42 protein-coding genes are annotated in these 49,499 nt (G+C 59.0%); 12 read left to right on the top strand and 30 right to left on the bottom strand.

The window, feature by feature from the left end; all coding sequences use genetic code 11:
* Window positions 1-64 precede the first annotated feature (64 nt).
* The 12 genes from F8C90_RS10945 to F8C90_RS10940 form a co-directional block, all read right to left on the bottom strand.
* Window positions 65-223: a hypothetical protein gene (locus F8C90_RS10945; protein ID WP_170264582.1), complete on the bottom strand. Its 159-nt coding sequence runs from the start codon at window positions 221-223 to the stop codon at window positions 65-67.
* Between the two features lie 144 nt (window positions 224-367).
* Window positions 368-1,258 carry a DUF2971 domain-containing protein gene (locus tag F8C90_RS07200; protein ID WP_158049843.1) on the bottom strand — a complete coding sequence of 297 codons (891 nt, stop codon included), beginning with the start codon at window positions 1,256-1,258 and terminating at the stop codon, window positions 368-370.
* Between the two features lie 30 nt (window positions 1,259-1,288).
* The gene (wecB, locus tag F8C90_RS07195) at window positions 1,289-2,479 is read right to left on the bottom strand and encodes a non-hydrolyzing UDP-N-acetylglucosamine 2-epimerase (RefSeq protein ID WP_158049842.1); all 1,191 of its coding nucleotides are present in this window, start codon (window positions 2,477-2,479) and stop codon (window positions 1,289-1,291) included.
* On the bottom strand, window positions 2,476-3,483 hold the full coding sequence (locus tag F8C90_RS07190) for a glycosyltransferase family 2 protein (protein WP_158049841.1): 1,008 nt from the start codon (window positions 3,481-3,483) through the stop codon (window positions 2,476-2,478). The genes wecB and F8C90_RS07190 overlap by 4 nt, the downstream gene beginning before the upstream one ends.
* A complete protein-coding gene (locus F8C90_RS07185) occupies window positions 3,473-4,705 on the bottom strand; it encodes a glycosyltransferase family 4 protein (RefSeq protein ID WP_211361058.1) in 1,233 nt (410 codons plus the stop codon). The genes F8C90_RS07190 and F8C90_RS07185 overlap by 11 nt, the downstream gene beginning before the upstream one ends.
* Before the next feature lie 4 nt (window positions 4,706-4,709).
* A complete protein-coding gene (locus F8C90_RS07180; RefSeq protein WP_170264588.1) occupies window positions 4,710-6,035 on the bottom strand; it encodes an oligosaccharide flippase family protein in 1,326 nt (441 codons plus the stop codon).
* Window positions 6,019-7,269: an O-antigen ligase family protein gene (locus F8C90_RS07175; RefSeq protein ID WP_211361057.1), complete on the bottom strand. Its 1,251-nt coding sequence runs from the start codon at window positions 7,267-7,269 to the stop codon at window positions 6,019-6,021. The genes F8C90_RS07180 and F8C90_RS07175 overlap by 17 nt, the downstream gene beginning before the upstream one ends.
* A 22-nt stretch (window positions 7,270-7,291) precedes the next feature.
* Window positions 7,292-8,515 (bottom strand): polysaccharide biosynthesis C-terminal domain-containing protein, encoded by a 1,224-nt coding sequence (locus tag F8C90_RS07170; RefSeq protein WP_158049837.1) that lies wholly within the window; start codon window positions 8,513-8,515, stop codon window positions 7,292-7,294.
* The gene (locus tag F8C90_RS07165) at window positions 8,515-9,573 is read right to left on the bottom strand and encodes a polysaccharide biosynthesis protein (protein WP_158049836.1); all 1,059 of its coding nucleotides are present in this window, start codon (window positions 9,571-9,573) and stop codon (window positions 8,515-8,517) included. Before F8C90_RS07165 ends, F8C90_RS07170 begins: the two co-directional genes overlap by 1 nt.
* 4 nt (window positions 9,574-9,577) lie before the next feature.
* Window positions 9,578-10,798 carry a glycosyltransferase family 4 protein gene (locus F8C90_RS07160; protein WP_170264587.1) on the bottom strand — a complete coding sequence of 407 codons (1,221 nt, stop codon included), beginning with the start codon at window positions 10,796-10,798 and terminating at the stop codon, window positions 9,578-9,580.
* A 1-nt stretch (window position 10,799) separates the two neighbouring features.
* The gene (locus F8C90_RS07155; RefSeq protein ID WP_211361055.1) at window positions 10,800-11,606 is read right to left on the bottom strand and encodes a sugar transferase; all 807 of its coding nucleotides are present in this window, start codon (window positions 11,604-11,606) and stop codon (window positions 10,800-10,802) included.
* Complete coding sequence (locus tag F8C90_RS10940; RefSeq protein WP_170264586.1) at window positions 11,606-11,761, bottom strand: hypothetical protein; 156 nt, start codon at window positions 11,759-11,761, stop codon at window positions 11,606-11,608. The genes F8C90_RS07155 and F8C90_RS10940 overlap by 1 nt, the downstream gene beginning before the upstream one ends.
* 476 nt (window positions 11,762-12,237) lie before the next feature.
* On the opposite strand from F8C90_RS10940, the gene F8C90_RS07150 reads away from it, so the two are divergent.
* The 9 genes from F8C90_RS07150 to F8C90_RS07110 all read left to right on the top strand — a co-directional run bounded on the left by F8C90_RS07150 (window position 12,238) and on the right by F8C90_RS07110 (window position 23,316).
* On the top strand, window positions 12,238-12,843 hold the full coding sequence (locus tag F8C90_RS07150) for a hypothetical protein (RefSeq protein WP_158049834.1): 606 nt from the start codon (window positions 12,238-12,240) through the stop codon (window positions 12,841-12,843).
* Between the two features lie 118 nt (window positions 12,844-12,961).
* Window positions 12,962-13,630, top strand: a complete 669-nt coding sequence (locus F8C90_RS07145) for a YveK family protein (protein WP_158049833.1) — start codon at window positions 12,962-12,964, stop codon at window positions 13,628-13,630.
* Between the two features lies 1 nt (window position 13,631).
* Window positions 13,632-14,657 carry a CpsD/CapB family tyrosine-protein kinase gene (locus F8C90_RS07140; protein WP_158049832.1) on the top strand — a complete coding sequence of 342 codons (1,026 nt, stop codon included), beginning with the start codon at window positions 13,632-13,634 and terminating at the stop codon, window positions 14,655-14,657.
* A gap of 210 nt (window positions 14,658-14,867) precedes the next feature.
* Window positions 14,868-15,743 (top strand): class B sortase, encoded by an 876-nt coding sequence (locus F8C90_RS07135; protein WP_158049831.1) that lies wholly within the window; start codon window positions 14,868-14,870, stop codon window positions 15,741-15,743.
* Between the two features lie 18 nt (window positions 15,744-15,761).
* On the top strand, window positions 15,762-16,964 hold the full coding sequence (locus F8C90_RS07130) for an LCP family protein (RefSeq protein WP_158049830.1): 1,203 nt from the start codon (window positions 15,762-15,764) through the stop codon (window positions 16,962-16,964).
* Between the two features lie 99 nt (window positions 16,965-17,063).
* The gene (locus F8C90_RS07125; protein WP_158049829.1) at window positions 17,064-17,696 is read left to right on the top strand and encodes a tyrosine-protein phosphatase; all 633 of its coding nucleotides are present in this window, start codon (window positions 17,064-17,066) and stop codon (window positions 17,694-17,696) included.
* A 677-nt stretch (window positions 17,697-18,373) separates the two neighbouring features.
* The gene (locus F8C90_RS07120) at window positions 18,374-19,663 is read left to right on the top strand and encodes an ATP-binding protein (protein WP_158049828.1); all 1,290 of its coding nucleotides are present in this window, start codon (window positions 18,374-18,376) and stop codon (window positions 19,661-19,663) included.
* A 679-nt stretch (window positions 19,664-20,342) separates the two neighbouring features.
* Window positions 20,343-21,527: a Fic family protein gene (locus tag F8C90_RS07115; RefSeq protein WP_158049827.1), complete on the top strand. Its 1,185-nt coding sequence runs from the start codon at window positions 20,343-20,345 to the stop codon at window positions 21,525-21,527.
* Between the two features lie 583 nt (window positions 21,528-22,110).
* The gene (locus F8C90_RS07110; RefSeq protein WP_158049826.1) at window positions 22,111-23,316 is read left to right on the top strand and encodes an RtcB family protein; all 1,206 of its coding nucleotides are present in this window, start codon (window positions 22,111-22,113) and stop codon (window positions 23,314-23,316) included.
* 304 nt (window positions 23,317-23,620) lie between these two features.
* Here the strand turns inward: F8C90_RS07110 and F8C90_RS07105 are convergent, their stop codons facing one another.
* The gene (locus F8C90_RS07105) at window positions 23,621-24,238 is read right to left on the bottom strand and encodes a hypothetical protein (protein WP_158049825.1); all 618 of its coding nucleotides are present in this window, start codon (window positions 24,236-24,238) and stop codon (window positions 23,621-23,623) included.
* 25 nt (window positions 24,239-24,263) lie between these two features.
* Window positions 24,264-25,430, bottom strand: coding sequence for a Fic family protein (locus F8C90_RS07100; RefSeq protein ID WP_158049824.1), 1,167 nt, complete (start codon window positions 25,428-25,430; stop codon window positions 24,264-24,266).
* A 252-nt stretch (window positions 25,431-25,682) separates the two neighbouring features.
* Here F8C90_RS07100 and F8C90_RS07095 point away from each other — a divergent pair, with 252 nt between their 5' ends.
* Both F8C90_RS07095 and asnB read left to right on the top strand, forming a co-directional pair.
* On the top strand, window positions 25,683-26,051 hold the full coding sequence (locus tag F8C90_RS07095) for a hypothetical protein (RefSeq protein WP_158049823.1): 369 nt from the start codon (window positions 25,683-25,685) through the stop codon (window positions 26,049-26,051).
* Window positions 26,052-26,185: 134 nt separating this feature from the next.
* Entirely contained in the window at window positions 26,186-28,189 is a 2,004-nt protein-coding gene (gene asnB / locus F8C90_RS07090) for an asparagine synthase (glutamine-hydrolyzing) (protein WP_158049822.1), read from the top strand.
* 161 nt (window positions 28,190-28,350) lie between these two features.
* Here asnB and F8C90_RS07085 read toward each other — a convergent pair whose 3' ends face one another.
* From F8C90_RS07085 to F8C90_RS07030, 13 genes are all read right to left on the bottom strand, one after another.
* Entirely contained in the window at window positions 28,351-28,911 is a 561-nt protein-coding gene (locus tag F8C90_RS07085; RefSeq protein ID WP_158049821.1) for a hypothetical protein, read from the bottom strand.
* 2 nt (window positions 28,912-28,913) lie between these two features.
* Entirely contained in the window at window positions 28,914-29,723 is an 810-nt protein-coding gene (truA, locus tag F8C90_RS07080) for a tRNA pseudouridine(38-40) synthase TruA (protein ID WP_158049820.1), read from the bottom strand.
* A gap of 262 nt (window positions 29,724-29,985) precedes the next feature.
* On the bottom strand, window positions 29,986-33,444 hold the full coding sequence (dnaE, locus tag F8C90_RS07075; protein WP_158049819.1) for a DNA polymerase III subunit alpha: 3,459 nt from the start codon (window positions 33,442-33,444) through the stop codon (window positions 29,986-29,988).
* A 264-nt stretch (window positions 33,445-33,708) separates the two neighbouring features.
* Window positions 33,709-34,971 carry an amidohydrolase gene (locus F8C90_RS07070; protein WP_158049818.1) on the bottom strand — a complete coding sequence of 421 codons (1,263 nt, stop codon included), beginning with the start codon at window positions 34,969-34,971 and terminating at the stop codon, window positions 33,709-33,711.
* Window positions 34,972-35,210: 239 nt separating this feature from the next.
* Window positions 35,211-36,122, bottom strand: coding sequence for an aromatic amino acid DMT transporter YddG (gene yddG, locus F8C90_RS07065; RefSeq protein ID WP_170264585.1), 912 nt, complete (start codon window positions 36,120-36,122; stop codon window positions 35,211-35,213).
* 281 nt (window positions 36,123-36,403) lie between these two features.
* Window positions 36,404-36,580 (bottom strand): hypothetical protein, encoded by a 177-nt coding sequence (locus F8C90_RS11245; protein ID WP_246155842.1) that lies wholly within the window; start codon window positions 36,578-36,580, stop codon window positions 36,404-36,406.
* Between the two features lie 37 nt (window positions 36,581-36,617).
* A complete protein-coding gene (locus tag F8C90_RS11240) occupies window positions 36,618-36,836 on the bottom strand; it encodes a YbaN family protein (RefSeq protein ID WP_246155841.1) in 219 nt (72 codons plus the stop codon).
* 106 nt (window positions 36,837-36,942) lie between these two features.
* A complete protein-coding gene (locus tag F8C90_RS07055; protein WP_158049844.1) occupies window positions 36,943-37,719 on the bottom strand; it encodes a TatD family hydrolase in 777 nt (258 codons plus the stop codon).
* Window positions 37,719-38,555: a tRNA threonylcarbamoyladenosine dehydratase gene (locus F8C90_RS07050; protein WP_158049816.1), complete on the bottom strand. Its 837-nt coding sequence runs from the start codon at window positions 38,553-38,555 to the stop codon at window positions 37,719-37,721. The genes F8C90_RS07055 and F8C90_RS07050 overlap by 1 nt, the downstream gene beginning before the upstream one ends.
* 293 nt (window positions 38,556-38,848) lie before the next feature.
* Window positions 38,849-41,716: a heavy metal translocating P-type ATPase gene (locus F8C90_RS07045; RefSeq protein ID WP_158049815.1), complete on the bottom strand. Its 2,868-nt coding sequence runs from the start codon at window positions 41,714-41,716 to the stop codon at window positions 38,849-38,851.
* Window positions 41,717-41,719: 3 nt separating this feature from the next.
* Window positions 41,720-42,112 carry a metal-sensing transcriptional repressor gene (locus F8C90_RS07040; protein WP_158049814.1) on the bottom strand — a complete coding sequence of 131 codons (393 nt, stop codon included), beginning with the start codon at window positions 42,110-42,112 and terminating at the stop codon, window positions 41,720-41,722.
* A 136-nt stretch (window positions 42,113-42,248) separates the two neighbouring features.
* Window positions 42,249-44,807 (bottom strand): hypothetical protein, encoded by a 2,559-nt coding sequence (locus F8C90_RS07035; RefSeq protein WP_158049813.1) that lies wholly within the window; start codon window positions 44,805-44,807, stop codon window positions 42,249-42,251.
* 229 nt (window positions 44,808-45,036) lie between these two features.
* The gene (locus F8C90_RS07030; RefSeq protein WP_170264584.1) at window positions 45,037-45,705 is read right to left on the bottom strand and encodes a LexA family protein; all 669 of its coding nucleotides are present in this window, start codon (window positions 45,703-45,705) and stop codon (window positions 45,037-45,039) included.
* A 112-nt stretch (window positions 45,706-45,817) separates the two neighbouring features.
* On the opposite strand from F8C90_RS07030, the gene F8C90_RS07025 reads away from it, so the two are divergent.
* Window positions 45,818-46,027: a hypothetical protein gene (locus F8C90_RS07025; RefSeq protein ID WP_158049811.1), complete on the top strand. Its 210-nt coding sequence runs from the start codon at window positions 45,818-45,820 to the stop codon at window positions 46,025-46,027.
* Window positions 46,028-46,525: 498 nt separating this feature from the next.
* Here the strand turns inward: F8C90_RS07025 and F8C90_RS07020 are convergent, their stop codons facing one another.
* The 3 genes from F8C90_RS07020 to F8C90_RS07010 form a co-directional block, all read right to left on the bottom strand.
* On the bottom strand, window positions 46,526-47,338 hold the full coding sequence (locus tag F8C90_RS07020; RefSeq protein WP_158049810.1) for a rhomboid family intramembrane serine protease: 813 nt from the start codon (window positions 47,336-47,338) through the stop codon (window positions 46,526-46,528).
* 30 nt (window positions 47,339-47,368) lie between these two features.
* Window positions 47,369-48,628: an MFS transporter gene (locus F8C90_RS07015; protein WP_170264583.1), complete on the bottom strand. Its 1,260-nt coding sequence runs from the start codon at window positions 48,626-48,628 to the stop codon at window positions 47,369-47,371.
* Window positions 48,629-48,766: 138 nt separating this feature from the next.
* Window positions 48,767-49,499 (bottom strand): hypothetical protein (locus F8C90_RS07010; RefSeq protein ID WP_211361054.1); only part of this gene is annotated, 733 nt, incomplete at its 5' end.

Raw genomic sequence — 49,499 nt, 5'->3', positions numbered from 1 at the left:
GATTATGCCAAGAGGGGCGCTCGCGCGCCCCTCGTTGGTCTAACGGTTGCCGCATCGGCGCGTATCAGCCAACCGCGGAACGGTGTAGCAGCGGCACGTGGAACGGCGTAGCAAAATCGGCGTAATAAGCAACGACGGACAGGCCCAGCACATGCCGCCAGCCGCCCTCGTCGCAGCCTATCGCCGTGACCACGGCCGTCGAGCAGACGCGGCGTCGAGCCACAGGTACGGCGTGCGGCCACCCTCATCGCATGCTCGTACTAAATCGCAATCCGTGCATCCTTTGTGTCAAATGCGGCAGCATACGCATTGAGCAAGTGCAAGGCAGAAGCTCGGTCAATCCAGAGCTTCCGTTTTTGCAGTCGCATCAGGCACCGGCTTTCACGCAGCCAGAGCAGAGGTTCCAGTCAACGGTTCCGCGAAGCTCGCTGTCGCGGTAATTGCCTCCGCCATCGGAAACGGGCGAGTCGAACACCCTGCCGGCCACAAAGGCGTCATCGAAATCGATCGGGATCTTGACGCACTTGACGTGCGACGCCTTGCCCACCAAGTCGAGTTTACTGATCGTGGCGACGAGCCGCACCTCGTTCTCGTAGGACCAAGACTGGTGCTTCGCTATCTGCTCTATGCCGTTGAAGGCCCGGCAGTTCATAACATGACGGCCCCCTTCTATCGACGGCCTGCCAACGGTGACGTTGCCGTCAGCATGATTCTGGAAATAAAGGACGTCAACGAGGCGCAGACTCAGCCTGTCAGCAGGCAGCTCCACGATGCACTCGAACTTCCCGTCGGTACCGAACCAGCCGCATTCGTACGATTCGCGGCCCATCGCCCCCTGCAACGTTCGGCGATCGAAGTTGATCATCGCGCCATTGCCATCCATGCCCCCATAGAGCATCCACATCGCGACACTTTCAGTGGACGAAGCCGAGAAGCACGCCCCAAAACGCTTGGTTGACATGAAGGAAGGATTGAAGTGCTCGCGGTCGTATTTGTCGTTCCAGCTCGTGCCGTCAGTCAGATATAGCGCGCCGCCCCCCAAGATGCCAGCTATGCGGGCGCGGGTCGCATAGTGCTTGTACTCTCGGTGCATCCCGCCCCTGTCGGCCAGAAACGAAAGCACATCCCTGTACCCCTCAAGGTGCTCCTGCGGCTGCGAGTGATATAAGACGTCATCTCTGAGAACTTGCTTCTCGTAGGCAGTTAGAACACCCGCAAGAGTCGGCTTCGCCTCTTTGATGCTATCCCGTTCTCCCATTGTGCTCCTCCGCTGTTATGCGTTTCGTGGCTATTCTTGCTTGCGCCACACCATCTTGTCAACCACACCGGTATAGGACTGGATGATCTTAACCACCTTGGTGGACACGGTCTCATCAGCATAATCGGGCACAGGAGCCTCGGGGTAGCTGCCCTCAGCGTCCAGAGCCACAGCGGTATGCACTGCCTGTAGCAGGCCCTTCTCGGAAATGCCCGCCAGCGTGAAGCACGCCTTGTCGAGCGCCTCGGGACGCTCGGTCGAGGTGCGGATGCACACCGCCGGAAAAGGCTTGCCGATGCTCGCGAAGAAGCTCGACTCCTCGGGCAGAGTGCCGGAATCGCTGACCACCGCGAAGGCGTTCATCTGCAGGCAATTGTAGTCATGGAAACCCATGGGCTCGTGCATGCGGACCCTCGGGTCCAGTTTGAAGCCCGTGGCTTCCAAGCGCTTGCGAGAGCGCGGGTGGCAGCTGTAGAGGATGGGCATGTCGTACTTCTCGGCCAGCGCGTTGATAGCCGTGAACAGACTCGTGAAATTCGCCTCGGTGTCGATGTTCTCCTCGCGGTGGGCGCTGAGCAGCATATAACGCTTAGACTCCAACCCCAGCTCGCTAAGGACGTTGGACGCCTCGATCTTCTCGAGATTCGCGCGCAACACCTCCGCCATGGGGCTGCCCGTCACGTAAGTGCGCTCGGGGGCGCAGCCGGTGTCCTTCAGGTAGCGGCGCGCATGCTCGGAGTAGGCCAGGTTCACGTCGCTGATAACATCCACGATGCGGCGGTTGGTCTCCTCGGGCAGGCACTCGTCCTTGCAGCGGTTGCCCGCCTCCATATGGAAGATGGGGATGTGCAGGCGCTTGGCAGCAATAGCCGACAAGCAGCTGTTGGTGTCGCCCAGGATGAGCAGAGCATCAGGTTTCACCTGCACCATGAGCTTGTAGCTCGCGGCGATGATGTTTCCCACCGTCTCGCCCAGGTCGCTGCCCACGGCATCCAGATACACGTCGGGGTCGTCAAGCGACAAGTCACGGAAGAAGATGCCGTTCAACGTATAGTCGTAGTTCTGTCCGGTGTGCGCCAGCAGACAGTCAAAATGGCGACGGCACTTCTTGATGACCTCCGAGAGGCGGATGACCTCGGGGCGCGTGCCCACGATGATCAGCAGCTTTAAACGGCCGTCGTCCTTAAATCGAACTATCTTTTTTTCATCCTGGTTAATCATTTCGAAGTCCTCCTGATAGCTTGCCTGAGCGAAAGGTCCGGCGGAAAGCCGAACAAACGCCTCGCGGCAAGCTTCACCAGCACGCCGCAGTAATCTTTCATCGGATAGAGCAGCTTGCGCTCGATGAGCTTCTCGTAGTTACCATCCACTTCCACGGTATCGGGATGTCTTAGCGGGAAAGAGAGCTCATAGCCCGCCATCGAGCAGAACCGGTTCGTCATGTCGAGGGCAAGATCTGTACCGCCATGCTCCGAGCACTCATCCACCCCGATGTTCTCAATTAGGTTCACGCAGGGCGCAATGCCGTAGTAGCCTCCAGTCCTAAGAGTCCACGCCATATGGTAGTCCCACGAATAAAAACGGCCCGTTCTTTCCCTATGCGCCTTCTCGTACTCAACATTGAAGAGCTGCTGAGGGTACAGCCTGTGAACCGAGTAGGTAGAGCGTGCGCGCGTTTTGTCGCCTACCCCGACCTTTTCCAATTCGAAGTCATACGAGCCGAGGAACTTATCCGCCCAAGACGCCCATCCGCAAGGCATGAGTTGCCTCGTAAACACGTATGAGGCTCCGTCTGCGGCATCGTACCGGGAAAGATAGTTGGTTCCGCAAATCCAAAGCACCTCGTTTGAATCCTTATAGCGTTTGAGCATCTCCTCGCAGAAAGGGAAGAACGAGGCAGATGGCAGATTATCGTCTTCCAGAAATATCGCCATCGGCTCCTGCTCGAAAACCTTCTTGGCGCCAAGGGCGATATTGCCATACACACCTCGGTTCTCCTTGGCGTAATCCCGCACGACCTCACAGTCCCAGGTGATAAAAGCCTCAACGCCCTCTCTTACCTCTGCTGCTGCGCTTCGTTCAGCATCGTCGCGCCCCTGGTCGGCGATGAGGTACAGCTTTTTAGGTCGTATTTCTGCCAGTCGCGCAAAAATCTTCTCAAGAGTATCGAGCCTCTTAAAGATAAATACGACAACCGGGATGTCAAATCGTTCCCTATCGCTCATTACGTTCGGCCTCCTTCCTCAGAAGTTCGAGTGTTTTTTCACACTGTCGCTCGGGGCACTTTTCCCTGAGCACAAATGCTCGCGCCCGCTCAGCAAGATTAGATGCCTTCTCGGGGCTCATCTTCAGAACTCGCTCGATAGCAACGTCAAGACCATCCTGAGCAGCGTCAACGAAAAGCCCTTCGTAATCATCGGGCATACCATCAAGTTTGTACGCAACCGTGGGAACACCGGACGCGAGGTATTCCATCATCTTCGAAGGGAAGCTGAACTTCGTGTACTCCCCTTCATTCTTCCGCGGATTCACGAGGACCGTCGCCCCAGAACGCAATATAGCCACTTCTTCAGTGGTTAACACGCCGAGATAGCGCACCCTGGAATCTTCCGACTGCATCTTCTGTATTTCTTCCACAGCCTCCCCATCACCGCAAATCACTAGGCCAACATCTCCATCGTCAATATGCTTGAACGCGGAGAGCAAATCACCGATACCATACCTATACTGAAGCGTGCCCGTGTATAGGATATATCGAGCAGGAAGACTGGCGTTGGGTATTCTCGCAAGCTCGGCACCTGACACGTCCGCAATACCCTCGACAACCGCACAGTGCGACAAATCAGCACCGAGGCAAGGAGCCATAGCCGCCGTAAGGGGTACGTAGCAATCCATCCCCCTCATTCCGCATGAGACAACGTGGTTCTTAATCCTATGGAGCAGACCCGCGCCATTTTCGCCCAGCTCCATATATTGAGGAAGATCTGGAACGATAAGGCAGCATACACTATCTGGAAAGCGCCTCTTTGCGAACTTGAGCGCAGTGACAATGGGATAAGTCGCAGCGTAGCCAACAAAATACAAACGCTCGTCTTCCTCGCAATTGATGCGCCTCAGCTCAGCCTTCAGCCTCGAAGCGCGGGAAAACTCCTTGAGAACGGGGAGATTGACGAACCCCGCTCCAACATCGCTCGATTCGCCTTTGGCGTGCCGAAAAGTGTAACGAGGAATAAGTACCCCTCCATATCTCTTAGGAAAAGAGCCAATATACTCAGAATTCAACAGATGGACATTATCCTCGCCAAGACATAAGTCATAACCGTGTACAAACTTCCACTGAAGGTTGTTTGCCGCATTTTGAAGACCAGACTTCGTAAGCCTCCTTATCTCATCTTCTCGCTCGCGCGGAAACAAGCCGCCAACGAAGTATAGGGTTTCTTTTGTCATGTCTTTATGCAACAGAATCCTCCTCGCCATTCGCGGTGAGCCAGCGATTGGCAATATGCTGGGAAACCAAGACCGGGATGAGCACGAACCCATTTGCAAGCACAACCGAAGCCCAGCCCGGGATGATGATTGACAGCCCTACCGAGAGTGGATATTTTGCGATTGCGCCCAGGCAGTAACCTACAACCTGCGGCCCAAGACGATTGGTGGCATTGCCAAGACAGGTCTCGGAATTGGTCAACACCGTCACCGCCACAAGGAATACGAGGGAAGCCGACTCCACTAACGAAAGTGCAGGCGCCTGGCTGCCCAGCCATATTGCCAACACGGGGTTGATAAACAGTCCTATAACAATTGTTCCGACGGAAGCGATGACAGCTAGTGCGAGGTATTTCCTGTGAACAATACAAATTCTACGGCTATCCCGCATCGCAAACGAACTGGCCATATCGGACCAAATCGGCTGCGCCATGACACCGAAGAACACCAGAATAAGATTGAAAACCCTAAAGGCAACGGAGTACGGAACCACGCTTCCCGATCCGCAAAGCAAACCGATAAACATCTCATTAGTCGAGGAAATGAAGAGCAGGGCTATCTGAATCACAAAAAATTTGAGTCCGAGAGAGCCCAGGGCGCGAAAATAGCTCGATCTCACATTTTTGAACCTAGGAACATAGGACTTCAACTTAGTGACAAAAAGCACAAATGCAGCAAAGATAAGGGGAACGGACAACGCGACTACTTCAGTTATGCACATATACATGAACTTCTCGCCCGACCCTGTCAAAACAGGCGGGAAGGCGACAGCAAGCAGGATGAGGCAGTTAGATACGAGCAAGAGCAAGGCAGGTGCCGCATTCCTTTGAACCGCGTAAAGCAGGGAGTTCACAAGCTTCAGAATAAGCTGGAGAAGGGTCCCCACAATAACAATAGTCATGCCGGCGGCAAGGTCGTCAGCTCCGAGTTCCCCTTTGCCAACAGCAAGAACCGCGTTCCAGTCAACTAAGACGGACGCCGCTGCCCCTAAGGGAATAAGCACAATGACAACAACCCCCAGCACGAAGATGGACGAGGAGATCACCACGCACGCCTTCTTATCATCGTGCTCGCTAAGGGCATAGGTGAGATCATTGCGCAGCCCATTGCCAATCCCAAAGTCGAAGAACGAAATCCAATTCAACACGGAAAGAACCGTGAACCAGGCGCCAAGCACGGCGTCGTTCGAAAAGAAACTCATCATCAACGGGGTTGAGACAAGGGAAACGACGAGTGCTAGCACCTTAATTCCGGCATTGGCTGCTATGCTAAGCTTAAGCTTGCTTCTCATTGGCACCCTCATGCTTAGATCCGGAAATCAGATCGGTGAGTCCTTCTCCAAAGGATAGAAAAGCGAAAATGAGCATATAGGTCAAAGCCGATGCAGTGTGAGGTTCTTTGTTGATGACGATCACGAACATGACCAGCAGCACAAATGCCGCCGTTGCCGGCAGGCGTCGAGTGGCAAACACGCTCCAGGTAGTAACAAGCCACATAGCAAAGCCTAAAATTCCAAAAGCAGCAAGCTGAAAAAAACTTGTAGTCGTCAAAGAGTCAACGGTAGAATTTGAGGCGACATAAGCGGAATAAACATCCAAAGCCCCTCCGTAACCATAGCCAAGGACCGGACTTTGAACAAACAAATCCCAGCAAATAGAAGGCGACTGAAGCCTTGTGAGCCTAGTCACAGCATCGGCATCCGTAAGCTTGCTAAACAATGACGGATTTATCTTTGCGAGCTCAGCGATAATCGACGAGAAATTAACCAGCACTACGATAAATACGATGAGCAAGCTTAACGATATGGCAATCCTTACTTTTCCGCCACGTTTAAGAAGTCCGACAGAAAGCGCCAGCGGAAGTAGAAGAATGCCAGCGGTTGAGCCAGTCGTAAGCAAGGTGGCAATTAGCAAGGAAAGACGTAGTTTTGAAACCTTGCTCTGAAGCATGAACTCGACGGCTATTGCAAGAAGCAAATATGAAGCGAAAACACCCGATTCCCAAAAGAAACCCATACTGTTGTTTCCCTCTATATATGTTTCCTCGAACTGGGAAGCGATGATTATCGTTTTGTAATGAACGCCGTTGACGTTCTCGAGAATAGGCAAGGGCAAATCGATGCCCGCGATATTAAGCACAACCCATAAAGCCAGCGAAAATACCGAAGTGACGCACATCACAGAAACAAAGACCTTGCAAAGGCTCTCAGGATCTTCTTTCCGAGCACAAAGATACGCAAGAAATACTACCGCGAGAAGCGAGGTTGTGTTCGTGATATTAGAATAGCTTGGATTTGCCAAAGCTGAAAAAACGGGGGGAACTGAAAACGCCAGAACCCCAACCATCAAAGCAGACTTGTCACCTTCCCGATCAGGCAAGAACAAAAGCGCCACGCAGGCAAGGACGGCAAGCGGAAAGCAAATTCCAGAAAAACCCTTAAGGGTTGAAATCGCACTGCAACTATTCAAGCAAACAGTTGCCCCGACGAACAAGCCAACAAATAGACGATCGAGCCTTACCCCCATTATCCTATTTATAAAACTCATTTCATACCAAATCGTAGTAAGTGTCAGGATTCTCAGGGTCAAACGGCTCATTGGCCCACATCACGGTCACCAGATCCTCATCATCGGAAAGGTTTGTAATACTATGCGTATAACCGGGAATCATCTCTACCACACGCATATCCCCTCCGGTTACAACGTACTCGTCAACAGGATAAGGGTTTCCCTCTTGATCGGCACCCACTTTGCGAAGCTTGATTTTCGCAGTGCCAGAGACGACGAGAAACTTCTCCCACTTGCTCATGTGCCAGTGATTTCCCTTGGTGATGCCAGGTTTTGATACGTTAACAGAAATCTGGCCACGATCGGGCGTGCGAAGGAACTCGGTGAAGCTCCCGCGCGCATCTACGTTGGGCTTCAAACTGTAGGCAAAGCGGCCCGGTTCGTAGTAGCTCAAGAACGTCGAGTAGAGCTTTTTGCTGAAAGATCCATCCCCTAGATTCGGCACTGCAAGCGTTTCGCGCGCATCGCGGAAGCCCTTCAGGAGACCCACAATCTCGCCCAGCGACGCCTTCTGGGCGCCCGGGGCGTAGCAGTAACGGCCGTCCTCGGCCGGCACGCACTCGGCACCGGCGTAGCGGCACCGACGCACGTCGCCCACAAGGGCATCCAGCATCGCGGTTACCAAATCGTCGATGTAGAGCAGCTCGAGCTCGACCGAAGGGTCGTTGACTTGAAACTCTCGATCGTTTGCAATGGCATCGCAAAACGTGGCCACGGCCGAGTTGTACCGCGGGCGGCACCACTTTCCATACAGGTTCGGGAAACGATAGACCATCGCCTTCGCACCCGTGCGCTCCTCATAATCGAACAGAAGCTCTTCACCTGCAAGCTTACTCTCGCCATAAGGACTCCCAGCGTAGCGACCCTCAAGGGAAGCCTGAACACTGCTCGAAAGCATCACCGGGCACTTGTTGCCGTGGTGCTCAAGCAAGCTAAGCAGCGTCTCGCCGAACTCCATGTTGCCCTTCATGAACTCTGAAGGGTCCTTGGGGCGATTGATGCCCGCCAGATTAAACACGAAGTCAGCAGCGGAACAGTAGAAGCTTAACTCTTCCTGCGTACCGTTACGATCGTACTCATAGACGGTCAGAGGGAGCAGGCTTTGATACTTCCCTCTACGGTCTTTGCCTTCGGCTATGTTCCTCAGCGCTTCGCAAAGATTCCGTCCTACAAATCCATTTGCGCCAGTAACCAGAACCTTCACTACTGCACCGCCTCGTATTCGCGACCTTCTAGGGCTAGCTGCACGTACTCGGCGGTCTTGATTTTCTCCACCGTGCCAGCCACGTCCAGACGGCTGGTGTTATGGGAAGTATACGCCTCGTCGGCCATAGTCGTTACTTCGCCATTCACAACAAACTTATCATAGTTTAAATCGCGCGAGTCGCAGGCTACGCGGAAGTAATCGCCCATGTCCTCTGCACGCAAACGCTCCTCGCAAGTCATTAGCGTCTCATAGAGCTTTTCGCCGTGACGAGTACCGATGACTTGCGTACCTACGCGTCCGAACACTTCCTGAACTGCCTCAGCAAGATCACCAATAGTGCTCGCGGGTGCCTTTTGAATGAACAAATCGCCCGGGTTGGCATGCTCAAAGGCAAATTGCACTAAGTCCACCGCTTCATCAAGATTCATGAGAAAACGCGTCATATTGGGGTCGGTGACGGTTAACGGCTCGCCCTTGCGGATACGATCGATGAAGAGAGGAATCACGCTGCCCCTCGAGCACATCACATTGCCATAACGGGTGCAGCAAATAGTCGTGCGCCCCGCACCATTGCGCGCATTGGCATATATAATGCTTTCCATCATAGCCTTAGACTTTCCCATGGCATTGATGGGATAGGCAGCCTTATCGGTCGAAAGGCACACTACACGATCAACACCTTCGTCGATAGCGGCATGCAGCACATTGTCCGTGCCTAGTACATTAGTGCGAACAGCCTCCATGGGAAAGAACTCGCAGCTAGGCACCTGCTTCAATGCTGCAGCGTGAAAAATATAGTCTACGCCATGCATTGCATCGCGTACTGACTGCAGGTTGCGCACATCGCCGATGAAGAAGCGCACCTTATCGGCAAGTTCGGGTGATTTTTCCTGCAGACGATGACGCATGTCATCCTGTTTCTTCTCGTCTCGACTGAAAATGCGAATCTCCGCCAAGTCGGTATGCACAAAGTGTTTTAGCACGGTGTTGCCAAAGCTTCCTGTGCCGCCAGTAATCATCAGAGTCTTGCCGGTGAATGCAGTGCTAGTTGTCATACGTTTATCTCTCCTCAATAAGATTGGCGAGTAGAGCCTCGAGTTCATCGAGAAATCTACCCTTGGTAAAATGGACCAGATAATACTCACGAGCACGCCTGCCCATGCGATCCTTCTCTTCATTAGGCAACGCCGCAAATCTGCGCACAATGCGGGCCAGCCCCTCGGCATCTGCCGTGTCGCAGCACAAGCCGCAATTCGCTTCATCCAGCACGCGGCGCGTTTCGCCATCGAGCGCCGCCAGGACGGGCCTGCCAGCAGCCAAATAGGTCGTGACCTTTCGTGGAAGCGTATAGTCAGCCATTGGACTTGCTTCGAAGGTCACAAGCATTGCGTCGGACGCTGCATAGTACGCTGGCATGTCCTCCACGGGTTTTCTGCCGTGAAACACTAAGTTATGAAGCCCCAACTCTGCAGCCCGTGTTTTACAGGCATCCAAATGAGAGCCGGAACCCACCACATGAAAAGCTATCGAGGGCTCATTCCGCAGCAAGCCAGCGGCCTCAACTATGGTCTCCACCGACTGAGCCTGGCCCACATTGCCCGCAAACGTAAGATTGGTTTTGGCCAGCTCGTAACCGTCGGGCACAGAATCCGCAGGCGCTGACAAGAAGGCATCATCAGCATATTGCGGAAGGTATGCCGAGTCGGGAACGCTAAGCCCCAGTTCGCTACGAAAGTACTCGTCAAAAAGCGGCGAGGTCACGGCGATACGGTCGGCCTGCGAGTAAATACGCTTAGATACCGAACGCATCCACCTGAACGGCAAAGAGGATTCCTTGAATCCACCCGCCAAAAGCGAAGCAGGCCACAAGTCGAAGCAGTACAACAGCGCCTTTTTGTTGTTCTCCTTCGCCCACACAAGAGCAGGATCAGCCTGCATCACGGGCGAAAACTGATACCCCATGGCAACGTCATACTCGTCACCAAGGCTTCTAGCTATTTTATTTGCGTTTCGCCAGAAACTCAGGTAATTGCGAACACGATTCACTCCGCCCGTAAGACGCGGATGTAAATCGGCGCGAATGACACGCACACCGTTTCGCACAACGTCGCGACGAGCGGAATCACGCCACTCATCGGGAATATCGTTTCCCGGCATTCCAGTATTGGGAAGCGCAGTGATGATGGTCACCTCATGGCCGCGCGCGACAAGCGCCTCGCATACGTCACCGGTGTTGAAGGGCTCAGGCCAATAGTGCTGGCAAGAGACAAGAATACGCACCCTACCGAGCCCCCTCGCCAGTCGAAACAACGCCGAGCGTCTTCAATATGATCTTCAGGTCCACGACGATGGAGCGATGCTCGATGTACTCCAAGTCCAGCACCACTTTCTCCTTAGGCAACAAGTTATAACCGCCCATCACCTGCGCCAGGCCTGAGAGGCCAGGACGAACAGACGTCCTATAATTCCAACCATGAATCCTCTTCTCGAATTCCTGGCAAAACGCCGGCCTTTCAGGACGGGGTCCGATTAGGCTCATATCCCCTTTTACGATGTTCCAAAACTGAGGAATCTCATCGATACGTTTTTCCCGCATGAACTTGCCGAACGGAGTGACGCGCGGGTCATCCCCAACGGCCCACCGTGCACCGCGAGCCTCGGCATCGGTATACATGCTTCTGAATTTATAGACGTTGAAAATCTTGCCGTTCTTGCCGACACGCCTCTGCGAGTAGATGACAGGCCCGGGGCTCTCGAGCTTGATTTTCGCAGCGATGATTGCCATGGGAATAGCGAGAATAATCAGCGCGCAGCTGCATGAAACCACATCGAAAGCGCGCTTCACGAAACGGTAAGCTAAGTTGCCGCCTACAACTGGCATCTCGAGCTCAATCACGTCGTCGCCCGGGAGGAGCTTCGCCAGCATATCCGCTGGGATGCCGTTCTCAGTTAACTTGGGTTCATATTTCCCAACTGCGTCGATATTCGCCGCTTCACGGCGCTCGACGGAGGTGTAGGCAGGCGGCTCCTCAACGCCGCCATTAGCTGCAGACACAGCCAATGGCGTCATGACATCTTCTACGGACACTACGCGCACACCGCCCTCAAAGCGGGCTTTGCGAGATGCATTTCCGGGATGCGCGCGAGGATATGGTCCCTCACCATACCCACAGCCGCAGCCGCGATGTCGAAGGACCTCTTGGCAGCGCGGAACGCTATGCCGATAGCGCTCTGCGATACCAAATGTCCCTCTCCCTCCGTGCCAACTCGCGTGCCTCCAAGCCTGTCTACCTCTTGAAAAATCGTCGCCATCTCCATCCGCATGTGCTCGACATGTAGGGTTCCGCTCGTCATATTCCCGTTTCGCCCGCGCACAAAAACCTCGACCTGAATCAGGTCGCTTTCGCCCTACCTCTTAAATTAATTACGATTTATTTATCATATCCTAAATAAATGTCGGGGTTCCATAGAAAATAAACAGTAAGTCCTCAAACAAACACTCTATTGCGAAATTTTGTTAAGAATAGGCGATCTCCATTGAAGCCATTATACAGGGAAGATATTATCGTGATGAGGATAAGGTAAGTTGCTGTTGGTTCGCCGCAAAATGGGGCTCCCGCCCACTGCTTGCCCGACGGAGGCGCACGTCCCCGTCCCCATGTGCTATGATGCAACACATCATCAGCATTGACGCATTCGCTCAAGTGAAAGAGGAAACGATGAAAAAGAAGCTTACTGCCATGATTTGTGCGCTCGCCCTCGCCATGGCGATGCCGACTCTGGCATGGGCATCGAACAGCCCGCAGAAGGTAACGTCCAACACCTGCACCGCATCCCAGGGCGCATCCCTTACGGTCACCGGCAAGACCGACGACTCCACGAGCAAGCTCGTCGTCGAGGCAACCTCCGACCAGGCTTCCAACGTGTCGCTCAGCGCCACCCAGAAGATCGTAGGCACCTTCAAGGTTTACGACGTGCCCGAGGGCAGCACCTACGGCCCCTACACCCTTACCTTCAACGTGGGAACCGAGTACAACGGCGCCACCGCCACCGTGTTCATCGAGCACCAGGGCCGCGACGCGAACCTCGGCACCGAGACGAAGACGGCGACCGTCTCCAACGGCAATGTGACCATCTCCACCGATGGCCTCTCGCTCGTGACCATCGCGGTCGACTCCTCCACCGTCACCGGTGCCACCACCGACGCAAGCTCCACCTCCCCGCAGACCGGCGTTGACATGACTGGCATCGCCGTTGCCACCGCCGCATGCGCCATCGCCGCCGTTGGCGTGGGTGTGGTCCTTCGCAAGAAGCTCGCTGAATAGCACTGACAGCACACGCGGTTCCCGACCTGGGAAACCGTACTGCGCGCATGACATTGCAAAGAAGAGGGCGCAGCTGCCCTCTTCTTTGTTGTAGGAAGAATAGAGGAGAACCGCTTCAATGACCCTGCTTGAGCTGCTCGAGCTCCTTCGAAAGAAATGGTACCTGGTGCTCGTGTTCCCCCTCGTGTTCGCGGGCGCGACCGCAGCGTACTGCTGGGGCTTCATGACCAACAACTACACCGCCAACGTGTCGCTCTACGTGCTGACGCAAACGACGAACGCGACCGACGGAACCGGCCGCGTGACCAGCTCCGACACCTCGGCTTCCCAACAGCTTGCGAACGACCTGGCGAAGATCGCGAAGACGTCGACTGTGATGAGCTCCACCGCGAGCGCCCTCGGTATGAGCGACCTCAAGGGCTTCGATGTGGGGGTAACCTCCGACACCACGAGCCGCGTCATCACGCTCACCGTCACGGGCAAAAGCCCCGAAGGCGCCGCGAGCGTGGCCAACGAGCTCGCCGACCGCACCTCGAAGGCCGCCATCGACGCGATGAAGCTCGACGCCGTGAACATCATCGACCGAGCGAGCGTGCCAGACAATCCCTCCGGCCCCAACCGAGTCATGTACACCGCGGTTGCCCTGCTCGCAGGGCTGTTCGTCGCCATCGCGATCATCGTCTTGCAGGACATGCTGGACACCACCGTGAAGTCGGGCGACGACGCCGAAGAGCTGCTGGGGATTCCCGTTCTCGGCCGCATGCCCAAGCCGAAGAAGGCGAGGTAACATGGCCAAGAAAAACCGCAAGCGCCCTAGCCAGTTCCAAAATCCGCTTCTGAGCAACGCCTCGAAAACGCTGTTCGCCAACATCCGCTTCGTCTCCATCGACGAGAAGGTGAAGACGATCGTGGTCACCTCGACGGGCATGGATGAGGGCAAGACCCAGGTCAGCACCAACCTTGCCTGCGCCATCGCCAGCTCCGGCAAGAAGGTGCTCATTGTCGACACCGACATGCGTCGCCGCTGCATCGCGGGGCTTCTGGGCATCCACACGGAATGCGGCCTGTATTCCGTGCTCGTCGGGCAGGCGCCGCTCAAAAGCGCCATCTACCCGACCGACCGCCCCAACCTGTACTTCATGGACTCCGAGCCGAACATCCCCTCCCCTCCCGACGTCCTTTCGACCAAGCGCTTCGCGGCTCTCGTCGACACGCTGCGCGAGATGTTCGACTACGTGATATTCGACTCGCCCCCTATCGGGCTTTTCGTTGACGCTGCCATCATATCGAACCTGGTCGACGGCACGCTGTACGTCATCCGCGAGCGCGCGGCGAAGCGCGACGCTGTCGTCGCCGGCGTGCAACAGCTCAAGGCCGCAAATGCACGCATCTTAGGATCGGTCATCACGTTCTCGCGCGAAGAGGCGAACAACGATTACTACTACGTCTACTACAACTCCGAGGGGAAACGCGTCTCCCACAAGGACCGCGAAAAGCAGCTAATGGAGAACCCCAACGCGCGCGATCTTGCCGCAGACGACATCGGTCAATGGGCGCGCAAGGCGGGAATCGACCCCAAGCAGGCAGAACGCAGAGAAAGCGGCGAACGGCCACGGAGGCAAGGTTCGGGCGCGGGTGTGGGCGCAGGTGCGAGCCCGAACGCGAATGCGGGCGCTGGCATGCCCCCAGCTGCAAGCCCACAGAGGGCCACTCGAGCGAGCGCCGACGAGCAGTTCCCGCGCGGCGCCTTCAAGCCAGCAGTGCCACGCCGTGCCGACGGTCGCGCGCCACGCCACAAGAACACGAGGATCTAACACAGCGCCCATGACGGGAAGCCCGCTTCGGCTTCCCGTCATGCTTTCAAACGCCCTGCGAGAAAGAGGCACTCGGCCAGCGGAAAGAGCGAATCGCACGGGCGGTTTGTGCAGGCGGTGGCGCGTGCAACCCACACGGGCAGCGCTGCCGACAATTCACACGATCAGGGCCGCCGACAGCTCGCTGACCAGCATCATTGTAAGGAACACATGGCAAACGACAAGACGAAACCGACCGAAGAGGATATCGCCCCCAAGCACGCGAAGGCACCGAGCGCCAACGCATCGGGCACGGGCGACGGCTCCCACAAGAAATGCCCGCAGATTGCGGCGCTCATCGTGCTGCTCGTCGTGCTCGTGTGCGCGGCAATCGCCGGCGGGGCGTACCTCGTGTGGCAGAACGCCCAGATCGCGAAATCGGCCGAGGAGGCAGCCACAACCCCCGAGCCAGAAGCCCCCGCTGCCTCGCAGGACGCTGCGGACCCGCGGGTGGAAAACCCCATCGACTTCGCGTCGCTTCGCCTGGAGAACCCCGACATCTACGCCTGGATCTACATCCCCGGCACCGATGTGAACTACCCGGTGGTGCAGCACCCGACCGATGACACGTTCTACCTGAAGCACAACAAGGACGGCGAATGGTCCGAGGAGGGCGCCATCTACACGCAGCTGGCAAACAGGACTGACTTCTCCGACCCCGTCACGGTGATCTACGGGCACAACCTGGTGCAGGGAACCATGTTCACCACGTTGCACCGCTTCGAGAACAAAAACTTCTTCGACTCCCACGAGGACATGTACCTCTACACCGACGGGCACATCCTCACCTACCGCGTGATTGCCGCCTACCAGTACGACAACCGCCACATCCTGAACTCGTTCAACTTCTCCGACCCGACCATCGTCCAGCAGTACTTCGAGTCGGTACTCAGCCCCGACTCGCTCGTTGAGAACGTGCGCGAGGGAACAACGCTCACTTCAAGCGATAAAATCGTGCAGCTGAGCACCTGCACCGGCGATTCCAACCACATCGTGAGAAGATACCTCGTGACGGGAGTTCTCGTCAGCGACCAACCGACCTACTAACGCGAAAGACGAAGCACTTTGGAAGAGAGCGAAACGAAAGACAACGCCCTGGATGAGGCGGGCAGCGGCACAACCTCGACCCCCGAGGCGCCCGCAACCCCCGAGGCTCCCGAGGGGACCCCGGTGCCCGCAACCCCCGAGGCGCCCCAGACGATGGAGGAAGAAGTCCTCATCAGGAAGAAGAAGCGCCATCATTCGCGTCGCAAGAAGATCTTGAAGCGCGTCGCTATCGTCGTGGGGATTCTCGTGGCGATCGCGGTCGCCATCGCCATCGCCGCCTTCGCCTTCATGAAGTCTGGCGAGAGCGCCGTGAAGCAGGCCAACACCGCCGATGACATCCAGGCGGACGATAGCGCCGTGACCTACGACGAGGGCCGCACTGTCGAGTACAACGGGAAGACGTACGCGCTGAACGAGAATATGGTTTCCGTCGCCGTCATAGGCTACGACCGCCAGACCGAGGAGGTCGTGCCGGGCAAGAGCGTCGGGCAGGCGGACGCCATCATGGTGCTCGCCGTGAACCTCGACACCGGCAAGACGACGGGAATCGGCATCCCGCGTGACTCGATGGTCGAGGTGGGCGAGTTCATGGGAGACATCTTCACCGGCATGTCGACCATGCAGCTGTGCCTGGCCTACGCATACGGCGACGGCGGTGAGCTGAGCAGCCAATACACCGCCTCCGCAGTTTCGCGCGTGCTGTACAACATGCCCGTGAGCTACTACTTCTCGCTTGATATGGACGGCGTAGGCGCGCTCGCGGATGCCATCGGTGGCGTGTCGCTGACCCCGACACAGTCGATTCCCAACACCAACATCGTCGAGGGCGAGCCGACCGTTTTGTTCGGAAGCAACGCACTCAAGTACGTGCAGTGGCGCGACACATCGGTGCTGACCTCGTCGCTCGACCGCCAGACGCGCCAGTCGCAGTTCGTCGAAGCCTTCTGCAAGCAGGCGCTCTCGAGTGCCCAGGGCAATGTCGGGACGCTTGTCAACCTGTACACGACGGCTTCGAACTATGCCGTGACGAACTTGGGACTCAACGAGTTCAGCTACCTGGCAAGCTCCGTCTTGGCGACAGGAATCACGTCGGTCGACATGACCACCCTTCAGGGCACCATGCAGCAGGGGGACAAGTTCGCTGAGTTCTACCTGGACAAGACGAACGTGTACGAGACGGTTCTCAACGTGTACTATCACGAGGTGGGAAGCGAGGAATAGGGCCGCCGTGCTCGACAAGAGAGCGGGCACGGGCACGTGCGGCGAAGCGAGCGTACGGTAAACGAGCGGGCAGCGAGGCAGCGCGGGAAAGGAGAGGGCGTGTTCGACATCCATTGCCATATCTTAAACGGAGTCGACGACGGCTCGCGCTCGCCAGCGGAATCCCACCAGATGCTGCTTGCCGCGCGGGACGCCGGCATCGACCACATCGTGTGCACCCCCCATTGCAAGCACTCCGACTTCGATGCGGAGCTCATCGAGAAGCGCTATCGGGCCTTCAAGGCGCATGCGGAGAAGAATGGCGTGCGCCTGAGCTTGGGATATGAGGTGCACTGGAAGAAGCTCGCCGACATGGGGCTCGACGCGGCGCCCAGCCTCTGCATCAAGGGCACCAACTTGCTGTTGCTCGAGTTCTCGAACAGCCATCTGCCGGCGAACTGGCAGCGCGCGATTTACACCATCCAGGGCAAGGGCGTCGACATCGTGATCGCCCACCCCGAGCGCTACAAGCCCGTGCAGGAGGATATCGACGTCGCGCGCGAGATGAGGGAAATGGGCTGCCGGCTTCAGCTTTCCGCGAACTTCGTGGAAGGAGGCATCTTCAACCCGCGCCGGCGCACCGCCACGGCGCTGCTCAAGAACGGGCTGGTCGACTACCTCGCAAGCGATGCCCACCGTGTAGAGCACTACGCCACCTACCTCAAAGCGCTCAAGGAAGCCCAGAAATACTAGGGATTATCTTCTGCCCAATCTTTGATTGAGCCCGGCAGGCGCAGGTGGATCAGCGTTTGCTGTTGGCTAGAACAGGTTAGTTTTGGACTTGCTCTTTCCCTCCAAAGTCCTACCTGGCCTTTCGCGATTGTCGTCATTATCGCTTTTATCGTCAGAGTATCGAGAATCGCTTAATCGTCGATCGCGCCTGCGCGCGAAAAGAATCGCTGTACTAATTGCTCTCGGAAGACGTCTCCGATTCTTCTTCTCCCGCTGCCGCCTATCGGAGAGTCGCGACGTCGAGCCCCTTCCCTTCCCCCGCCGCCACATAACTCGCGAAGCCGATAGTTAGACGGACAAGACGGCAGGTCAGGTGATTTATTTCACGCAAGGCCGCATTGTTGCTTTCGCCGACGAAAGGCCGCCACAGCGCACACGTCGTTGTGGCGATGACGAACATTCAGAAAGGCTGGACTCGAATCAGCTTTCACTCCAACAGCTAACGCTTTCCCGACAGCCACTTTTAGCGCAAAGGTCTGAAGCGACTTTCATGCCTGACGGACGCGAACGACCGTTGCGCCGCGAACGTTCCTGATTGTCAAACGCTCTATGACCGAATTGCATCGCACCATGGGTTCACATTGAGCGAAAATGCAACATGTGACATAATCACTAAATGAAATTTAAAGGAGGCAGACATGGAAGTGCGCAGGGATAGATACCTAAACAGCCTGATAGACAGAATGCACAACGGGATGATCAAGGTAATCACGGGCGTCAGACGGTGCGGCAAAACATATCTGCTGTTCGAACTCTTCGGCAACTACCTCAGGGACGAGCTAGGGGTTGGCGACGATTATATCGTGGAGGTCGCATTGGACGAGGAAGCGAACAGGGGCCTGCGCGACCCAGGTGCACTTGACAGCTATTTGAAGTCTAAGATAGCGAATAAGACGTCGAGATACTACGTCATGCTCGACGAGGTGAAATACGCGATCTCCGACGAGGAGCTGCGCGGGCACGAACCACCTCGCCTCTATGGTGTGCTCAACGGCCTGCTGCGCATGCGAAATGTCGACGTCTATGCGACAGGCAGCAACTCCAAACTGCTGTCCTCTGACGTCATGACGCAGTTTCGCGGACGAGGAGACGAGGTCCGAGTGCGACCACTGTCCTTCTCCGAATTCATGCAAGGCTTTGAGGGAGACAAATACCAGGGTTGGGCCGAGTATGTCGTCTTCGGAGGCATGCCCCTGCTTCTTGGCATGCGCACGGACGAGCAAAAGTCCCGCTATCTAGAGCGCCTGTTCTCCGAGACATACTTGAAGGATGTGGTGGCCAGGAACAAGGTGGCAAAGACCCAAGAGCTCGAAGACCTCGTGGACGTGCTGGCATCCTCCATCGGCTCGCTCACCAACCCACCCAAAATCGAGGCGACCTTCAAAAGCGTTCTGAACTCGAAGATCACCGCGAACACCATTTCCACTTACATCAGCTACCTTGAGGAGTCCTTCCTCATCGAAGAGGCCCGCCGGTACGACGTCAAGGGACGCAAGTACATCGGGAGTCCTAAGAAATACTACTTCGAGGACATCGGCCTGCGCAACGCGAGGCTTGGATTCAGGCAGGTCGAGGAGACCCACATCATGGAGAACATCGTGTACAACGAGCTGCGCGCGAGGGGCTTTTCCGTCGACGTCGGCTCTGTCGCGAAGGCTAGGCGCGTCGACGGCAAGGTAGTGCGCAAGCAACTCGAGGTGGATTTCGTCGCGAATCTAGGTTCCCGGCGCTATTACATACAGTCGGCGCTTCACTTGCCGGATGAGGAGAAGACACGCCAGGAAAAGGCCCCACTTCGCGAAGTACCCGACAGTTTCAGCAAGATCGTGCTCGTGCGCGATGTGGTGAAGCCGACTTACGACAACGAGGGGATTCTGACTATGTCCGTGTTCGATTTTCTGCTCGACGAGGAAAGCCTGCCAAAATAGCTTCTTGGACGCACTTTGAACGCTCTCCAAGAGTCCGGGAACGGCGTTGGGAATGCGAGCCTCCAACAATCGGACGAACCCCCGATATAGCGGGGGCAGCATTCAACGCTCTTGGACAAGCCTGCTTGCTGAGCGAATGCAGTGGACAGCGGCCCGAAAAAGTACAGCCCCCAAGACAGATTTTGGCACGAAAACCGAGGTATCCCACGCGGAAGGCGCGGTCGTGGGTCGCTCTCGAATTGAGCGAGTCCCTGACCTGGGGATTCTTCCTACGATCGAAAAGCAACCCGCGATGGAGTACAGAAATGAAGCCCTCGTCGTGGGATACCTCAGTTTTCGTACCAGAATCTTCCTGAATCGCTGCACCAATTGCGCCCAGATGAGTCGCGACGTCGAGCCCCTCCCCTTCCCCACCACCACACTTCGCCACATTCCCTTTAGGGCTCTCATGCGAGGGGATGGGAGAACGTGATGCAAACGCGCTCGGCGGGCTCGACAATCTGTTTGGAAGTGAGCGTCCAGCCGGACGAGCTGAGCGCCGGCCTCGTCAAACGAAGAAACATCTGTAATCACAAGAGGCACACGAATGATGGCATCTATTGCTAGTTTTACGGAAGTGTATTATGATTCACTTCCGTAAAACTAGCAGAATCGGCATTGAATTCGCAAGGAGTAAGTCATGTGGCCGAGTGTAGCCTATGAGACATGCGCATGGGAAAGGGATTACGACGAGCTCGCGTTCATACCCAAGAGTCGCAGACGCAAGATTTTGCCGACATATGAGGCTGCGCTCCCAGCAAAGATTGCCCAACTGACGGTCAACCTGTCTCCTGAGATTCAGCGGCGGATTGCAGATGTCGAAGTTGCCGTAACGCGCTTCGACGAAGCCCAGAATGCGCGCGATTGGAACCTTCCAGCCCTCCTTTTAAGAAGCGAGTCTTCATCGAGCTCCCAGATTGAGAGGCTCACATCGAGCGTGCGCAATGTGGCACTCGCAGAACTTTCCGACAAGGCACCTACGAATGCGCTCCTCATCGCGGGCAACGTCGCCGCCATGCGCGAGGCTCTGCGGCAAAGTGGACCCGTGAGCATCGATTCGATCTGCAGCATCCATGACGTGCTCATGGCAGAAACCTCCGAGTGGGAGGGACTGCGAGACGAGCAGGTATGGATCGGTGGCACGCCCTACAGCCCGCATGAAGCGTCGTTCGTGCCCCCTCACGCAAGTCGCGTTCCAGACTACATCAACGACCTAATTGAGTTCGGGGTGCGGGAGGACGTTCCTCCCGTGGCCAAAGAAGCGATTTTCCACGCGCAGTTCGAGACAATCCACCCCTTTACGGACGGCAACGGCCGCACTGGCAGAGCGCTCGTGCATCGCATGCTTGCAAACGACGAAGTCCTGATGCATTCAACCCTGCCCGTCTCAGCGGGCCTGCTGCATGACGTTGAACGGTACATGAAAGCGCTCGACGCCTACCACGTCGGAAAGATTGAGCCAATAATCGCCTGCTTTGCCGATGCTCTGGAGCTTGCCGTCGTCATCGGTTTGCGCATCGCCGACGACGTGGACGATGTGTTGAGCGCATGGCGTGCCTCGAACACCGACCGCGCAGGATCGGCGTCCCACGGTTTACCCGAGCTTCTCGTCGAACAGCCTGTCGTGGACGCCGCATATGTCGCCAACCGTCTCGCCATCACCGACCGAGCGGCACGCACTCTTATAGAGACCGCTTGCGAGAGAGGTATCCTTTCGAAGATGGGTAATGCGAAACGAGGAGCGTACTACCAGGCTGATGAGCTTATCGGGATACTCGAGGAAGCATCGAGATTGCAAGGCATACGAAGAATTGCAGCGCGATAGCCATAAGGGGTCGCTTCCGGTAATAAACAGGAAAAGCGAACGCTCGGAAGGGCAAGTTGCTCTTCCGAATCGGAATGGCGTGCGAGTCTGAAATAGTACAGCCCCCAAGGCAAATCTTGGCACGAAAACCGAGGTATCCCACGGGGAAGCCACGAGTCGTGGGTCGCCCTCGAATTGGGCGATGCGCTGACCTGGGAATTCTTCCCGCGACCGAAAAGCAACCCGCGATGGAGCGCAGAAATGAAGCCCCCGTCGTGGGATACCTCGGTTTTCGTGCCGAATTCTTCCCGAATCGCTGCACTAATTGCGCCCGGAAGGGTCGCGCCGCCGAGCCCCTTCCCTTCCCCACCACCACATAACTCACGAAGCCGATGACTTGACGAACAAGACCCCTCTTCCAAAGAAGTGCCTCCCGAAAGTGATTGGGAAAGGGCCAATCGCCAAGAATGCGATTCGCGCTAGGACAACCTGACCGTATTACGAAATAGCGTGTACGAAAGAAGGGACAACCAATTCCTAAGGGAGCGCCTATGATGCATCACGCCAGACTCCTAGGAGCCGCCAAGGAGTAGGAAGGATTGCCATGTTCACAATTGAGGGAACGCACGGCACGGCAGCGTGCTACGCGACGAACATAGAGGACGCGTGCGTCGAGCAGATCCGCACGATGCTCGGCATGCCGTTTGCGGAGGGCGCAAACACCGCCATCATGCCCGACGCGCATTTCGGGATAGGCTGTACCATCGGGACCACGATGAGGGTCACGGACGCTGTGGTACCCAACCTCGTGGGCGTCGACATCGGATGCGGCATGCTCACGGCTGACCTGGGCCACAAGCCCATTGACCTGCCCGCCTTCGATGAGGCGTGCCACAAGATCCCCTCGGGTGCTCGCGTTTGGGATGGGCGCAAGGAGCAATTCGACTTCGAGGAGCTGCGCTGCTACCGCGAGCTCAGGGACGTCAAGCGCCTCAAGCGCTCGCTGGGCACCCTCGGCGGCGGCAACCACTTCATCGAGATCGACGTCGCCTCCGACGGCATGCAGCGCCTGGTCATCCACTCAGGCTCGCGCAACCTGGGGTTGCAGGTGGCGAACTACTACCAAGGCCTCGCCGTCGATTTGCACAGCGGCAAGGAGGGCTTCTTCGAGCGCAAGCGGGAGCTCATCGACGCGTACAAGTCGGCCGGGCGCCGCGACGAGATCCAGGCGGCGCTCAAGGAGCTCGCAGCGCAATACGAGGGCGCAGAGCCCGACGCGCCTGCCGACCTGTGCTGGCTGTACGGCAGCTACATGGACGACTACCTGCACGATGTTGACGTCTGCCAGCGCTTCGCCGCCCGCAACCGCGTGCGCATGCTGGTGGAGATTCTGGCGAGAACGGGGCTTGACGCCTCGTCGGAGTTCCATACCGTCCACAACTACATCGACGTGGATGAGATGGTTCTTCGCAAGGGCGCCATCGCCGCGCACGCGGGAGAGACCGTGCTCATTCCGCTTAACATGCGCGACGGCTCCATCATCGCGAAAGGGCGCGGCAACGAGGCGTGGAACAACTCGGCGCCCCACGGCGCGGGCCGCGTCATGTCGCGTCGCGAGGCAAGGGAAACGCTCAACCTGCGCGAGTACCGGACCACCATGGAGGGCATCTATTCGACCTCGGTGAACGAGCGCACCATCGACGAGGCGCCTGGCGCCTACAAGCCCATCGAGGACATCATCGGCCCCATCGCCGAGTCGGTGGATATCATCGATGTCATGAGGCCTATTTACAACTTCAAAGCGTCGTAAGGGAAGGCGACGGGGGCTGCTTTCCGCCCGATGCAACCGACGCAAAACCGACGTAAAATTTTTCGTCGGTTTTTCGTCGGTTGCATCAGGAAGAAACACGAGGAGGCCCGGTGCGAGACGGGGTGAGACAGGGGTCGGGTGACTTGCGTCGCGTCGGGCGTGAGCGGCAAGGCTTTTGGGTGCAAACCCGACCTCCTTCGATTCGGGGGGATGAAAACGAATGGGCTCGATATTTGAGTTTCGAGGATGCTACATTACTGGGATTTCTGTAAAAATCCCAGCAGTAGAATCGCCCACGGAGCTACTATCTTTCATCTCCGTCACTGCCCCAAACGCAAAAGTCGAACTCAAGCGGGGATAACCCCTCTCTTTCCGCTAGAGCCCGAACAACTTCTTGGAAACCCTCGCATGGTTTTCGGTTCTCGAGGGTCAGCTTGCTCCAACGGACTTCGTCCTTGGCCGCCCAGTCGTGGGCACGTGGGCGCTTGTATGCGAAATTCTCCAGCGAAGCACGGAGTCCTTCTTCCCCCTCGTCCACCAACCTTCCTGCGAGCTTGGTAACTTTATCCACCATTATGCCATCCATAGGACAATGACAGTATTGGAAGTCCTCCCTGCAATCATCCATGTAAATGCCCAAGGCAATGTATTTCGCGGTCATGTTGATGAGTTTTTGCGCATTGCCGAACCCGAACGAGGAATCGTCATCCCCGTATCCAGCAAAAGCGTTAATCACGTTCTCGGCAGTTGCAAGGAAGGATGTATCGTGTTGCTCCCTGCATTCGTATCCTTCGTCGATGCGGAGGCGATTGATATAGCCCCAAACCGCTTTCTTCGCGCACTTGGCGTTGTCTTTCTGCTCAGAAGTTGCACGAAAACCGAGGTATCCCACAGGGAAGGCGGGATAGGCTGCACTGCCCAATCGGTTCCGCCTTCTTACCAACCTCCTACAAGGGGTCGCTACCTTGTCTCAAGATGCTCAAGTAATCCTCATAGAGAAACGTCCTATAACGCTGCTTCCCCTTTTCTCGCTGCACAAGAATCCCCAGTCCAACGAAATCCTTAACAAGATTGCCGGCGGTGGTTCTAGCAATATCAAGCTTTTCTGCGACAAAAGACACATCAACGATGGGATTGCCCTCAAGAAGCTCCAAAAAACGCCGGCCATTTGATGCCGAGCGCCCTAATCCTCCATTAATCAGATTCGTGTTCTTGGTTCGCAAATCGACGAGTCTTTCGAGCGAGCCTATGGCATCCACCGCGCTGGCCAGAAGGCAATCGCAGAAGAAGCCGACCCACTGCGCATACTCGCCATTCTCCCTAACCGCCATCAGGCGTTCATAATATTCCCTTCTACGAAGCTTAAGCTGATAAGAAGGATAGAATATCGCAGCGCTGAGCGCCCCGTCATTCATCAGGGAAAGAGTGATGAGCAGGCGCCCCAGACGGCCGTTTCCATCAAGAAAAGGGTGCACCGTCTCGAATTGATAATGGACAAGGGAGGCCTTCACAATTGGATCGATTGCGATATCGCTATTGATGAATTTGTCCAGCTCACCCAAAGCATCATGCATATCATCGACGTTAGGGGGAATATATGCAGCGTTTCTCAGGCCGCATCCAGCTGGCCCTATCCAATTCTGAGACGACCTAACCTCTCCGGGATTCTTTTCAGAGCCGCGCGTGCCCGACAGCAATTCCGCATGAACCTCTTTAAGCAAGCGCATGCAAAGAGGTAGTTCGTTCATTCTCCGCACAGCATATTCTGTTGCCCTGATATAGTTAACTACGTCGGCGACATCACGTTGAGCCAATTCGACGTTCTCAGGATCGAGAATGTCGTCGAACGTGCACTGAGTTCCCTCTATCTGGGCTGAAAGTAAAGCCTCTTTGCGGACGTACATCGCAAGATACATGGAAGCATTGGGGACAAAACGCAGCATGCCTTCAAGCTCGCCGAGTTTTCGGGAGCAAGCGCTGAGCAATCTGACGGTTTCCTCGCTTAGCTCCACCGGAACGACGGTATCAAGCGAGGAGGGAATAAACGAACTATACTCCGACTCGCCCGAAAGATTCTTCCTCAGAAAACCTTGACCTTTATCTTGCCACTGCATACTGCCTCTAATGACACTTTTGCGCGATTATCCAATAAGTATATTATCTAACAACTTTTTTGTAGAATAAAGTGTCATTACAATTTGAATTAACACGTTAATCACGAAATAGTGTTGTTAGAGAATGGCTCAAACAAACGAGCGTTTCTCGACCTATGAAAGACCCCCGCCGGCGCGCCCATCTTCGCGATTGGCGATATACTGGAATCCTACGCAACCATCAAGCCCACCAGGCTGCAAAGGAGCCATCTCATGAACGATTTCGGATCCATCCGCGACGCCGTTTCCCGCGTCGCGCCACGCTATGCCATCGCGAAGGTCGCGGTATTCTCGCTTTACGCCTCCGACCAGGCACGCACGGGCGGGGACGCCTGCCTTCTGCTCGACGTCGGATGCACGTTCTCGCGCGCCGACGCCGCGCAGTTCCGCCGCTTCATCGCCGAGGACCTCGGCTGCACGGTCGACGTGATCCTCCGCTCGGCCCTCACCGCCGATGACTTCGCCCGTGCGGAGACCGAGGCCCGCGTGGTGTACGAGAACCCCGACGTGACGATTGCCTCCACGCCCGACGCCCGCGCTCAAGCCGCTCCCCCGGCCGCGCCCAAGCCGCCCGTCCGCTAGTGCCCATTTGCGCGGCGTTTCCGCAGTTTTCGCAGAAGAAGGCTGCACGTCATGCGCTTTCGCTATCATGGAACCCTACCCACACGAGAATCGCTGCGCGCGAGCGCACGACATCGATATGAAGGAGCTTTTGCATGTGCGGAATCTGCGGATTCACCCAAGCGACCAGCGCTGACGCCCCCGCGCTCAAGGCCATGTGCGACATCATGGCGCATCGCGGGCCCGACGGCGAGGGCCAGTATCTCGACGCGGAAAGCGGCATCGCGCTCGGGCACCGCCGCCTCTCGCTCATCGACCTGGCGAACGGCAACCAGCCCATGGTTCGCGCCACGGGGGAACACGACTCGGCCATCACCTCCCCCGCGCTCATGCCCGACGGCACGCCGTGTGGCACGCCCGAGTCCATGCTCGCGAAGGGCGATTTCGCCATCGTGTTCAATGGGGAAATCTACAACTACCAGGACCTTCGCGCCGAACTTGAGACGCAAGGCTGGCAGTTCAAGACGAAATCGGACACGGAAGTGCTGCTCACAGGCTATCTCGCATGGGGCGAAGGCGTGCTCGACCGCCTGCGCGGCATGTTCGCGTTCGCCATCTGGAACCGCACGACTCGCGAGCTCTTCTGCGCGCGCGATTTCTTCGGCATCAAACCGTTCTACTACACGCAGCAAAACGGCCAGTTCATCTTCGCGTCCGAGATCAAATGCATCCTGGAGCACCCCGCATACACCCGCGAGCTCAATCGCGAGGCTCTCGAGCAGTACCTGTGTTTCCAGTTCAGCGCACTGCCGGAGACCTTCTTCAAGGGCATCTTCAAGCTTGCGCCCGCGCACTGCATGACCGTGCACGCCGACGGTTCCATCACCGAGCGCCGCTACTGGCGCCCCGAGTACCACTTCGACGAGAGCCGCAACCGCGAGGACACCGCGCGCGCCATCGACGAGGTCATGCGCGACAGCGTGCGCTACCATAACGTGGCCGACGTCGAGGTCGGAAGCTTCCTGTCGTCAGGCATCGACTCGAGCTACATGGCGGCGTGCCTGGCCAAGGAGAACCCCGACATCAAGACGTTCACCGTGGGCTTCGAGTGCTACAAGCAAGCAGCGGCGAACAATGCCGAAGGCGCCGGCGGCAAGACCATGCGCGACGAGATTTCTTGGGCGCGCGAGCTGGCAGACGACCTGCATATCGCTAACACCGACAAATACATCGGCGAGGAGGAATACTGGGCGAGCCTTCCGCGCGTGCAGTGGCACATGGACGAGCCCTCCGCCGACCCTTCCGCCGTGGCACTGTACTTCGTCGACCAGATTGCCGCCACCCAGGTGAAGGCCGTGCTTTCCGGAGAAGGTGCCGATGAGTTCTTCGGAGGCTATCGAATCTACCAGACGCCGTTCTCCAACGCGAAGGTAAGCTGGGCGCCGAAGGGCCTGCTCAAGGGCGCATCCCATGCGATGCGCGCGCTTCATCTGCGCGGCGCGAACTATCTTGAGCGCGCAAGCGAGACACCTGAGGACTGGTACTACACCAACGCGAACGGCGTCGCCTTCACACCCGAGGAACGCGCAAGCCTGCTCAAGGGCGGCTGCAACGCCCCCACCCCGCAATCGCTCACGGCGCCCGTGTATGCCGAGGTTGCCAATCTCGACGAGACGACGCGCATGCAGTATGTCGATTTGTACTTCTGGCTGGTGGGCGACATCCTGCTCAAGACCGACAAAATGTCGATGGCGCATTCGCTCGAATCACGCGTACCCTTCCTCGATCGCCGCGTGTTCGATCTGTCGGCCACCATTCCCACGCCGCTCAAGGCCAACGAGCAACAGACGAAGCTCACACTGCGTGACGCCGCAGAGTTCGCCATCCCAAAGGACTGGGCGCAGAAGGAGAAGCTCGGCTTCCCTGTGCCGGTCGTGAATTGGCTGCGCGAGGAGCGCTACTACACCATGGTGAAAGAATGGTTCACAGGCGACATCGCGCGCGAGTTCTTCAACACCGATGAGCTAGTGCGCCTGCTCGACGAGCACAAGGCGGGCGCCGATCGCTCGCGCAAGATTTGGATCGTGTACATGTTCCTCATGTGGTACAAGATCTACTTCGTCGATCGCACCGTGCCGGAAAAGCCCGAAGCACGCTAACAAATTCGTCCCTACGGCGAGAACAGCAGCGCCCCTTGCTCGACCAATCGATGCAAGGGGCGTTATTCGTTAGCGTGCTTATTACTCCCCGCTTAAGTCCGTGCGATTAAACGTAGGGCGGTGGAATGAGTCGACGGCACCCGAAGCCGAGGATGCTCAGCTTACACGAGCTTCGATGCGTCGACGGCGGCGAGATGGCCGGTCGCACAATGCTCGAAGAAGACGAGGCGCCCGTCTCGGCTTCGATAGAGCTCGCGGAACAGCGAGAGGTCGAGCTTGGCCTCAACAGATTGCGCTGATTCGGGGTTGTGCGCAGAGGCGGCCGACTTGGAGCTACTTGCGGTCGCGACCGACTTGGGGTTCTCTCGGCTCGCAGGTTCGGGGCTCTTGACCAGCACAGACTCCATGCTGTCTCGGCGCACGGGTTCCGCATTCTTTCCTGGCAGAGGCCCCGCGCTCCCACAGCGCACAGGTTCAGGGTCGAACTCCCCCATCTCATCGACGATTACGCCAACTCCGCTGTAGCGACCGCGCGTCGAGAAATCCTCATCACCCGTATAAGCAACAGGCGCATTCTCAGGTTCCGAAACAGGCGCTTCCTCGAAGAGATCCGCATTCCAGCGCGAAGCCTTGTGCTCGTCGGATTCCCCAAAGCCGGGAAACCCATCGCCGAACGTGACGTACTCGCGCTTACCACGAAAAGGTGTCTTTCGCTCCACCATGATCAGATGTGGTCCCTTACGCCGTCGTAGCTCACGTTCCAGAAAACGAGGCCGGCTGCAGGTGCGTTCTCCCCAGCAGCGCATCGGTCGCACGCCTGGAGCACATCGGCGACCCATTCGGGCTTCCGCTGGCCGCGGCCGACCATGACAAGCGTGCCCACGATGGTGCGCACCATGGAGTGGAGAAACGCATTGCCCTTCACCGTGATGACGACGGCCCGCTCCCCCATCACCTCTTCTTGAGCGAACGAGATTTCATGCACATTGCGACACGTCGGCTTCCCCACCGCGCTTGCCGCCATGCAGAAACTCTTGAAATCGTGCTCGCCAATGAGCGCGCGGGATGCCTCGCGCATCGCCTCTACATCGAGCGGCTTTGGGATATGCCACGAGAAATCGCGTAGGAAAATGGGCGGCGCGGGCTCGACGCAGATGAAATAGCGGTACTCGCGCTCCGTCGCGTCGAAGCGGGCAGAGAAGCCGAGTTCGCGCTCGTCGACCGAGCGCACGACGATGGCCTCATGCGTGAGCGCATTCATCGACCGGGCGAGACTTTCAAGCGTACGATCACGCAATTCATCAGGCGAGATATCAAAGCTCACGACTTGAGCGCGCGCATGGACGCCCGCGTCGGTGCGGCCGGCGCACGTGGTTTCAACCTCGCGGCGGAACAGCAGCTCAAGCGCATGTTCCAGCTCGCCCTGCACCGTAAGTTGACCGGGCTGGCGCGCAAAGCCACTGAAAGGCTTGCCATTGTAGGCGACGGCAAGCGAATGCGTCATATAGTTTTTGACATTATCCATATCGAGCATGATACCTCATTTGCGCGCGAACACGACAAGCAATAAGGCGGCGAACCTCATATCGAGCTACGGCGAACTGCAAAGAGCCCGGGGCGAGATTCGGCGACCTGCGGCGAGCCAGGGGGACGCGAAGCACCGACCAGCGAAGAGCCAAGGGAGGCAACCTGAGGCAAGTCACGGGCGACCTGCAGCGCTGCGGCTCGCAATGAGCTATCGGAGAGAAGAAAACGCTGGCCCGAGGTCAATCCCCGGGCCAGCGATAGCAAACTCTCTATGCGATCAGCGCGCCACGTCCGAACAAATCCTGCAGCTCGCTTCGCATAACCGGCGAGCCCGAGTCGACCGTGACCGGCAGCTCCGCGCGGAAGCGGCGGCCGTCGGACTGCGTGACGAGGAGCACAACCCCATCGCGGCCCGGATACGACTGCAAGATACGGTTCAAGCGCAACAGTTTTTGCTGGTCGAACTCGTACGACGGCACGTTGAGCTGCAGATGCGAAGGGCGAGCGTCCTCTTCGTTCAGCTCGATTTCCTCGATCTCGAACGCCATGATCTGGTTGCCGCGGTCGCTGTGCTCGAACTTGCCCTTGATCTTCACGATGGCATCCTCATGGATGGCCTCTGCGTTCTCGTCGTACTTGAAGCAAATGCACTCCATGTGGCCCGTTGTGTCCTCGATCGTGAACGTGGCCATCTTCGTACCGCGCTTGGTGAGCTTGGTCACCACATTGGACACCATGCCGACGAACGTCGCCGACTTGATTTCCTTCGTGCGCTCGGCCAAGTCGCCCAGCTGGAACTTCGTCATGCGGGAAATCGCGCTCTCGTACGGTGCAAGCGGGTGCTCAGACACGTAGATCTTCATGATTTCCTTCTCGTAGGCAAGCTTGGTGCGCTTGTCCCACTCGATGCCGTCGGGCGCGGGCACGTCTTCCTGAAAACCGGAGTCCTCGTCAGCGGCAAACAGGTCGAACATGCTCACCTGTCCGGCGTCGCGGTCCTTCTGGCGCTTCGAGGCGTTCTCGAGCAGCGGCGTGTCCTCCAGGAAGTACATGAGCTGCTTGCGCGTGTACCCCGTCGAATCGAAGGCGCCGCCCTTGATGAGCGCTTCGAGCGTCTTGCGGTTAAAGCATTTCGCATCGACGCGGTTCACGAAGTCATGCAGGCTGGTGAACGGGCCGTTTTCCTCGCGCTCGGCGATGATGGCGTCGGCCACGTTGCGCCCGACGCCGCGCACGCCGACGAGCCCGAAGCGGATGCCATCCTTAACCGGGGTGAACTCGGCGTTCGACGAATTGATGTCCGGCGGCAGCACGGGCGTGCCGTTGTGGTTGCAGCTCGCGATGTAGCGGATGAGGCGGTCGGTGTTGCCCATGTAGCTCGACAGCACTGCGGCCATGTACTCGTTGGGGTAATGCGCCTTCAGGTACGCCGTGCGCATGACCAAGATGGAGTATGCAGCCGAGTGCGACTTGTTGAACGCGTACTTAGCGAACTTCTCCGCGTCATCCCAAATCTTCTTCGCGATGTCGAGTGAGTAGCCGTTCTCGACGGCACCGTTGTTCCAGTCTTCCTGGAGCAGGCGCATGATGTCGATTTTCTTCTTGCCCATTGCCTTGCGCAGCTTGTCTGCCTTGCCGGCGGAAAAGCCGCTCATCACCATGGACACCTGCATGATCTGTTCCTGGTAGACCATGGTGCCGTAGGTTTCCTCGAGCACAGGGCGCAGGCGATCGTCGTAGTAGTGGACGGGCGTCTTGCCGCTCGCCACCTTCACGTAGTCGTCGACCATGCCGGACTCGAGCGGGCCCGGACGGTTGAGGGCAATCGATGCGACGATGTCGGAGAAGCGGCGCGGTGGGAGCCGTGCGAACAGGCTCACGTACAGCGAGCCTTCTACCTGGAACAGGCCGTCCATGTTGCCCGAGCGCATGAGGGCGAAGGCGCCCTCGTCGTCGGTGGGAATCTCCTCGGGCACCATCTTGACGCCAGTGGTCTGCTCGACGTTGCAGCACGCGCGCGAAAGCACGCCCAAAGTGCGCAGTCCAAGGAAGTCCATCTTGAGCAAGCCCAGGTCAGGCGTGTAGTGGCCGTCATATTGCGTGATGATGCCGCCGCCTTTGGTGTCGCGCTTCATGGGCACGTGGTCGGCCATAGGGTCGCGGCAGATGATGGTTGCACAGGCGTGCACGCCCTCGCCTCGCACATGGCCTTCGATTGACTTCGCAGCATCGACAACCTGTCGCACGTCCTCTTCGCCGTCGTAGGCCTTTTTCAGGTCGGGGTTCGTCTCGAGCGCCTTGTCGATGGTGATGCCGAGCTCGTCGCCGATCATCTTGCAGATGCGGTCGCCCACGCTGTAAGGGTAGTCAAGCACGCGCGCAGCATCGCGCACGGCATTTTTCGCCTGCAGCTTGCCGAACGTGATAACGCCCGACACATGGTCCTCGCCGTAGACTTCCTTGATGTGCTCGATGACTTCCTGGCGACGTTCATCCTCGAAGTCGACGTCGATATCGGGCATCTCCACGCGTTCGGGCGACAGGAAGCGTTCGAACAGAAGCCCGTTGGGAAGCGGGTCGAGGTCGGTAATGCCCATGGCGTAAGTGCAGATGGCGCCTGCAGCCGAGCCACGGCCCGGGCCGACGCCGATTCCCTGGCTGCGGGCCCAGGCGATGTATTCCTGCACGATGAGGAAGTACGCCGGGAAGCCTTGCTGCAAGATGATGCCAGCCTCGTATTCATAGCGATCCCATGCCTCTTTGGGCACGGGGTCACCGTAGCGCTTCTTCAAGCCCCACTCGCACTGCTTGCGGAACCAGCTTTCCTCGGTTTCGCCCTCTGGCAAGGGGAAACGCGGCAGAATGGAGTCGCGCTCGAGCACGACGTCGATCTTTTCGGCCACCTCGACCGTATTATCGCACGCCTCGGGGAACTCGGAGAGCGCCTTGCGCATCTCCTCTTCCGTCTTCATGTAGAACTCGTCGTTCTCGAAGCGCATGCGGTTCGCGTCGTTCACCGCCGAACCCGTGCCGATGCACAGCATGATATCCTGCGCCTTTGCGTCTTCCTTCTTAAGGTAGTGGAAGTCGTTCGTGGCGATGGTCTTTAGGCCCGCAAGCTGGGCGACCTTGGCGAGCTGGCGGTTGAGCTCGGTCTGCGTCATGCCGGCGTCGGTGCGCAGGCCCTGGTTTTGCAGCTCGATGTAGAAGTCGCCCTCGTCGAAGCAGCTCGCGAAACGGCGCGCCCACTCGACCGCGTCGTCGAACTGGCGGTTGTCCAGAAGCTTCGGGATGATGCCCGCGATGCACGCGGACGAGCCGATGATGCCGTGGCCGTACTTCTGCAGCATGGAGAACGTCGTGCGCGGCTTGTAGTAGAAGTTGTCAACATGCGATTCGCTGACCAGGTGCAACAGGTTGTGATAGCCCTCGTTGGTCTTCGCGAGGAGCAGCAGATGGTACAGCTTCGGCTTTGCGTCCTTGCGCAGCTCCTCGTCGGTGGTGAAGTAGACCTCGCAGCCGTAGATGGGCTTGACCTTCTTGCCCGTTTCCTTCTCGACCGCCGTGCACGCGTCGCACAGCTCCGGCACGCCCGACATGACGCCGTGGTCGGTGATAGCCACCGCCGGCATGTCGAGATCGGCGGCGCGACGGACCATGTCCTTCACATGGGTCAAGCCGTCGAGCAGGGAATATTCGGTGTGATTGTGCAAATGTACGAACGCCATGGATATGCCTCGAATCGCTTACGTGGTATGCGCGCGAAGTGTGTTTGCAAGTGTGAGTGCGCAGCTGTTTTCTCACGTTCAATCATAGCAGCAAGTGGCAAGTTTTGCATGGCTAACACAGCGAACAAATGATGGTTTTTCGGGGAAGGCGCACGAGAGCCCGACATGCGCCGCCGCGAGGAATCTCCGCCAGCATCGGGGCGGAGCGCCCGCAAGCAGCCGCGGGCCCTCAGGGAACCCGCAAAGTGCGCACGACGATGTCCGCTATTCCGCCGCCAGCATGCGGCAGGCCCATTGGGCGGCAACCATGCTGCCCTTCGCGAGCACGCTCTCGTCGATGGTGAAATGGCAGCTGTGCTGCGGGTGCGAAGCCCCGACCTCGGGATTTCGCGTTCCAACGAAGCAGAACACGCCGGGCACGATGTTCAGGTACTCGCTGAAGTCCTCGCCCGAGAGCGTACCGCGGTAGTCCGACACCGCGGACTCCCCCAGCATGTCCACGACCGCACGCCGCGCGACCTCCGCGCACACGGGGTCGTTCGAGAGGCCCGCGTTGCCCTCCTCGAACGTGAACTTCACCTTGGCCCCGAAAGCGTGCCCTATCTTGCTCACGATGCGCTCGAGGCGATCGGGGACTTCGCGGCGCAGCTTTTCGGTCCAGGTGCGCACCGTTCCCGAAAGGTAGGCGTGACCAGCCATGATGTTGCGCGCCTCGCCACCGTGGAACTCGCCCACGGTGACCACGACCGGGTCGAACGGCGACACGTCGCGGCTGACGAGCACCTGCAGCCCGTTCACCATCTCCGCCCCCACGACAACGGCGTCGACACCCTTGTGCGGCATGGAACCGTGCGCGGAGACGCCCTCGATGTCGATGTGGAACCAGTCGGTGTTGGCCATGCGCTGCCCCGGCGCGCACGACACCGTGCCCGCGTCGACCTCGCTCCAGATGTGCGCGCCGTAAATGGCGTCGACGCCGTCGAGCGCGCCGGCGTCGATCATGGAGAGTGCTCCTATCGAGATTTCCTCAGCAGGCTGGAACAAAATGCGAACCTCGCCTTTGAGCTGCGATTTCGTCTCGAGAAGAATACGGATCGCACCGAGCATCATGGCCATGTGCGCATCGTGTCCGCACGCGTGCATGACGCCATCGTTCTCGGAGGCGAACGGCACGCCCGTGTCCTCGGTTACAGGAAGCGCATCGATGTCGGCGCGAAGTGCCACGCGGCGAACGGGGACGCCGGCGGCATCGTAGGCTCCGGGGGCCTCCCCGCGAATCGTCGCGATGATACCGTTGTTATCGAGGCGGCGATATTCCACCCCCAGGCGATCGAGCTCGCCGCAGAGCATCTCCTGCGTATGCGATTCCCGCCCCGAAAGCTCAGGATGCTGATGAAACAACCGACGCCACTCGATGATGGCGCCCTCGGCGGACGCGGCGGCATCGCGAACGAGCGCGGCGGTGCGGGTTCCTGCAAGTTCGGATTGGGCGAAAGCAAGCGCTTCGGCATCGGCGCAAGGATGCATGGGGATTCCTCCGTAAAGATAAGGTCAAATCGACCATGATGGTATTGGAAGAACGTGCGAAAGACCAGCACAAAGCGGCAAATTCGCGCAAAACCAGAATTAAAGCGGACAAACGGTGAGAAAACGAGCTGTCAGGACACAAAGGGAATGTGCTCGACAACGCAGCAAAGGCCGCCAGCACTGCGGGCAACTTGAAAACGCCGCTTCTATCGAAAGGCGTCCTGAGTCCCCTTTCCGAGCTAGGCTTTTTCGTGGCTTTCCGTGCGCTTGCCCATGAGCAGGTTCAACAACGAACCCGCAACGACGAAGGCAACGCCTGCCCAGAAAAGCCCGGGCAGCGCGAGCCCCAAGATGATCGAGCTTGCCACCACCGAGAGAAAGGGCGCCGCGTACGACGCTAGCGCCATGCGCGACACGTTGCCGAACAGCAGTCCGTGGTTCCAGCACGCGTACCCTGCGGCGATCGAGCCCATCGCGGCAAGAAGCGCCAGGATCGACCCGATAGACGGCATGCTTTGGGGAACAGGCGCGCCCGAGGCGGCGAACATCACCCAGAACACCGCCGCGACGCCGATCATGAAATAGGGCGTGGCATCCTTGCCGTTCGTGATGCGCGGCGTAACGACGGAATAGGACGCCCAGGCAAGCGCCGCCGCGAGCGTCAGGGCGAACGGAAGCGGATTCGAGGAGATATCCGCCGCGACGACGCCCGCGTCAAGGCCGGCATCTCCCCCAATAGCGAGCATTACGCCCACCGTCGCGACCGCAGCACCCGGCAGAGCGCGGGCGAATCCGCGCGCGCCGCGCATCGCCGTGGAGTTCAAAAGAACGGTAAGTGAGGGCCACAAATAGTTCACCATGCTGAGCTCGACCGTTTGCGTGGACGAGGCAGCAAGGCCGATCGAGGCGCTTATGGCGGCCTCGTAGAACACGAAAAGCCCGCCGCTGACCAGGAAGTACTTCAAGGAATAAGCGTTCGGCCGCGATGGGCGCAAAACGATGAACAGCGAGATCGCGCCAAGCGTGTAGATGAGCGCACCGCCGAGCAAGACGCCGAAACCCTGCGAGGTCAGGCGCACAAACCCGAACATCATGCTCCAGAACACGAGCGCAAGAAAGCCCACCATCGTGGCACGATCGCTTTCGCCCATTCGCCTCACGCGGCCGCTTTCCTTCCCCATCGAATCACCAAACCGCCCTATAGTACAGGAGCGCAGGCGCAATGGGGCGCGACGCCCGCAAAAAGAGAAAAAAGGCGATGGGTGAGGGCTGGGCACGGAGGACGGGCGAGAAGCGGGGCAGAAGAAGCGGGGCAGAAGAAGCGGGCAGGATTGCCGTACAAGGGCCGCAAGGCGGAAAGCGCCATGCGGTAGCTTCTGGCACAGGGCAAACCCCATCGCTGAGCGCGAAATCTCTGGCGCGAATTCCCTGGTTAGCGCTCACTTTTCACGACAAACCCGAAATAGACGATATGCCCCACCCACACGGCGGCAACAATTGCACGGCCAACAGGAACGTTGCCCATCATGGCAAAGCCCACAGCCAAAAGCGCGGTAACGGGCACAAGGATAGTGAGCTTCGACCGCAGCGTCATGGAACGCTTGGTCATATAGCCCTCAAACACCATCTTGTAGACTTTCGTGCCTTTACCAGCCGTTCAGACGATTGGAGCTGCGTGCAAAGCAGAAGGCTGCCACCAGGATGAACGGCGTCGTAGGCAGAATCGGCAACACTGCGCCCACCATCCCCAGAGCGAAAAAGAGAAAACCCCCTGCCGTCCACAGGCAGTAGCGAAGGCGACAGCTACCTTGTTTTATCTGTTCAACCTTAACACTCTGCTCAATTTGCGCAGCCTGTTCGTTCACGTATCGTACCTGCTTACTGTTCGATATTCAAACAAATCACAAGAAGTTTGCCATGGCTTCCTCGTTAAATATCCCACGGAAAACTTTTGAACCTCGAATTGCCTCTCTACGGGAGAAGAAGCCGCTTGCTTGCGGCGGCAATGGCCGAGGCCAGCGAGCGCCCATCGTCACCGCGAGCCGCAGCGAGCAGCGACATCGTACGCTCGAGGCGCGGGACGACGTCTTGGGGAATCGTCATAGCGGTGGGTTTGCTCGGGAAGTCGGTCTCGATGAGCAGGCGATCTTTGGGAATTGCGCGCGCATAGGCACGTCCGCGCTTCGTTTTGAGCATGCGCTCGTTCACGGAGAAGAGACAGCCCGACTCGATAGCGCGAGTCAGCTCCTCTTGCGAGCCGGAGAACCAGTGGAAAATACAGATGCAAGCATCGAGACACCCCGTGCGTTCGAGCACATCGAGCACGCAGGCCGCTGCCGCCGACGAGTGGATGGACATAATGCGTCGCGGGAACTCCGCTGAAGGGCGCGCGGCAGCAACGCAGACGCGCTCAAACGCCTCGATTTGCGCATCGCGCGTATCGGCGCGTCGCGGCTGAAAGTCGAGCCCCACTTCCGAGATAAGAGACGCGACGGGTGCCAAGCGCTCGAACAGCGCGACTTCCTCTTCCCCGCAAGTGCCATCGGCAACCCACCACGGATGAAGCCCCAAGCCAACCCGCACGCGCGAGGCAAAGGGGGCGAACATCGTGCGGACGCGCTCGAAATCCCACGGATCGCAGGTTCCCGATAGCGCACCGCCGCATGCGGCATACGCCGCGGCAAGTTCCACCGCATTGCCCGCAAAGTCCAGGTGGCAGTGCGTGTCGATGAGCGGGATCCCCTCCATCACAACGATCGCCCGCCGTTTTCCAAACCCATAAGCGAGCAGATCACATAGCCCGCGATCATTTGTCCCATGATGGGAGGCATCCAGGAAGTTGTGCCGAGCGGAAGCTTCCGGCGTCGCTCACCGGGCACTTGCTCGGGCTCGGGCAGGCGCGGGGTGCCCAAAAGCTCGCGCGCAGAAGGCTCGTCGGAATACAGGATGGTCCAGCGTTTGATGCCGAGCTTTCGTGCCTCTTTGCGCAAGATTCGGCAAAGCCCGCAATCGTGCGTGTCGTAGATGTTCGCAAACGAAAGGCGCTCGGGGAAGAAGCGATCCGCTGCACCCGCTGAGCACACGAGCGAAAGGCCCCGATCTTCGCACAGCTTCGCGAGGGCGATTTTCGCGGAGACCGTGTCGATTGCGTCGATCACGAAGTCGACGTCGCCGTGCGCGTCAAGGAAAGCGGGCAGGTTTTCGGTCAGGACGAACTCGTCGACCGTTTCCACATGGGCCTCGGGGTTGATCGCGCGCACCATCTCGCGCGCGACGTCCGTCTTGCGTCGACCGATAGTGCTCTCCCAAGCAACCGCCTGGCGGTTCACGTTCGAGGGCTGCACAACGTCGCAATCGACCAGCACAAACGATCCGATACCACCGCGCGCGAGGGGCTCAAGGCAGTTCGAGCCGACACCGCCCAGACCGAAGAGCAGCACTTTCTTGCCGGCGAGCAAATCGACGCCGTCCTGGCCGAACACGATGGAGAGCCTCCCCCATCGATCCTCGAGAGGGGACGTTCGCGCAACGAGCGGGCGCCCATCGGGTGCGGGGGTTGTGTTCGGTTCGGCTGTCTTAGCCATGGGTTCGTTCCTTCCGGTGGGCTTTAGCGAATTAGGGAGGCGAGAGCGTGGCTTGCCCTCAAAATCGCAGTGGATAGGCGCTCGCAACGCCTCGTGGAGCAATAGGGCAAGTTCGTGGTCAACTGAGCGAGTTATGCGCGCTCGTTTGCTTCTTTCAAATGGGTGAGAGTCGAGAATTGTCGCAGTTACAACCCAAATTTTGGTAATGCGGGGTGTAACTACAGAGTGAATGTCACTTTAGCGAGCCAACAGCAGCGCATAACTCTTTCTTTGACCACGAAGGAGGCGTCTTGCTACTCGACGACCTTCGCTTCGTATCCCGCATCGACGATGGCGTCGACAAGCACCTGGTCGGCCACGTCGGCGGATAGTTTCGCCGTCGCGCTGTTGGAATCGAGGTCGACCACGGCTTCCTCAACGCCCTCGATACCCTCGAGCGCCTTCTTCACGTGGGCAACGCAATGTTGGCACATCATTCCTTCGACGGACAGCTTTTTCTCCATGATGATCTCCTTCGGTTTCACGGTTTGCACTTCTTCGATATGACCAGCGGAAACAGGCGACCCGTCGCCGTCTTCCGCAGAGGGCCCATCCATCGTGGGCACACCCGCCTCGCTTGCGATCGCAGCCCCGGGTGCGGCATCGGGTGCAGCCTCGGGTTCCAGCGCCGATGCCGCCTCGCCGAGCACCACAGGCTTCCAACCTCGCAGGCGAAGCGCGTTCGAAACCACGCACACCGAGCTGCACGACATCGCCGCCGCGGCGATCATGGGGTTTAACGTTACGCCCGCGAACGAGAGCGCACCGGCCGCCACGGGGATACAGATCACATTGTAAATGAGCGCCCAGAACAGGTTCTGCTTAATATTGCGCATGGTCGCGCGCGAAAGCGAGATCGCCGCGGGCACATCGGTCAGGTCGCTTTTCATGAGCACAATATCGGCGCTGTCGATGGCGATGTCGGTGCCCGCACCGATGGCGATGCCCACATCGGCGCGCGCGAGGGCGGGAGCATCGTTCACGCCGTCGCCCACCATGGCAACTGTTCCCTGTTTCTGCAGGTCGCGAATGACCTCTTCCTTACCCTGAGGCAACACGCCGGCAATGACATCGTCGGTGCCGACGCGTTTTTGGATGGCATGTGCCGTGCGCTCGTTGTCGCCCGTGAGCATGACGGTCCGGATACCCATGCGCGAGAGCTCGGCAAGCGCCGCAGCGCTTCGGGGCTTGGGCTCGTCAGCCAGCGCAATAAGGCCCGCGAGCTCGCCATCGACCGCGAAGTAAATCACCGTCTTTCCCTCATCGGCCAAGCGCTGCGCCCCTCCTTCCGCCCCTGCGATGTCGATGCAGCCCTCCTCCATGAGCCGCGCATTGCCGGCGAGACACGCGCGACCAGCGACAACTCCGCGAAGCCCGCCGCCGGGAATCTGCTCGAAGTGCTCGACTTCTTGTGCCATCGCGCCGCGAGCCTCGGCGTATGCCACGATTGCCTGCGCAAGCGGGTGCTCCGAGCGCTTCTCGAGGGAGTATGCAAGGGAAAGGAAGGCGAGTGTTTGAGCGTCAACCTGAGAGGTTTGAATGGCTTCGGCAGCACCCAGTCGCTCGGCAGTCCCGACTCGCACGAACAGTCCACTGGACTGTTCGGCTCGTGCGGAACTCGCTTTGCGGGCGCCACCGAAGCCATCTGCCGAGCTCGGGACTCCGCCGGCACAACCCGTAGCGCTCGAAGCGCTGCCGCAACGCCCCTCGGCAACCAGCACCTCGCACACCTCGGGCGCACCCTTCGTGATGGTTCCTGTCTTGTCGAGAACGACCGTCTTCACGCCGTGCGCGGTCTGCAGCGCCTCTGCCGACTTCACGAGGATGCCGTTCGCAGCACCGCGTCCCGTCCCCACCATGATGGCGGTCGGGGTGGCGAGCCCCAAAGCGCAAGGGCACGAGATAACGAGCACGCTGATCGCGTGAGAAAGAGCGGTCGTCACACCTGCACCGACAAACATCCAGATGATGAAGGTGATAAGCGCAATCGCGATGACCACGGGCACGAACACGCCCGAAATCTTGTCGGCGAGCTTCTCGATAGGGGCCTTTGAGCTCGTCGCCTCATCGACCATGCGCACGATCCCCGCGAGCACGGTGTCTGCGCCCACGCGCTCGGCGCGCATGGCGAACCATCCCGTGCGGTTCACCGTCGCACCCGTAACCGCAGCCCCCACGCCCTTTTCCACCGGTACGCTTTCGCCCGTGATGACGGACTCGTCGACCGTGCCCGCGCCTTCAATCACCACTCCGTCGACAGGCACGCCCGCACCGGCGCGAACGATGAGGATATCCCCCGGTCGCACCTGCTCGACAGGGATTTCTTCCTCGGCACCGTCGACGTTGCGGCGAATCGCCGTTTTCGGAGAGAGGTCCATAAGCTGCGCAATCGCGTCGGTGGTCTTGCCCTTCGCGCGCGCCTCAAAGTACTTGCCCAGCGTGATCAGCGTGAGGATCATCGCCGCCGACTCGAAGTACAAATCCATCGCCGCCATGTGCGCGAAATCGACGTCGCCGTGCCCCATTCCCCAGCCGATACGGTAGATCGCGACGATGCCGTAGACCGTCGAGGCAGTCGAGCCCAGCGCGATGAGCGAGTCCATGTTCGGCGAGCCGTGGAAGAGCGTCTTGAAGCCCACGCGGAAGAACTTGAAGTTCACGAAAACCACGGGCAACAAGAGCAGGAACTGGGTAAATGCGAACGTGAGCATGTTCTCATGACCCAGGAAAATACCGGGGATGGGCCACCCGAACATGTGCCCCATGGATAAGTAGAACAAGGGGATGGTAAACACGAACGACACGATGAGCCGCATGCGCACATGCGCCGCCTCCTTCGCGGCGGCGTTTTCCCGCGCGGCCGAGGGAGCTGCGCCGCTCGGGGCACCTGCGGCTGCGGCGGCCTCGATTCGGGGCGCGGCGCCGTAGCCCGCCTTCTCGACCGCCGCGCTGATCGCGGCGAGCGTGGCGGGATTTCCGTCGTATTCCACCTCCATCGAGTTCTTCAGCAGATTCACCACAGCATGCTCGACACCGGCAACGCCCGATGTCGTCTTCTCGACGCGAGCGGAGCAGGCAGCACAGGTCATACCCGAAACGTCGAAGGTTTGCTTTTGCGTCATCTTCTACCTCGCAAACTTCTTGATGAGCTGCATCGCCTCGTCGATGATGGCGATGTTGCCCGCCTCGATTTGCTCGACGACGCAGGTCTCCAGGTGGTTTTGCAGAAGGATGGCGGAAATGGAGTGCACGGCAGACTCCGCGGCAGCGAGCTGCGTTAAGACGTCCCCGCAGTAGCGGTTGTCATCGATCATGGCTTTCACGCCGTTGAGCTGGCCGATTGCGCGATTGAGACGCTTCTGCAGGTCGCGCTGAAACTCCTCCGAGCGCGGCGTGGCCTTATGATGGCAGCAGCAGCTTTGCGCGCGCGGGCCCTTGCTTTCGCAGGAGGCGAGCTCGCCATCAGCCGAGACCTTGTCTGCATCCTCTACCGAGCGCTTGCCGCTAGCCTTCGCCATCGCAACCTTTCCTTTCTTTCACATACCCCCTGGAGGTATCTTTCAGTCGGCATTATATACCCACTAGGGGTATATGCAAGAGAGAAAACGCGCGAAGGACAAAGGCAAGCGAGGAACAGCGGGGGACGCGCCGACATCAATACATGCCGAAAACATTCCAGAGCATCACGTTCATGATCACCATGAGCACAAGCGTCGCGAACATGAAGTACAGCGAGATACGGTACACCGATACGGTTTCTGCGCCCTCGCCCGCCGCCGCGACAGCCCCGCGCGAGCCTACGGCAGAGAATTGCGTCGTCCAATCTTTCGTGAGGCGCTTTTCGCTCTTGACCTGCAGAAGCGCAAGGAACACAATCGCGCCCGCCAGTGCGAAGAACAACCCGAAATCGCACACGTAGCGCATGAGGATGCCCGCGCCCTGCAAATCGAAGATGCACAGCGCGAAGGCCACGCACACAAGCGCCACGAACAGCGGCAAAAGTCGCTTCTCCTTAAGCTGTGCGCGCACGCGCCCGATGACGATGCCCAGAACAGCCAGCGCCATCGGGTACAGGAAGAAGTAACCGCCGAACATGGGCTCGTAGATGGTGATGCCCTGGTACGCCGGGTCGAGGTAGGCCTGTCGCAGGAACGGGAACTGGCTGCCGAACACGGGCGGCTGGAACAAGTATGCGTAAAGCCCGAACGGGATGCGGTCAAGGTGGAACCCTCGATGGGTCATGTCGTTCGTGGTGAGGTTGTAGTTCGCGCCGAAATCGAACGGTGAGCCGAACCTCGCGGCATTGTAAGCCAGCACCGCGACAGCGACCAGCACAAACGGTACCATCGCCACCTTGAAGGCACCCATAACGTCCCGTCTAGCCCCTCGATCGCCCTTCGAGTCGCGAAGGAACGGCCAGAAAAGGACGAGCCCGAGCACCGCGGAGAGCACCATCTGCGGGCGGGACGCCATGGTGAGCGCGATGAGCAGCGCACCGAGCACGATCTTCCCCCGCTCGATATAGCCGCGCGAGGTGCCCGAGATCCACAGCCCCAGGCCCCATGAGACGAGTGCGAGCGACATCGCCTCGGGCATGAAGTACATCGACGGCGTACGCGCGAGGATGATGCCGCCGCCCGCGACGAACAGCATCACATCGAGCACCACGAACACCCCGATCGACGTGCGCGGGAACCAACGACGGCACACCGCCGAGAGCAGGTACATAAGCCCCGCCGCATAGACGCAGTCGCAGATGGCGATGCCGAGCCACGTCGGAAAGCCCGTGTGCGTCACGAGCAGCCACGGCACGTAGAACACCAGGCACGGCAGGATGCCGAAGTAGACGTAGTATTTCCCGTGGAAGTACGCGTGGTCCCAAAGATAGGGCACGCCCTGCGCCGCGCGCGCCTGCGTATCGTAGGGGTTCGCCATCGCCTGCAGCGCGTCGGAGGGCACGTCGTTCAAGTACAGATGCCCCTGAGTGAGCGCAACGGCGAGCTTTTGATACTGGAACTGGTTCTCGTAGGACGGCGTCTGCGTCAAGGACACGTAGTGCGAGTTGGAGAAAACGAGCGCAAGCACGACCACGCACTGCACGGCGACGAGCGCGACGATAAGGATTCGGTGGCTCGTCAGGCGCGAGTCGCGAACGCGGCTGTAGAGGCCCGATGCGGGGCGCAGCGCGAAGAGCACGAGCAGAATGGCGAGCACCGAGCCCGCGCGCAGCGGGTCGAAATCGAACGGAACCTTCTGATTGAGCGATATACCCGAAACCTGAACTGCGCCGATGTCCGCGAGGTTTGTCATGTTCACCTTGATGGAATGGCACTTGCCAGCGGGATCGAGCGAGATGTAGGTAGTCGCGGGGTCGGCGGGGTCGACCGACACGGCCGGGTTCGCGTAGTAGTTCGCGTTGCCCTCGTCGGCGAGCGAGATGACAACCTGAATCTTGCTGTCGGTCGCCTTCGCGGCACCTGCGGCATCGGAGAGCACCGGCGTGAAGTGGATGGAGCGCACGGTGGAGTTGAGCCCCGTGATCTCAAACGAGCTCGACGAGGAATCGAGCGTAATCGTTCCCACTTGCGAGGGCTGCGCGCCATTGACGAGATAGCTTCCCGCATCGGGATAGGTCATGGAGTAGAAGAACTGGAAGTTGTAGCCGAACACCTCGAGCGCGATCGCCAGCAACACGCAGACGAGAACCCCTACGACGTTGTGCGCCTTGCTGTGCGCACGGGCGAACACCGGCTGAGGCTCGGGCGCCCGCAGGGGCGGCTGCGGGGATGCGGGCCGCGAAGAGCGCGAAGGCGCCTTCCCCATAGGGGCAGCCGCACGACCTGCCGTTTTGCGGCTGTCGGCAGCATGCGTCTGCGGTAGCGTCTTGCCTGCGCCGCGCGAAGCGTGCTTGCCCGAGCCGCCGGAAGACGGCGAGCCGCCCCTCCCCGCAGGAGCAGCCGCACGAGGCGAGCCGCTGCGGAAGCTGGCCACGCGCGAGTTCGCATTGCGAGAACCCGCTGCCCGCGGCCCTGCACCGCCCGCAGCAGCCGAGCGCGAGCGCGCACCCGACGATGGCATGCGCTTTTGCGCGGACGCGCCGCCGCGAGCGTGACTCGCCTTCCGATATTTTTGATTTTCGCGTGCGAACTGCTCGAACTCGGGCGTGGAATGGCCCGGCTCGAACGGATCGTATCCCTGATCATTGTTAGCCATGCCCCAAGTATAAGCGCGATGCCGCGCGGCGTGCCCACTTCCACCGCGCCCCCACATCAAACTTGACTCTCCTGATGCCATGCGGCCGTTTTCGCAGCGGCGGCAAAGACGCACCCGCCGCACCTATACAGGAAGATTGGCGCGCGCGGAACGGCGTCTTGCTGTCGTGCGCCTTTGAACTGGGATTGCAGGAAAGGGCGCGCAAATCCCGACACGCCGGCCGTGAGAGTTAGACGCGGAATCTCTCCGGCATAGTGAACCACACCACCCGCCCGATCACGCGCGGGAGGGGGCGCTCTCCGCTTCGGGTGAACTCGATCGGCTCGTATCCGGGAAGGTAGGAATCAGGCATGAGCGTTATGCGGTCTTCGGTGACGCTTGCACGCTTCACCGTGAAGTCGCCGCTCTCCGTCCCGAACACATACACGTGCCCATTGACCACCTCGGACTCGGGCACAACGAGCGCCAGGCAGCCGTTCGGCAGCACGCGGTTCATCGATTCGCCGGACACGCGCAAGAAAAACGCGTTCGGGTAACGCTCGTGCAGCGAATGCGGCACAGCGACGTATTCCTCGATAGGAAACGCGTCGCGCGGAGCTCCCGCAGCCACGCGCCCGAGCAATGGCGCTTGCTCAGGTTGCGAATCGCTCGAGCGGCGAAGAGACCGGCGAGCAAAGCCGTTCTTCTCGCTGTTGATATCCTCAAGGGTGAGGCCGGGAAATTCGCTGAGCAGGATGAAGAGGTTGCTGCGACGCGGTTGAGAGGCGCCCGTCTCCCACGACGAAACCGTGGTCTGAGAAACTTGGAGGCGCTTCGCAAACTCGGTTTGGGTCAACCCCGCATCAACGCGCACCGCCCTGATGTTATTGCCGATCGCATTGTCCGTCGTATCGCCCACGCGCACCTCCCATTGCCGCAACAATGCTACCAAACTTGCATATTCCCTCGATTGACGAGGCCTTGTTACCCGTTAAACTTAATAACGCCAAATCCACGGGAAGGGAGGCAGCGTGAAAAACTGGCTCACGCGCGCACGCGAGATATCGGGGCTAACGGCACAGCAATGTGCGGACGCTATCGATTTGCCGATATCGGAATACGCCCAAGTGGAGCGCCACCCCGGCACGCTCACCTTAAACGAGCTCGCAGCCCTCGCCTGCGCGATGGGCTCTGCAGGCCAAGCCCTCATCGAAGGCGCGTTCGAGTCCCTTCGCGCATAGCAGCAAGGAACAACCCGCAGGCGCCAAGCAAGCTCTCGAAGCGCTCCGGAGCCACGACGCCCAACTCATAGGAGCCAAATCATCACACGCCCCGACACAACCCCTCGCTTGTAGGCGCCAAACTATCCCACCAGTCGGCGCGCACACCGAAACAAATTCGTAACCTTCTATCGCGGCGGATATCTTCGAAGCGGTTTCCAGCTACGATTACAGCATCCAACTCGCAAGATTTTTACCTGCGCGGAAACTGACACAATCGAACCAGCGCGCATCGAGGAGAGCTCGCTTTCCAACGTGCGAAGCGAGCATGCGGACGGGCTGTTCGTCCCGCTCGTTGGGCCCGGAGACTGCGTCGTACGAGGGCAGGCGCCCGCGCGACGCACGATCGCGCAGCAGAGGTGCTCGGCAAGCGTGGGCGCGACGCGAGCGACAGCGGGAGCACATCCTGCAGAAAGCGGCTCATCCCACACAGCACGCCGCATTCCCGTCGATTGCTTTCTAGAAAACGCCGCCCCAGACGAGGACGGCAGCGACGGCCACCACCCACAGCACGGCCACGACGATGCGGACCAGACGCGGGGTGCGAAGGCTCGCCGCAGGAAGCAGCAGCATTGCAATCGCGCCGCCGATGGCACCACCTAGGTGGCCGCTGATCGAGATGTTCGGCACGAGCAGCGTGTAGATGACATTCACCGTGATGATCGAGAGCATGCTCTTCGAGAAGTCGCGGAAGACCGCACGGTTGCCGCGAACGAGGACGCACAGAAGCGCCACGGCTACGAACAGGCCGAACACGCTTGTCGAGGCACCGGCGGAGACAGACAGCCCGCCGCCGTGCGCCATGTCGACCGCGTAGGAGACGACATTACCCGTGATGCCCGCGACGAAATAGAGCAAAAGAAAGTTCCCGCGCCCAAGCACGCGTTCCAAAAGCTCGCCCACGCTGTAGAGCGCGACCATATTGAACAGAAGATGCATGAGGTCCATGTGCAAAAACATGGGCGCAACGAAGCGGTACAGGTCGGCAGGGCCTTGCACCATCGGCGCGTACATGGCTCCCATCTGGACCAACGTGAGAATCGAGATGTCCTGGCCCGTGCCCGAGATGAACATCTCAGCCACGAAGCACACCACGTTCACCGCGATCAGCGCAAGGGTTACCACGCGCCCCGAGTTGCGCTCGAGAAAAGAGGGTTCCTCATCGCGCATCATCTCACGGAGCTGCTCGTCGGTAATGGGCACAGGTCGCGTACTCGCGGAAGATACCGGCGTCTGCTGCGCGTCAGGTGAGGTGATCGGGTCGTCGGTCATCGCCGCTCCTTGTCGTGGAATCGTTGTGTGTTACGAACGTATGCTATCAGATACCCGACGGTCTCCCAAAAGGTACACACCCACGACGACCACGGCGGCGAACGCGATCATCGCGAGCAAGATCACGTACGTAACAAGATAGGTTCCGAACGCTTCTGCCAAAAAGCCGGGCAGGAACGTGAAAATGAACCCGCCGAGCGCATAGCAGAGCTGGAAGTTCTTGATCGTCTTGGCCTCGCGCCCCTTCGGCGCGAGCTCGATCGACCAAACGGATATGCCCACGGTACCGAGGGAGAGCCCCAACCCGTAGAGGAACACGCCAACGCCCGCAAGCCCCACGTTCCCCATATCCGACAGGCAGAGCAGCAACGTGCCACCGATGAACAGGGCGAAGAAGATCATCGAGCCGCGCTTCGTCCCAACGCGGTCGAACACGACCCCGCTTGCGAGCTTGGCAACCGTGAGGCAGCCACCGCACAGCGCCACGAGTGCCGCCGCACCCTCGGCGGAGAAGCCCTCCGAGGTGAACAGCACGGCCAGATAGCTCGTGCCGCCGACGGAGATGCAGCCGACGAACGTCATCGCGACCAGCACGAGCGGAGCAAGCTTTTCGGGAACGTTGCGGTTGCGACGAGCGGCGCGGGCGCGGCCGGGCTTGCCCGCCTTCTTCCCCTCGGGTGCTTCGTAAGGCTCAAGCCCCAGGTCGCGCGGGTAGTTGCGCAGAAGCAGGAAGACGAGCACTCCGAGGACAAGCGCGAGGGCCGACTCGAAGAGGAATGCCGCGGAAAGCGAGTACGTGCCGATGAGCGCAACCGTCACGTTCGGCAAGATGACGGCAGCCACCCCCGACCCGACCGCCGCGATGCCCGCCACCGTGGCGACGTTCGAGCGGAACCAGCGGTTGATCAGCATCGTCGAAGCGATCATGCCGCCCAAGCCGTACCCAAGCCCCGTGAACACCGAGCCTGCGCACAAACCGATGAAGCTTCCCGTGTTCTGCGAATAGAGAAAGAAGCCCGCGCAGACGCACAGCGATGCGAGAAACGCGCCGATGCGGCAGTTGAGCAGGTCGTAATAGCGTCCGACCACGAGCATGCCGATCAGCGACATGAACGTGCGCACCGAGATGATGATCGAGCCGCCGGTGTTGCCAACGCCAGGCAGATCGACCAGGTAGGGCTGGAACACGGAAAACGAGGTGGAGGGAAGGCCGACGTTGGTGAACAAGATAAGGAAGCAACATGCCGCGATCACCTTCTCGTAGTGTCGCTTGATCGCACCCGTCGACATATCCTTGCGGCCTCCTCTCCTGAAAAAGGCGCCGCGTGGGCGCCTTCGTCGTCGAATCCTGCCCACCATGCTAGCACCTTGCACAGCACACGGGCACATTTCGCCCAAGAAGCCCACGAACTGGGCAAATTTCCCCTTCTATTGCGTCGGAGAGTCCGACTTCTCGGCGACACCCGAGCAGCTGCGCGCGTACTTGAGATAGCCGACCACGCTATAGTGGTCCGCCTCGTCGTCTGCCGGGTATCCCGAGCCGCCGACAACACCGAGGTAGCCACCGTCGACCTTGCTCCCCTTCTCGTCCACCACCACGGCGTGCCAGTGGCCGTATTCGTGCTTCGGTTTGCGCAGCTGGCAGGCGAGCGTCAGCTTAGGCTCGCCCTCTTTGCGAAAGAACGCGCCGCCGCTGCGAACCTTCTCGAGGAGAGTACCGTCGAGCCAGAAGCAGATAAACGGCGCTTCGAACGCGTCCGTGAGCGAATCGGCCTCGTAGTTGTAGACGTAGCAGAACAGCGCGCGGTCTCGCGAGCAGGCGAGCAGGTCCACTTCGCTTTGCTTGAGCTTGAACTCCACCGTCGCGATCGCGCCGGGGCGGTCGGCAGCCTCGCTCACGTTCGTCACCGCCGTTTTCACCTGGAAAAAGAAGGTCTCGGGAGCCATGCCGGGATGCTCGAGCTGCTGCTTGAGGTTGAGCGACACCACATCGATCCCCATGTCGGCGGGCGGGCGCAACGCATCGAGGCCGTTGCGGTACAGCGAGCTCATAAGCTGGTACTCGCCGGTATAGCCGTTGTAGAGCAGGTCGAAGAAGTCCTGTGCCACGCGTCTCTCCTCTGGTTTCGTTTTCCCACAGGCCTCGGGGCGGGGCTTGGGG

Origin of the sequence: Ellagibacter isourolithinifaciens, from assembly GCF_008831035.1 — a bacterium.
In the GTDB taxonomy this organism is placed as follows: domain Bacteria; phylum Actinomycetota; class Coriobacteriia; order Coriobacteriales; family Eggerthellaceae; genus Ellagibacter; species Ellagibacter isourolithinifaciens.
This window is presented reverse-complemented; position numbering and strand designations above follow the sequence as displayed.

What these genes read in the sequence shown, in the direction of transcription:
- F8C90_RS07190 (WP_158049841.1), bottom strand. Translation starts at nt 3,483, where the DNA reads ATGAGCGATAGGGAACGATTTGACATCCCGGTTGTCGTATTTATCTTT.
- F8C90_RS07140 (WP_158049832.1), top strand. Translation starts at nt 13,632, where the DNA reads ATGGCCAAGAAAAACCGCAAGCGCCCTAGCCAGTTCCAAAATCCGCTT.
- F8C90_RS07200 (WP_158049843.1), bottom strand. Translation starts at nt 1,258, where the DNA reads ATGGGAGAACGGGATAGCATCAAAGAGGCGAAGCCGACTCTTGCGGGT.
- F8C90_RS07050 (WP_158049816.1), bottom strand. Translation starts at nt 38,555, where the DNA reads ATGGCTAAGACAGCCGAACCGAACACAACCCCCGCACCCGATGGGCGC.
- F8C90_RS07175 (WP_211361057.1), bottom strand. Translation starts at nt 7,269, where the DNA reads ATGGGGGTAAGGCTCGATCGTCTATTTGTTGGCTTGTTCGTCGGGGCA.
- F8C90_RS07045 (WP_158049815.1), bottom strand. Translation starts at nt 41,716, where the DNA reads ATGACGCAAAAGCAAACCTTCGACGTTTCGGGTATGACCTGTGCTGCC.
- F8C90_RS07165 (WP_158049836.1), bottom strand. Translation starts at nt 9,573, where the DNA reads ATGACAACTAGCACTGCATTCACCGGCAAGACTCTGATGATTACTGGC.
- F8C90_RS07180 (WP_170264588.1), bottom strand. Translation starts at nt 6,035, where the DNA reads ATGAGAAGCAAGCTTAAGCTTAGCATAGCAGCCAATGCCGGAATTAAG.
- F8C90_RS07110 (WP_158049826.1), top strand. Translation starts at nt 22,111, where the DNA reads ATGTTCACAATTGAGGGAACGCACGGCACGGCAGCGTGCTACGCGACG.
- F8C90_RS07150 (WP_158049834.1), top strand. Translation starts at nt 12,238, where the DNA reads ATGAAAAAGAAGCTTACTGCCATGATTTGTGCGCTCGCCCTCGCCATG.
- F8C90_RS07035 (WP_158049813.1), bottom strand. Translation starts at nt 44,807, where the DNA reads ATGGCTAACAATGATCAGGGATACGATCCGTTCGAGCCGGGCCATTCC.
- asnB (WP_158049822.1), top strand. Translation starts at nt 26,186, where the DNA reads ATGTGCGGAATCTGCGGATTCACCCAAGCGACCAGCGCTGACGCCCCC.
- F8C90_RS07100 (WP_158049824.1), bottom strand. Translation starts at nt 25,430, where the DNA reads ATGCAGTGGCAAGATAAAGGTCAAGGTTTTCTGAGGAAGAATCTTTCG.
- F8C90_RS11245 (WP_246155842.1), bottom strand. Translation starts at nt 36,580, where the DNA reads ATGACCAAGCGTTCCATGACGCTGCGGTCGAAGCTCACTATCCTTGTG.
- truA (WP_158049820.1), bottom strand. Translation starts at nt 29,723, where the DNA reads ATGCTCGATATGGATAATGTCAAAAACTATATGACGCATTCGCTTGCC.
- F8C90_RS07185 (WP_211361058.1), bottom strand. Translation starts at nt 4,705, where the DNA reads ATGACAAAAGAAACCCTATACTTCGTTGGCGGCTTGTTTCCGCGCGAG.
- F8C90_RS07015 (WP_170264583.1), bottom strand. Translation starts at nt 48,628, where the DNA reads ATGTCGACGGGTGCGATCAAGCGACACTACGAGAAGGTGATCGCGGCA.
- F8C90_RS07135 (WP_158049831.1), top strand. Translation starts at nt 14,868, where the DNA reads ATGGCAAACGACAAGACGAAACCGACCGAAGAGGATATCGCCCCCAAG.
- F8C90_RS07020 (WP_158049810.1), bottom strand. Translation starts at nt 47,338, where the DNA reads ATGACCGACGACCCGATCACCTCACCTGACGCGCAGCAGACGCCGGTA.
- F8C90_RS07085 (WP_158049821.1), bottom strand. Translation starts at nt 28,911, where the DNA reads ATGGTGGAGCGAAAGACACCTTTTCGTGGTAAGCGCGAGTACGTCACG.
- F8C90_RS07115 (WP_158049827.1), top strand. Translation starts at nt 20,343, where the DNA reads ATGTGGCCGAGTGTAGCCTATGAGACATGCGCATGGGAAAGGGATTAC.
- F8C90_RS07040 (WP_158049814.1), bottom strand. Translation starts at nt 42,112, where the DNA reads ATGGCGAAGGCTAGCGGCAAGCGCTCGGTAGAGGATGCAGACAAGGTC.
- yddG (WP_170264585.1), bottom strand. Translation starts at nt 36,122, where the DNA reads ATGGGCGAAAGCGATCGTGCCACGATGGTGGGCTTTCTTGCGCTCGTG.
- F8C90_RS07120 (WP_158049828.1), top strand. Translation starts at nt 18,374, where the DNA reads ATGGAAGTGCGCAGGGATAGATACCTAAACAGCCTGATAGACAGAATG.
- dnaE (WP_158049819.1), bottom strand. Translation starts at nt 33,444, where the DNA reads ATGGCGTTCGTACATTTGCACAATCACACCGAATATTCCCTGCTCGAC.
- wecB (WP_158049842.1), bottom strand. Translation starts at nt 2,479, where the DNA reads ATGATTAACCAGGATGAAAAAAAGATAGTTCGATTTAAGGACGACGGC.
- F8C90_RS07145 (WP_158049833.1), top strand. Translation starts at nt 12,962, where the DNA reads ATGACCCTGCTTGAGCTGCTCGAGCTCCTTCGAAAGAAATGGTACCTG.
- F8C90_RS07070 (WP_158049818.1), bottom strand. Translation starts at nt 34,971, where the DNA reads ATGCATCCTTGCGCCGATGCCGAAGCGCTTGCTTTCGCCCAATCCGAA.
- F8C90_RS07095 (WP_158049823.1), top strand. Translation starts at nt 25,683, where the DNA reads ATGAACGATTTCGGATCCATCCGCGACGCCGTTTCCCGCGTCGCGCCA.
- F8C90_RS07055 (WP_158049844.1), bottom strand. Translation starts at nt 37,719, where the DNA reads ATGGAGGGGATCCCGCTCATCGACACGCACTGCCACCTGGACTTTGCG.